The following is a 56,491-nucleotide window of genomic DNA, read 5'->3' on the forward strand; positions in this document are numbered from 1 at the left end:
TCAGCTTAGCAGAGGGAGCCGGGTGACCCCGAGGGCGACAACCGCCGCGACGAGTCCGGACGACTTGCCATCGGTGGAAACGTTCCTGGCGCGGAGGTTCCGCGGTTCAGGCGGCGTAGGCCGCGGTGAACCGTTCGGCGGCGTCCCAGAGCTCGCCTTCGCGCCGCGGGTCGTACGACTCCTGCGACGACCGGGCCACCCGGCCCCGGTCGACGTAGGACCCGGTCGGCGCCTCGATCGTGCCGAGGACGACGTCGGCGAGGTGACGTCCCGCCGCGCCACGGCTGGTCTCGAACGGTGTGAGGGTCATCACGGGCAGGATTCGGCGCATGGCGAATCGGGAGACGGGGTCCGCGTTGCGGGCGAGGCCGGTGCCGGGGACGAATCCCGGGTTGTAGGCGACGACGCCGATCCCGGCCGGCAGGCAGCGGGCGTGCTCGTGGACGAGGTAGATGGTGGCCAGCTTCCTCGTCGAGTACGCGGTCCGCCCGCCGGCCACGGTGTCCGGCCTGGGAAAGGCTCCCGGACGGGCAAGGACCTCCGGGGACCGCCAGACCGGGCCGGGGACCATGCCCATGTTGTGCTTGAAGTCACCGAAATGGGTGTCGCTGGCGGTGATGACGATCCGAACGGGAACGGCGAAGCGGTCCTCGAGCAGGCGGACGAACAGATGGTTGGCGAGCACGTTGACCGTCAGGCCCCTCGGTAAGGGCGTTCGCGTACTGGATGCCGGCGTTGCCCATGAAACCGCGCAGCGGCGGCAGCTCGCCGCGGTCGAGCCGGTCCCGGATCTCGACGGCCGCCGAACGGACGCTCGCGAGGGAGCCGCGGTCCGCTTCGACGTACGAGACCACCTGCCCACCCGCGCCGAGCACCGGCAGATTTGCGGACGATGAGGACGAGCCGCACGTCCGGTGATTCGCGCAGGATGTGCTCGGCGGCGACCCGGCCGATCCCACGGCCGGCTCCCGTCATGACGACGGTGGACTGCATGGGATGCTCCTTCACTGGTCAAGCCGATGGGCGCCCGACCGCGTTCATCGCGCTCAGGATCGGCAGTACCCAGGCTCGTTCCGGCACCCGGCTGTGAGAATGAGCCCATGGCTGTCTCCCGCCCCGGCTTCGGTGCGCTCCTGCACGCCTGGCGCGACCGGCTCTCGCCGGCCGACGCCGGTTTTGCCGACGCGCCCGGCCGTCGTTGCGCCGGGACTGCGCCGGGAGGAGCTTGCGCAACCGGCCGGGCTGTCGGTCAGCACACATGTGCCCCCGGGCATCCAACGGCTCGCCTCGCGGCTCGGCGATGTGCCGATCGGGGTGTTCACCGGCAGCGGCCGGAAGCAGCGACGCGGGCAAGCTCGACCTGCTTCGCGTCACAGGCGGCCGCGCCGGCCCCGCGCTCCCCTAGTGACCGGGACTGGCGGGTCCGTGCGCTGCAACCGTCCGGCTGGGTATCACCTTTGGGATGTCAGGCATTGGTTCCGGGACGTTCCAAGGTGTCGAGGAATTCCCGTACGGCGCGGGCGAACGCGGTGGGGTCCTCGTCGTGCACCCAATGGCCGCAGCCGGGAAGTTCTCGCAGCACGGTGTTCGGCCGTCGTTCGGCCATCTGCCTGGCCATGGCGGTGGGCAGGACGAAGCTGTCCAGGCCGTGCACCAGCAGGGCGGGACAGGCGGAGCCGAGCCACTGCGCCCACCAGTCGCCGACCAGCGCCTGCTGCGAGGCCATCATGTCGTCGTAGTCGAACAGCAGTCCCCAGCCGTCGGGGTGTTCCACGGCGCTCTCCAGGAAGTAGCCCGCGTCAGGAATGCCGTACGCCTCGATCCGGCCGCGCAGCTCGGCCAGTGTCGCCGTCCGGCGCGGCCAGTCGCTGACATCGAGCACCGGGTGCGGTATGTGCGGCGGCCGGTTGTCGGCGCCGCCCTCCTCGACGATGAGCGCGCGGACCAGCTCGGGGTGCCGTGCGGCGAGGTGGAAGGCGGTCACGCCGCCCATCGAGTGTCCAAGGACGATCAGCGGGCCGAGGCCGAGCCGGCGGACGAACTCCGCGGCGTCGGCGACGTAGGCGTCCTGGCTGAGGTCGCCGTCGCCGCGCCCGCTGTGGCCGTGAGCCCGCTGCTCCAATGCGATCACCCGGTAGTCGGGGGCGAGATCGGCGGCCAGCGTGGCGAAGGTCCGCGCACGGCCGAAATGGCCGTGCAGCGCCAGGATCGGCGTGCCCGCGCCACCGAAGTCGATCCAGGCCAGACGCAGGCCGCGTACGTGGATGAAGGTCTGCACGGTCGTCATCTTGAGTCCTCCCGAGTGAGATGGTCAGGCTCGCGCAGGGCGAGCGCCGTCAGCGCCGCGGCGATCGCGCCCACCGGGAGCAGCAGCGCAACCAGCCCGGCACCATCGGTGAGGTGGTGGTGGCGCGCAGGTCCGCCGCGATGGACGGAGCGCGACGGTGACCGCCATCACGCTGACGCTCATGACGAGCAGCGCGGCGCACGGATCACCCCCGTGGTGGTGTCCCGCCACCGGCTCGGATTCGGGCGGGTGGGAGCCGGGCTGCGGCATGGACGACCTCCAGAGTGCGGCGACAGGCCGTTAACATAACGAACGTCATGCCAACCTGCAAAACAGTCGTTATGTGAATATGCTGGGCTCCGGCCGACCGACAGAGCACTCGGAAAGGAGCTCACGTGCCCAGGCCGCGTGATCCCCGGCGCCGCGCCGAACTCCTCGACCAGATCGTCGGCTACCTGGCCGAGCACGGGCTCGCGCAGTTGTCACTGCGCCCGCTCGCCAAGGCGCTCGGCCACAGCACCTACGTGCTCACCCACCACTTCGTTGACAAGGACGAGCTGATCAGCGCGGTGCTGGCCCACCTCGACCAGCGACAGAAGGGCCGGTTGCGGGCATTGCCGGGATGGGAGGAGGGCCGCGGCCTCGGCGACATCGTGCGTGCCTCCTGGGACTGGCACATGACGGAGGACCTGCCGATGGTCCGGCTGCTCCACGAGATCGAAGGGTTGTCCGCGGCCGGCCGCCTCCGGGGGCCGTACGTTCCGCGGATGCTGGGCGACCGCGCCGAGTTCGTGGCCGAGGTGCTGCGTTCCTTCGGCGTCCCCGAGGCTGCCGCCCTGCGTAACGCCACACTGCTCAACGCGGCCTATGCGGGCCTGCAGACCGACTACCTGACCACCGGCGACAAGGAGCGGGTCGAGGCGGCGGTCGCGGAGCTGGCCGCCCTCGCCGACGAGTGGACTTCGCCCGGTCCTGGAATCGGCGAGTGAGCCGGACCGCGGAAGGCCACGAGTCCGCTCGCAGCCGTACCTGTTCGCGGCTCGGCTTGGGCAGACGAGTCAGGTGAGGTCATCGCGTGCCTGCTTTCTCGGCTCGCAGGTCGGCGCCATCGAGGAGTAGTCGCCGGTCGGTCGCCCAGACGGCCAGCGCGCAGGCCGCGAGTCCAGCCCCGAGGAGACTGGAGCCCGCCCAGCCGTGGGCGGTGAAGACGGCGGTGGTCGCGGCTGCGCCGAGGGCGGAGCCGAGCGAGTAGAAGACCATGTAGCCGCCGATGACGCTGCTGGTGCGATCCGGATGTGCGGCGGTGAGCAGGTGCTGGTTGCTCACATGTACGGCCTGGACCGCGAAGTCGAGAACCACGATTCCGACGATGAGGAGCCAAAGCGACCACGGCAGTTGGGCGATCGCCGCCCACGAGAGGATGAGCAGGGTGAGCGCGAGACCGGTGACCGGGGCCGCCCGTCCTGCATCCGCCCACCGTCCCGCGCGTGCCGCGCCGAGTGCGCCGGCGAGCCCGGCGATGCCGAACAGTCCGATCTGGCTCTCGCTCAGCTGCCACGGCGTGTCCGCCAGCGGCAGGGACAGTCCGCTCCACAGGGTCCCGAACGACGCGAACAAGAAGAACGCGATGAGCCCGCGCGTCAGGAAGACGCGCTGGCCGAACAGTCCGCCGAGCGAGACGACGGCCCGCCTGTACCCCACGGGTCGGTTGGGGCGCTCCTCTGACGGCAGTACGACGAGGACGAGGGCCGCGAGCCCGAGTGACAGCACCGCGAGCACGGCATAGACGCTCCGCCAGCCCCACACCTCGGCGAGCGTGCCGGTGACGACCCGCGCGCCCAGGATGCCGACCACAACGCCGGAGGTCACGACACCGATGTTCCGTCCGCGTTCGGCAGGCGGCGAGACCGACGCGGTGTAGGCCACCGTGGTCTGCACCACGACCGCGAACACGCCGGCCGCCGCGAGCCCCACGAACGCCGCCCATGCGGCTGACGCCGAGGCTGTCAGGATCATGCCCACTGCGGTGAGCGCCAGGTGTACGGCGATGAGTCGGCGCCTGTCGACCACATCGCCAAGCGGCACCAGCAGCACCAGCCCTGCCAGATAGCCGACCTGGCCGGTCGCGACGATCCACCCTGTCAGTTCGGCCGACACACCGAGATCGCGTCCCATCGGCTCCAGAACCGGCTGCGCGGCATAGATGCTCGCCACAGCGACACCACATACCACCGCGAGCAGCAACCGCCGCCACACGTCCATCGCACTCCAACCCCAATCAGTAGCAGATTGCAACCAATTTCGTTGTACTGCATGATGGTTTCAATCCGCAACTCATCGGGAGGTGTCATGTCGCGCACCACCATGCGCGCCCCGAACCCCGCCTGGACCGACCCCGAATGCCCCGTCGCCCGCACCCTCGACCTCGTCGGCGACAGGTGGAGCCTTCTGGTCATCCGCGACGCGATGGACGGGGCACGATCGTTCACCGAGTTCCAGCGACGCACCGGCATCGCCCGCAACATCCTCACCGACCGCCTGCGCAAGCTCACCGCTCACGGGCTCCTCGCCCAGCGCAGCGCACCATCGGGGCGCCGCCAGGAATACGTGCTCACCGACGCCGGCCGCGACCTCTTCCCCGTCATCCTCACCCTGCGGCAGTGGGGAGAACGCCACGCCTTCGCCCCCGGCGAGACCCACTCCACCCTTGTCGACCAGCACGGCATCCCTGTGCCGGAAATCGCGCCGACCAGCACCGATGGCACCCTCCTCGGCGCCGACACCACTCACGTGCAGAAGGCCTCACAGGAAGCAGGGGCGTAGGCACGATCAGGCCGCGCGCTCGTTGTGGTCGCGCCCTGCGACCAGGGTGCTGGAGCGGCGCGAATCAGATGTCGGCGAGAAGCGGGGCGAAGTAGCCGCCGTCTCCCTCGGCGAAGGCCGTGAGCATGGCAGCGGCGTTGGCGCGGTCGGTTTCGTCGGGGTCGTCTGCTGCCAGCTCGTGCTCCAGCACCCACATCTCGAGCATGATGGAGTAGCCGACGAGCGCATCGGGGCCGCCTGCCGCCTCCAGCGCCGATGCGGCAATGCGGCGGACCACGGGCTGCAGCGGCGCGCGTTCGGCGGGATCGCCGGGGCCGTAGGCCATCTTGACGAGTTCGTTGAGGTCGATCGCGATGGGGGGCGACGACGGCGAATTCGAAGTCGAGCAGCGCGACGACACGGCCGTCGTGCCAGAGCGTGTTCGGCGTGCAGAAGTCGCCGTGGTTCAGCGACCTGGGCGCCTCGGGCAGCACGGCCCAGAATCGGTCGAGCGCCCGGCCGAGCCCCTTGGCCTGGGAGTCGGACAGCCCTCCCCACGAGACCAGCCGGTCGAGGGCGGCTGTCGCCTCCCCCGGGCTCTGCGGGAAGAACGGCGATCGCGGTCGAGCGTGCTCCGCGACGGCGGCCATTCGTGACCTCGCCGGACGCCCGCGTCGACGACGGGAGGACAACCGACTTCCGCGGGAAGGAGCCTCACCAGCCGCTCCTCGCGGAGCAAGTCGGCGGCCCCCGGCCTGGTCGCCACCCGCACGACGAGCTCGTCGGTCAGCCACGTGGCATTGGTCCAGCCCCGCCCGCGTTCGGCGGTGGCGGGATCGACGCCGTGTTCGCGCAGGACCGCCTCGGCCACGTGCTGGGGAGCAGAGGCGCTGATGTCGCCATGCGTCACGGCGGCACGCTACCAGGGCCCCGAATCGGCGATCGAATCCTTTGATCGGGAGGTGGCTCCCCTGCGCAAAGCGCTTGTGGCCTTGGCCGTACCAAGATCTCTCTGTCGAACGTCAGGCTGTCGCGATGAGGCGTCGCAGTGTGGCCTGGGCGGGTGGGCCCCATGTGGGCTTGCCGCCTGGGCGGCCGCGGACGCCGGCCTCGCCGATGAGGATGCCGGCGAGGGCCCGTCCCGCCGCCCATCCGCGGGCGCGGCGCAGGGTCGCGGCGTCCGGGGCCAGCTGGTAGACGGCATGGAAGAGGTCGGCGGCGCCGTCCGGCAGCAGGCTCCAGGCGGCGGCGAGGTCGCCGGCCGGATCGCCGGCGCAGAGGTCGCCGAAGTCGATCACGCCGCAGATGGTGCCGTCCGCGGTGAGGACGTTGGCCGGATGCAGGTCGCCGTGGAGCCAGAGCGCCGGGCCTGCCCAGTCGGGCGCGGCGGCGGCGTCTTCCCAGACCGCGCGGACGGCGTCCGGGTCGGGGATCAGCCCCATCTCAGTGGCCTCGGCGAGCTGCTTGGTAAGCCCCTCAGAGCAGTCGGCCAGCGATCCTCCACGGCCGAAGCGGCCGGCGGGCGCCTCGTCGGGGGCGGGTTGGTGCAGAGCCGTCAGGAAAGAGGCCAGGACCCCGGCGGCCTCCGCGGCGCGCGTGACGGGGGCGCGGTCGGCAGGCTCGCCCGGCACCCAGGTGGTGACGATCCAGGGTCGCGGAAACAGAGTGGAGGGCTCGCCGAGGCGCTGCGGGACGGGAACCGGCAGCGGAAGGCGCGGGGCGAGGGCGGGCAGCCAGGTGTGCTCCTTGCGCAGCAGGTCGTCCGCGGACTCCGTCGCCCAGGGCAACCGGACGGCGAGGTCGTCGCCGAGCCGCCACAGCTGGTTGTCCCAGCCCCGCGCGCCGAGCCGCAACGGGTAATCGGCCAGGTCCGGGTGCTGGTCGCGCAGCAGATCCCGCACCAACTCCGCGGTGACCTCGACCTCGGTGTGAGTCATGCGGAGCAACAGTAGCCGGATGGCGGCCCGGCCGTTCCGGCTGCCGGCCGCAGCGCTGCGCTGGCCCTAGGTTCCCCAAGAGGAAAGGCGTTACCAGATCAAGGGCTGGGCCTGGGCGGTGGCGTGGTTGATGTGGTCGGGGCCGGTGAGCGAGTCCAGGTTCCACGCGTCCGGCGGTTTTCGGTGAGCCGCGGCCGATCGCTCCCTTCGGCGTAGTCCCTACGCCTACCCGCCGGGCCGGATCAGGCCGCTCTCGTACGCCAGGATGACCAGTTGGACCCTGTCGCGCACGTCCAGCTTGGCGATGGCCCTGGTGATGTGGGTCTTGGCGGTGAGCGGACTGATGACGAGGCGCTCGGCGATCTCGTTGTTGGAGAGGCCGAGCGCCACGAGCTTGACCGCCTCCAGTTCCCGGGCGGTGAGGGCGGCCAGCCGCTGCCCCGCGCCGGGCGAGAGGTCCTGCCGGTGGGCGAACTGCTCGATGACGCGGCGCGTCACCCCCGGAGACAGCAGCGCGTCTCCGGCGGCGACGGCGGCAACGGCCCTGCGGAGTTCGGCGGGTTCGACCTCCTTGGTGAGAAAGCCGCTGGCCCCGGCGCGCAGGGCGGCGAAGACGTGTTCGTCGGTGTCGAACGTGGTGAGGATGATGACACGACAGCCCGGAGTGGTCGGATCGGTGACGATGCGGCGCGTGGCGGTGATCCCATCGGTGCCCGGCATGCGGATGTCCATGAGGATCACATCGGGGTGGGTGCTCGCGGCCAGCCGTACGGCTTCGTCGCCGTCCTGGGCTTCGCCGACGACCGTGATGTCCCGGGAGCGGGCCAGCAGGCTGCGGAAGCCCGCCCGTACGAGTGCTTGGTCGTCGGCGAGGAGCACCTTGATCGTCATGCTGTCGAGCCTGCCACAGGGATGTCGGCCCGCACGGCGAAGCCGCCGGGGATCGGCCCCGCGGTGAGTGCGCCCCCGAGTGCGCTCAGCCGTTCGCGCATGCCGGCCAGGCCATGGCCTTCGGTGACGTCGGCGTCGGCTGGGGCGCCGCGGCCGTTGTCGGCGATCTCGACGGTGATCGAGCGCGGCCCGTACTTGATCGTCACGTCGGCCCTGCTCGCCCCCGCGTGCTTGAGCGTGTTGGCGAGGGACTCCTGTACGACACGGTAAACGGCGATGGCGGGAATGGCGGGGACGGCCGCCGGGTCGCCGTGCTCATCGAGGGTCACCTCAAGCCCGGCGGCGCGGGCGTCGGCGACGAGAGTCCCCAAGGAGGCCAGATCGGGCTGGGGCGCGGTGTCGCCGGGATTGTCGCGCAAAATCGCGATGAGGGAGCGAAGATCGGCCATCGCCCGGTTCCTGACGTCCTTCGCCAGGCGTAGCGCGGCGGCGGCCGCGGCCGGGTCCTCCTCGAGGGCGTCGGCGGCGACATTGAGCTGAACGCCGACGACGGCGAGCGTGTGGGCGACGACGTCGTGAACCTCGTGCGAGACGCGCAACCGCTCCTCGGCGGCGTGCGCACGGCTGTCGGTTTCGCGCAGCCGCTCGCGCCAGCGCATCGCGGCGGCGTACGTGAGGCCCGCCGCGATGAGAACCGCCAGGAGCAGTCCTTCCCCCGCGACGTGGATCACGTAGCGGGCCGGGTTCCGCTCCAGAACCCAGCGGAAGTCGATCGCGGAGTAGACCAGCTGGGCCAGGCCAATGGCGGCCACCCAGCGCACCCGGGGCGTGGTGGCGGCGGTGAAGTACGCGACCGCGGCCGGCCAGATCCAGCCGGCTGGAGTTCCATCTCCGGTGAGGTGATAGACGAGGATCCCGACGATCGACAGCAGCAGTACGGTCATCGGCCGGCGACGTCTGACCAGCAGGAGCGCTCCGAGGAACAGCGCGAGGGGGATCGTGCCCCGCCAGGGGCTGTGTATGCCGGTGGCGAGGGCGACTGCGACGAAGAAGACCACGGTGACGACGGCGAGCGCGACATCGGTGATCCGGGCGAGGTGCCGGACGGGAGCGGGTTCGCGTCGTGGTGGCGGTTCGGCCATGCGGAGGCTCTCTCTCGAGGGGTGACGGGTGCTCCTGCCACCGGGCCGGGTCGTACCGGATCGCGTTCGTCGTATGAGCCCCCGCCACCGGCAGGCTTCCGCGGCGGCCCACCTTGTTTACCAGCCCGGGTAGGGAAAGTTCGGGTCAGACGTGGGTGACCAGGAGGGTCACGCCGGCCTCGCCGCCACAGTCGACGAAAACAGGGCCGACGCCGTTGCCGATCGTGGGCGCGAGGGTCGCCTTGGCCACGAATCCCTTCGGATCGTCCTTGATGATGCGGATGTTCCGCAGCACCGGGTGCTTCCTGTCGATCCCGGCCAGCACGGCCTTGAGTCCTTCGCCGCCTCCGCAGTGGCCGGTGATCGTCACCTCCTGGCCTCGCTTGGTGGTGGGGTTGGGACTGACCTGAACCACTGCCCTGGCGCCCTTCGGCGGCTTCTGCGTGGCGGTCGTAGTAGTGCTCTCACTGGCTGTGCCGGCCTGGGCACCGGCCGGCGCGCCGGCCAACCCCAGCACTCCGGCCGTCAAGCTCAACCCGGCGATCGCAGCGATCACTCTCTTGCTCATGGCGATTCCTCCAGTTCCCTGTCTGGTTGGCTCGCTGGGAAACGCTAGGCCGGGACGCAGCGGGAGCGCGTCATCCGTTGATCGTCACTTGACATTGCGCCATTCGCGGTACGCGCTACACCGAAAGGTGTAGTGCATGGCGTGGGAGGCCGGCCTCGTTCATCGCCTCGGCAGCTGCGCAGAGAGGCTCCTCCTGGGCCTGGCGGTCGCATCAGATTCACGTCCGCAGCCAGCGGGCGCAGCGGCCCGTACGGTAGTGCGCCGTGACGCCTTTGATCACGCCGCGCGGGGGTGTGGGACGAGGACGGCGAGGTCTGCCTCAAGCGGTCGTTCTGGTCGCGGGACGGGTTGTGGATCTACGGCGACATGGGCGACGGGCGCTGGGCGGTCTCGATCGACGTCGCGGCGGGACACCCGGCAGGGATCCTCCGGGCCGGGGAGGACAACGGCGGTTCCGTCCCCGATACGACCTGGACGTCGTCGTGGTGGTCGGCCCGCACGCGCTGCGCTTTGCCCGGGCCGACACCGGCGACTACGTGTTCCAGCGCGAGCCGATAGCGCCCCGCCAGTCTCCCCTGAGTTGTACTGATCACCGCAGGTGCCTTCTGGCGGCGCGGGCGGTCATCGGGCAGTCGTGGGCCTCCACGCGCGAGCGCGGCGCTCCTCAGGCACGAGGGCCGGGGTGTAGGACGACGAACAGGCCCCGCGCGCGGGTGCCGTCCGGCGTGTGCCAGGAGCCGGCGACGTGGCCAGTCGCTTCCGGCGGGAGGAGAGGCGCGTCCGGGGCGGGGCGGAGGACCCGATGCAAACGCAGGGTCGTACCATCCGGTGCGGGCAGCTCGGTGCCCTCGTGGTCGTCGATGGCAGTGGCGGAGAAGTCCGTGGGGGCGGGGTTGCCACCGACGTAGGAGCGGGTGACCTCCCGGTCGGGGGTGTCGCTGGTGTTCTGGTCCTGGGCCTGGACCCGGCCCTCGACCAGGGCCAGCAGCTGGGCGACCAGCACCGGGTCGTGGCAGCCGTCGTAGGCCCAGCGCCGCCCCAGCACCCCGTGCTCCATGGTGCCGACCAGGGCGTGCTCCGCCCCTTCGAGCGGGGCACCGCGATAGGTGAGCGGTACCAGGTAGCTGATCGGTTGAGTGCCCGAGGTGTCCGTGACCACCATGAACTCGATCCCGACCTCACCCTGGGGGTCGTCCAGCCGGAAGCCGCCGGCCTTGGCCAGTTCCGGTTCGCCCGCGCCGCCCTGATACCAGGGCCGGGAGGGTAGCCAGGAGGTGAGCAGCTCCAGCTTGGTCGGTTTGAGGGCGGTGTGGTGGATTACGGCCATGCCGAGGATTCTCTTCCGTTGAGGGGCGACGACCTTCACATCTTCCCATTCGCGCGGGCCGCCGGTGCAGGAGCCGATGACCCTGTCCGGTCCCCCGTTGGAGAGCGCCGGACCTATGCCGATCGATAGAGATCATCCGACGAGTGCGCTGGAGGATGGCATGGTGCTGACCGAGGCGGTCCCGGAGGCGTTACCTAAGCAGTGTGGCGGAACGACGAGAAGCCGGCCGGGCTGGAGGAGCGGGTGAGCATGCTCCCGCTTCCGCCCGACACGGAGCGAGATGATCGCGGTGTGCGGGGCGCGGTGGGTATTCAGTCAGGCAACACACCGACGTGTCTGTGGCGCGATGAGGGCCGGTGGAGCCTGGACGGCCGGGATGGCGAGATCGAGGTGGAAGGGTCCGGTTTCCTCGGCGCCATCGCCGCCCGCGACCAGGCCGGCGCGCAGGAGGCAGTGGCCACGGCCGTCGCGGAGTCGGGCTGGCCGGACGGTGACTGGCCGGACGGTGACTGGCCGGACGGTGACTGGCCGGACGGTGACAATCGCGACGCCGGCACGCCTGCGACGGTTCGAGCTGGACATGAGCACCTACCTCGATCTCGGTATCGACGCAGGAGTGCGCTCGGGCCGGACGTAGGGTTGCGCCATGATCGAATCAATGGGGTTTGATGCCGCTGTCGAGGCGGGCATCGCCGCGTTCTGCGCGGGTGAGGAGCCGCCGCGTGATGAGGAGGTCTGGGAACGGCTGACGGGGGCCGGCGTCGAGCCGTGGCTGGCCGAGCGGCTGCTGATCTTCCTGCCGATGGCGTACACGCGGCGGTTGCTGCCGGAGGTCTCGTTCCCGGACGGGCTGCTGACGCCCGGCGGCCGGGTGCGCCTCTCGGCCGAGCCGGTGTTCGTGGCAGCGTTGGGCCGCGCGCAGCGGGCCGGCCGTGACGAGGTCGGGCGGATCGCGATGCGCAGCAGCGAGTTCAACCTGATCAACAACGCGCTGTACGCCGGGTCGCAGCTGTCGGACCTGATGCTCAGCGAGGCCACTCTGGTCAAGGACCTCGAACCGGTCGAGCAGGGCGACGGCGGCGTGCCCTCGCCGCGAGCCGCGTTCGAGGACTTCCTTCGCGGGCACGGCATACCGCTCGACGGCGCGACGAAGACCAGCGCGGAGGTGTTCGTCCGCCCCGCCCCGGCCGGCGTGGTGATGGCTCAGGTCGACTTCGCCGTGTCGCACCCGGCGCTGGCCAGGCCATGGCTGGTGGAGAGCTTCGCCGGGTACGGCACCACCTGGCGCGAGGCGATCGGCGGGGCGGTGAACAAGTTCAGGTTCGGCGCCCTGCACCCGATCGTCGACGGCCTCCTGCGCCCCGGCGCGGCCCCCGACCAGGTCGAGCGGGAGCGTTACGAGCACCCGAGCGGCGCGTTCGAACTGGTGCTGGGCGCCCAGCTCAATCTCCTCACCGACCGGCCGGTCCCGTCGGTCGGGCCCCTGCTCGACCGGCTGCTGGAGGTGCTGCGCGCCGAGCCGCTCACGCGGAAGGTGCACGCGCTGCGCCTGTTCACGGCCTACCACGACGGCCGGTTGCAGACCAACGAGGTGCTGCTGGACAGCGAGCCGTGGTCCCCTGGCGAGGCGGTGGTCGCGGACAGCCGGGCACCACTCCCCGCCGGGAGGGTCGCGGTGCGGATCTTCGGCCTGCTCGTGCCTGCCGGAAACGCGTAGCGTTCCGGTGATCGAAATCCCGGCCGCACTCATGCCGCCCTTCCGGGCGAGGCGAAGGCGGTCCGCGATCCCGTTCGGCGGGCAGCCGGCCGAGGAGGGCGGCCTGTACGAGGCCGTGCCGCCCCCCTCCGCCGGCACGCACGGTCACGTGGAGCGGGCGGACGACGGTCAGAAGTCCGGCACCGTGTCGGTCCACTCGGCGACCTCGTACGTCTCGTACCCGGCCACCTCCCCTGGCTTGTGGAACCGATCAGGCTGATCAGCGACCGTCAGACGGCGAGGCTTGCCATCGTCTCCGGAGGGAAGCTCCCGCGAGCCGTGCGGAGGCGTCGCCACGAGGTCCTGCACGGCCAGCAGCGTCCCCTTGCCGGGATCGATGATCCACTGGCGCCGGTACGTGCCGAGCTGCCGGGGGGCGGTGGAGAGACCGAGGGGGATCGTGGTCTCCAAGGGCAGGGAGACCACGACGCCGCTGCGGCCCAGCGGGTCGGTCGTCTCGCCCTCGGCCTTGACGCCGGGCAGCGTGGCGAGCATCCGGAACGCGGCCGCCCGGACCTCCGGAGGCACGATCGCCTCAGCCAGCAGAGTGCCGGCCACATCGCTCAGCGCCCGGACGCGCTTGTCACCCTGCAGCGCCCGTATCGGCTGCCTCGCGACCTTCGGGGCATAGGCCTCCCAATTGCCCTCGATGTCCAACAGGGCATCCTTCAACTGTTCGGGCTGGGTCGGCAGCTCGGCCAGCTGCCGCGGTGTCATGCCGAAGAACCGCCGATCGCCGACGCTGCGGCACGTCAGCTTCCGCTTCACGCTTTCCGTGAACAGATAGCCCGGCCCGTCCTCGGTCGCGACCCGCACCCTCTTGGGGGCACCCGCCGCCACCCACTTCTGCCTGTCGCGGTCCGTCCACGGGCGGGCAGGCAGGTCCTGGTGGGCGGAGCACGCCTTGCCGGTGCGGTCGGTCCAGTCGTCGTACTGCATTCTCGACTCGAACTTGTAGTGCCCGGCCGCGCTCTCGCCGACCGCGTAGATCTTTCCGGCGATGCGGGTGGTGTGCCAGTACGTGCCGGTCGGTCCCTTCTGTACGTTGGTAGCGGCCACCAGCAGGGCGTTGCCCGGCATCCGAGGGCTCACGCCCCCATGGATGGTTCTGGTCTGATCCCCGTCCGAGGTCAGCGAGACGGCGACCAGGGTCCCCGCGGCCAGGGCGGCCGTCGCCGCGATGCTCACCAGCGGCACCCTGAAGGTGCGACGGGCGCGTGGCCGAGCTGCGGACCGGCGCCAGTCGGTACGCAGGGTGAGCCGGTCCGGGCTCTCCTCACGCGCCAGTGTCGTACGCATCTGCCGCAGCGCGTCGAGTTCATCCATCGTTCTTCTCCCCGGGAAGGGCTTTGCGGAGCTTCATCCGAGCCCGGTGAATCTTGGCCTTGACGGTGCCGAGGGGCAGATCCAAGATCGCCGCGATCTCGGCGTACGACAGTTCGCCCCACGCCAGCAGCAGAACGGCGTTGCGGTCCTGGGAGCTGAGCGAGGCCAGGGCCTTGGCCAGCCGGGGCGCGTGCGCCGCGGCGGCCACCCGATCGCTGACCAGCTCGGCGACACCGTCCTCCGCGGGGTCCACGCCCGTTCGGGCGAAGGCCCGGTACATACGGGTCTCCTGGCGATGGTGCTTGGCGATCAGATTGCTGGCGATCCCCCAGAGCCACGCCGAGAACTCCGCTTGCCCGTCGAACCGACCCCGCTGGCGGAACGCGGTGGCGAATGCCTCCGCCACCACGTCATCGGCCAGAGTGAGCCCGAGGCGACGCTTGATATAGGCATGGAGTCGTGGCGAGTGGCGGCGGAACAGCTCGCCGAATGTCTCGGGGTCTTCCAAAGAGGCGGCGACGATCTGCGAATCGTCGAGCTTCTCCGTGGGCCGACTCACCGCTCTCGCCGTAGCCATGGTGCGGTGCGTCCCTTCATGAGCGATTCCTCCGTGTCCAAGGTGCTTGACTACCACCTCTATCCCGAAGGTCCCTCGCTGGTTGCATCCTGATTTGCCGGACGCCCGCGAACCGACGCCCGCTCCGACGGACCGAGGGAACGCCGCAGGGTGGCCGGCGCCGACGCCGGCATGGCGCGGGGCGGCACACTCGCCGCATTAGGGGCACATGTCATGATTTCGTCATGCCAATCGACCAGCACCTGCTGATTCTTTTCACCATGACCACGATCGTCGCCATGATCACTCCAGGGCCGGACATGCTGTTCGTCCTGGGTTGCGGCATGCGCGGTGGTCCGCGCGCCGGCTTGCTCGCCACCGTGGGGGTGGCCACGAGCGAGGCCATCCATGTCGCCGTGGCGGCCGCCGGACTGGCCGCGCTGTTCCAGGCGGTGCCGGTGGCCTTCGCGGTGGTGCGGATCGTCGGAGCCGCTTACTTGATCTATCTCGGCGTGCAGATGATTCGCAACCGCAAGGGAATCGAGAGTGAGATCCCCATGGACGGCCAGGGAGCGATGTCAGGGCGCCGGGCATTCACCAGCGGCCTGCTGACCAACCTGCTGAACCCGAAGATGGTCACCTTCACCATCGCCTTCCTCCCCCAGTTCATCAACCCGCAACTGGGCCAGGTCTGGCTGCAGTTCGCGATCCTCGGCGCCATCCTGATCGTGCTGGAGTTCATGGTGGACGGCACCGTCGGCGTGCTCGCGGGGCGGATCGGTGAATGGTTGCGCCGCAGGCGCACTGCTCGCCGCCGGGTCGACGTCGCGACCGGAGGAATCTTCATCGGGCTCGGAGTCCGGCTGGCAGTCGAGCGATGATCCCCCGCAACGGCCGCAGGACGTCGAAGGACAGGCGACCTCTCCACGTGAGGTGTCCGGCAGGATGATCGCATGGCAGGCAAGAACGGCAGGCGATGGAACCACAACATCCATTACCACCCCCGCATCCTGAGCGCGATCCCTGACGGCGCCGAGCGCGCCCTCGACGTCGGCTGCGGTGAGGGCATGCTCGCCCGCGAACTCCGGCGGACCGTGCCGAGCGTCACCGGCATCGACCTCGACGCGCCCAGCATCGACCAGGCCCGCGAGCACCCGGACGACGTCGACTACATCCTCGGCGATTTCCTCACCCACCCCTTCGAGCCGGCCTCGTTCGACGTCATCGCGTCCGTGGCCACCCTGCACCACCTGGACGCCGCCACCGGGCTGGCCCGCATGCGCGACCTGCTGCGGCCCGGCGGCGTCCTGGCCGTCGTCGGCCTCGCCCGCGCCACCATGCCCGACGATCTGCCGCGGGTCCTCGCCGGCGTCGCCGTCGGCACCTTGCATCGCGCCGTGAAGGGGCTCTGGCATCACCCGTCCCCCACGGTGTGGCCGCCGCCGGTGACGTACGCGCAGATGCGGGCGCTGGCCGCCGAGCTCCTGCCCGGCTCCCAGTACCGCCGCCACCTCCTGCTGCGCTACAGCATCACCTGGCGCAAGCCGCAGGAAGCACGGTACGGCGGCAGGTAGCATCGGCGCGATGAACTCCTACTGGCACGTCGTTCTGCCCCCTCTGCGCGCCTGATCGGGCGCACCACCGGGACGGCCAGTTCTCTCGCTCCGGACGGGGCACCGGCGGCGGCCGAAGGTTCCGCCGGTCTGGTGCTCGGCGGCCCGCTGATGTTCCTCTCGACACGAGGTGCCCGCTCGCTCGCCGAGCGATGCACGCGCGACGAGCGACTGGTGCTCCTCCTGGTCGCCACGTTCCTCGCCTGCCGGCTCTTCGGGTACGGCCTGCGGCAGACGTCCGCGCGGGCGGAGCCCGCCGTCGCGGCGGTGCTGGGTGTCGTGGTCGCGGGCGTGCGGTTGCCGGCGCTGTCCTGGTGCGGGCCGGCCGTACTCGCCGGGGGTCTGGCCGTCCTCGCCTTCCCCGCCGGCGTCCGGCGATGAGGTGGCCGGACACTGGGGCCTAAGTCCGACAAATCAGCCTTGACATCTACCCGTCCCACCCTCACTCTGTTGCGTATAGCGCTAGACGTTTCTCTTTACGAAACCGGGGTGACAGGATGATCCCAGCGTGCCCACTGGCGTCACTCCCTCGAGGCGAGGCCCTTCGCGTCGAGGCCGACCCGCCGATTGCGGTGTTCCACACCGAGGACGGCGAGATCTTCGCCATCGATGACACCTGTACTCACCAGGACGCCTCGCTCGCCGACGGCTGGCTGGAGGGGTGCGAGATCGAGTGCCCGCTGCACGCCTCGCGTTTCGACCTGCGCACCGGCCAGGTGGACGCGCCGCCGGCCAAGCTCCCCGTGCGCACGCACGAGGTGGTGGTCGACGACGGCGTCATCTATGTCAAGCAGTCCGAGGCGCCACCCAACCTGCCGCCGGGCGTCACCGTCAAGGGGCAGGCGTGAACACGATCTGCGTCGTCGGCGCCTCCCTGGCCGGGCTGCTGACCGCCAGGGCGCTGCGCGCCCAGGGATACCGGGGCAGGCTGGTGCTGGTCGGGGACGAGCGGCACCGCCCCTATGACCGCCCGCCGCTGTCCAAGGACTTCCTGCGCGGCGACCTGACCGAGGCCGACCTGGCCCTGGAGGGCGAGGGCGAGGAGCTGGACGCGGAGTGGCGGCTCGGCGTGGCCGCCGTGGCCCTGGACCCCGGGGAGCGCCGCGTCGAGCTGAGCGACGGCACCTCGGTGCGGGCCGACGGCATCGTCATCGCCACCGGCGCCACCGCCCGCAGGCTTCCCGGCGCCGGCCACCTGGCCGGCGTGCACACGCTACGCACCCTGGACGACGCCCGCTCCCTGCGCGCCGACCTGGAGGCGGGCCGGCGGCTGGTGGTGATCGGCGGCGGCTTCGTCGGCGCCGAGGTCGCCGCCACCGCCCGCGACCTCGGCCTGGACGTGACGCTGGTCGAGTCCGGCCCCGCGCCGCTGGCCCGCGTCGTCGGCGTGCCGATGGCCGAGGCGCTGGCCGCGCTGCACGAGCGGCGCGGGGTGCGGCTGCTGTCCGGCATGGTCGTGTCCGCCCTCACCGGCGAGGACCGGGTGGACGGGGTACGGCTGGCGGACGGCACCCACCTGCCCGTGGACGTCGTGGTCGTCGGGATCGGCGCCGTGCCCGCGATCGACTGGCTCCGGGGCAGCGGCCTCGACCTGGGCGACGGCGTACTGTGTGACGAGGCGGGCGGCACCTCCGTCCCCGGCATCGTGGCCGTGGGCGACTGCGCCGCCTGGTTCGACCCCGTCCAGGGCAGGCACCACAGGATCGAGCACTGGACGGGAGCCCGGCAACGGGCCTCGGTCGCGGCGGCCACGCTGCTGTCCGGCGGCACCGCCCGCACCGAGGCGCGGCGGCCCACCTACATCTGGTCCGACCAGTTCGATGTGAAGATCCAGTTCATCGGGCACGCCGCGGACGCGGACACGGTCAGCGTGGAGGAGGGCGACCCGGCCGGGCACAGCTTCCTCGCGGTCTACCGGCAGGGCGACCGCCCGGTCGCGGTCCTCGGGGTCAACCAGGTACGGCTGTTCACCCGATGGCGGCGGCAGCTCGAAACGGCGCCGGTTCAGGTCGGCTGAGACAGGAGTGAATCATGGCTCATGAAGTACGCGGGGTCGTCGCGACCGGCAAGGGCAAGCCGGTCAGTCTGGAGACCATCCTGGTGCCGGACCCGGGACCCGGCGAGGCGCTGGTCCGGGTGCAGGCCTGCGGGGTCTGCCACACGGACCTGCACTATCGCGAGGGCGGCATCAGCGACGACTTCCCGTTCCTGCTCGGCCACGAGGCGGCCGGCGTGGTGGAGTCCGTCGGCGAGGGCGTCACCGACGTCGCGCCCGGCGACTTCGTGATCCTCAACTGGCGGGCCGTGTGCGGCTCGTGCCGGGCCTGCCTGCGCGGCCGCCCGCAGTACTGCTTCGCCACCCACAACGCCACCCAGAAGATGACCCTGGCCGACGGCACGCCGCTCAGCCCCGCGCTGGGCATCGGCGCGTTCGCCGAGAAGACGCTCGTGGCCGCGGGCCAGTGCACCAAGGTCGACCCGGCCGCCTCCCCCGCCGCGGCGGGGCTGCTCGGCTGCGGCGTGATGGCCGGTCTCGGCGCCGCCGTGAACACCGGCGGCGTCAGCAGGGGCGACTCGGTGGCGGTCATCGGCTGCGGCGGCGTCGGCAACGCGGCCATCGCGGGCGCGCGGCTGGTCGGCGCGACCACGATCGTCGCGGTCGACGTGGACGAGCGGAAGCTGGAGTGGGCCCGCGGCCTCGGCGCGACGCACACGGTCAACGCCAAGGACGGCGACCCGGTCGAGGCGATCAGGGAGCTGACCGGCGGCTTCGGCGCGGACGTCGTGATCGACGCGGTCGGCCGGCCGGAGACCTACAAGCAGGCCTTCTACGCCCGCGACCTGGCGGGGACCGTGGTCCTCGTCGGCGTGCCCACGCCGGAGATGACGCTCGAGCTGCCGCTGCTCGACGTGTTCGGCCGCGGCGGCGCGCTGAAGTCGAGCTGGTACGGCGACTGCCTGCCGAGCCGCGACTTCCCCATGCTGATCTCCCTCTACCTGCAGGGACGTCTCGACCTCGACGCGTTCGTCAGCGAGACCATCGCCCTGGACGAGGTCGAGGACGCCTTCGCCAAGATGCACCGCGGCGAGGTGCTCCGCTCGGTGGTGGTGCTCTGATGCGGGTCGAGCGCGTGGTCACGTCGGGCACGTTCAGCCTGGACGGCGGGACGTGGGAGGTCGACAACAACGTGTGGCTGGTGGGCGACGACCAGGAGGTCCTGGTCATCGACGCCGCCCACGACGCCTCCGCCATCGCCGAGGCCGTGGGCGAGCGCCGGGTGAGCGCGATCGTGTGCACGCACGCGCACGACGACCACGTCAACGCCGCGCCCGAGCTGGCCGCGCTGACCGGCGCGCCCGTGCTGCTGCATCCCGACGACGAGGTGCTGTGGAAGCTGGCCCACCAGTCGGCCACGCCCGGCGGGCGGCTGGCCAACGGCCAGCTCCTGCGGGTGGCCGGCTCCGCCGTGCACGTGCTGCACACGCCGGGGCACGCGCCGGGCGCGGTGTGCCTGTACGTGCCGGAGCTGGGCGTGCTGTTCTCCGGGGACACCCTGTTCAAGGGCGGCCCCGGCGCGACGGGCAGGTCGTACAGCGACTTCCCGACGATCATCTCGTCGATCAGCCGGACGCTGCTGACGCTGCCCGGCGAGACCGTGGTGCACACCGGACACGGTGAGGACACCAGCATCGGAGCCGAGGCTCCGCAACTCGAGGACTGGATCCGCCGAGGGCACTGACCCTGCCGTTACATTGGGCCTGTTTCAGAGGAGTACTGCCCGTGACCACCACCACGTCAAGCGTGATCCCCACCCTCCCCGGTCGCTACTACGTGGACCCCGAGATCTTCGCCGCGGAGCAGCGGAACATCTTCGAGGCGATGTGGTTCTGCGTGGTGCGCTCGGCCGACCTGCCCAAGCCGGGCGCGTTCAAGACCGTTCAGGTCGGCTCCGAGAGCATCCTCGTCACCCGGGCGCGCGACATGTCGGTGCGCGCGTTCTTCAACGTCTGCCGCCACCGCGGCGCGACGCTGCGCACGGAGGAGTCGGGCGAGGTCAAGCGGGCCTTCCAGTGCCCGTACCACGCCTGGACCTACGACCTGGACGGCAAGCTGATCGCCGCGCCCAACCTGACCAAGATGGCCGACCTGGACCGGGTGGGGTACGGCCTGGTGAAGGTGCACGTGCGCGAGTGGCTCGGCTACGTGTGGGTGTGCCTGGCCGACGAGCCGCCCTCCTTCGAGGAGGACGTGCTGGGCGCGGTGACCGAGCGGCTCGGCTCGCTGGAGCTGATCGACAACTACGACGTGGCCAACCTGGAGGTGGGCCGCAGGATCGTCTACGACGTGAAGGCGAACTGGAAGCTCATCATCGAGAACTTCATGGAGTGCTACCACTGCGCCACGATCCATCCGGAGCTGACCGAGGTGCTGCCGGAGTTCGCCGACGGCTACGCGGCTCAATACTTCGTGGGCCACGGCGCCGAGTTCGGTGAGGAGATCCAGGGCTTCACCGTCGACGGGTCCGAAGGGCTCGACCGCATCCCGGGCGTCAGCGACGAGCAGGATCGCCGCTACTACGCGATCACCGTCAAGCCGCAGGTGTTCGTCAACCTGGTGCCCGACCACGTGATCGTGCACCGGATGTTCCCGCTGGCGGTGGACCGCACGGTGGTGGAGTGCGACTGGCTCTACCTGCCCGGCGTCGTGGCGAGCGGCAAGGACCTGGACAAGTCGGTGGAGCTGTTCCACCGGGTCAACGAGCAGGACTTCGAGGCGTGCGAGCGGTGCCAGCCGCAGATGGGCTCGCGTACGTACGCCAAGGGCGGCGTGCTGGTGCCCAGCGAGCACCACATCGGCGCCTTCCACGACTGGGTCCAGGACCGCATCGGGTGAACGAGCACGAAGACGAGGGGCTGACGGTCGGCCCGCCCAAGGACTGGGCGGGCGGCCTGCCCGCGGTGGGCCACGCCCTGCGCATCGCCCACCGGCAGATGGGGGCCGGCCGCACCGCGCTGACGCTGCTGCGCGTCAACCAGAAGAGCGGCTTCGACTGCCCCGGCTGCGCCTGGCCGGAGGGCGAGCACCGCAGCCCGGCCGAGTTCTGCGAGAACGGCGCCAAGGCGGTGGCCGAGGAGGCCACCACCCGGCGCGTCACCCGCGAGTTCTTCGCCGCCCATCCGGTGAGCGAGCTGGCCGGGATGAGCGACTACTGGCTGGGGCAGCAGGGCCGGCTGACCGAGCCGATGTACAAGCCCGCGGGCGCCGAGCACTACGAGCCCGTCGGCTGGGCGGAGGCGTTCGGCATGATCGCGGCCGAGCTGCGCGCGCTGGACAGCCCCGACCAGGCGGTCTTCTACACCTCGGGCCGCACCTCCAACGAGGCGGCCTTCGCCTACCAGCTGCTGGTGCGCCGGTTCGGCACCAACAACCTGCCCGACTGCTCCAACATGTGCCACGAGTCCAGCGGCGCCGCGCTCACCGAGACGATCGGCATCGGCAAGGGCACCGTGTCGCTCGACGACCTGCACCGGGCCGACCTGATCTTCGTGGTGGGCCAGAACCCGGGCACCAACCATCCCCGCATGCTCACCGCCCTGGAGAAGGCCAAGCGCGGCGGTGCCCGGATCGTCGCGGTCAATCCGCTGCCCGAGGCCGGGTTGCTGCGCTTCAAGAACCCGCAGCGGCCCTCCGGGCTGGCCGGAGGCACTTCGCTGGCCGACCGGTTCCTGCAGATCCGGCTCAACGGCGACATGGCGCTGTTCCAGGCGCTGTCGCTGCTGCTGCTCGACACCGCCGACGAGGCGTTCATCGCCGAGCACACCAGCGGCTTCGAGGAGTGGAAGGCGCACCTGACCGGCCTGGACTGGGCGGAGGTGCTGGAGGCGACCGGCCTGACCCGGCAGGAGCTGGAGGAGACGGCCCGCGACGTCAGGAACGCCAAGTCGGTCGTCGTGTGCTGGGCCATGGGGCTCACCCAGCACCGCAACTCCGTGGCCACCATCCGCGAGGTGGTCAACTTCCAGCTGCTGCGCGGCAACGTGGGCCTGTGCCCGGTGCGCGGCCACTCCAACGTCCAGGGCGACCGGACCATGGGCATCTACGAGAAGCCCTCGAAGGACTTCCTGGACGCGCTGGCCGGGGAGTTCGGCTTCGAGCCGCCCCGTCACCACGGGCTGGACACGGTGGAGGCCATCCGGGCCATGCGCGACGGCGAGGCGAAGGTCTTCGTCGGCATGGGCGGCAACTTCGTCCGGGCCACGCCCGACAGCCGCGTCACCGAGGCGGCGCTGCGCCGTACCAGGCTGACCGTGCAGGTCTCCACCAAGCTCAACCGCTCGCACGCCGTGTGCGGCGAGCGGGCGCTCATCCTGCCGACGCTGGGCCGCACCGAGCGCGACCCCGCCGGGTTCGTCACCGTCGAGGACTCGATGGGGCTGGTGCACGCCTCGCGCGGCCGGCTCGCGCCCGCCTCCCCCGACCTGCTGTCGGAGGTGGCGATCGTCGCCCGGCTGGGCCGCGAGCTGTTCGGCGAGGAGCCGTGGGCGGACTTCGAGCGGGACTACGCCACGATCCGCGACCGGATCGCGCGGGTGATCCCCGGCTTCGAGGACTTCAACGGCCGCGCCGAGGCCGGCTTCGCGCTGCCCAACGCGCCGAGGGACGAGCGCCGCTTCCCCACCGCCACCGGCAGGGCGGGCTTCACCGTCAACCGGCTGGAGGTCCTGCGGGTGCCGCCGGGGCGGCTGCTGCTGCAGACCGTACGCAGCCACGACCAGTACAACACGACCGTCTACGGCCTCGACGACCGCTACCGCGGCGTCAAGAACGGCCGGAAGGTGGTCTTCGTCCACCCCGACGACCTCGCGGAGCGCGACCTGGCCGACGGCGACGTGGTGGACCTGATCAGCGAGTGGCCCGACGGCGAGCGCACCGCCGAGGGCTTCAGAGTCATCGCCTATCCGACCGCCCGCGGCTGCTGCGCCGCCTACTTCCCGGAGACCAACGTGCTGGTACCGCTCGACTCGGTGGCCGAGACCTCCAACACCCCGACCTCCAAGAGCATCGTGGTACGGCTCAGCCGGCGTACCCGAGGCGGCGGCTGATCTCGTCGGCCCCGCTGATCAGGACGGGAGCGAGCTCGTGCATGCGCTCGGCCGTGAAACGGTAGGCGGGGCCGGAGGCGCTCACCGCGGCGACGACGTCGCCGTGGTAGGAGCGGATGGGCGCCGCCATGGCGTTCAGCCCCTCCTCCAGCTCCTCCAGGCAGTAGCCGTAGCCCGCCTGCTTGATCTCGGCCAGCTGCTCCTCGAGCCGGGCGACGTCGGTGACGGTGCGGGGCGTGAAGGACTCCAGGGCCCCGTCGGACAGCACCCGCTCGCGCTGGCGCTCGTCCAGATGGGCCATCAGCACTTTCCCGCTGGAGGTGGCGTGCAACGGCGTGATCTGGCCGACCCAGTTGTAGGCGGTGACCGCCGAGGCGCCGCGCACCTGATCGAGGTTGACCGCGTAGCTGGAGCGGAGCACGGCGATGTTGACCGTCTCGCCGATCTCCTCCGCCAGGCGCTGGCAGACCGGGCGCCCCCGCTGGGTGACGTCGAGCTGGGTGTTGACCCCGCCGGCCAGGCGGATGATGCCGAAGCCGAGCCGGTATTTGCCGCGCTCCTCGGCCTGCTCGACCAGGCCGCGCGCCTCGAGCGCGCCGAGCAGCCGGAACGCGGTCGACTTGTGCACGTCGATCTCCGCGGCGACCTCGCTGACTCCTGCCTCGCCCCGCCGGGAGAGGATCTCCAGCACGCTGATCGCCCGATCGACGGACTGCACGCCCCCACTGCCCGAATCGTTGCCCATAGCGAAACTCTAAGTGCTAGAGGGAACTCCGTCTAACGCAAGACCCAAAAGATCTCCTGTTGCGAGTAGTGAAACGCAATGCGTATAGCGCTACGATTTGGCGAAACGCGCGAGCGAGACGAGGCACCATGACGTCACATCAATACGACTTCGTCATCGTCGGAGGCGGCTCGGCCGGCAGCGCGCTGGCGAACCGGCTCTCCGCGGACCCTGCCACGCGGGTGCTCGTCCTGGAGGCGGGCCGATCGGACTACCCGTGGGACGTGTTCATCCACATGCCCGCGGCCCTGCCGTTCCCCATCGGCAACCGCTTCTACGACTGGCGCTACGAGTCGGAGCCCGAACCCCACATGCACGGCCGGCGGATCTATCACGCTCGCGGCAAGGTGCTCGGCGGCTCCAGCAGCATCAACGGCATGATATTCCAGCGCGGCAACCCGCTGGACTACGAGCGGTGGGGCGCCGATCCCGGGATGAAGAACTGGGACTACGCCCACTGCCTGCCGTACTTCAAGCGGATGGAGAACTGCCTGGCCGACCCCGACACCCCGTGGCGCGGCCACGGCGGGCCGCTGGTGCTGGAGCGCGGGGCGGCCGGCACGCCGCTGTACGACGCGTTCTTCCAGGCGGTGCAGCAGGCCGGCTATCCCCTGACCGACGACGTGAACGGCTACCGGCAGGAGGGCTTCGCCCGCTTCGACCGCAACATCCGGCGCGGGCGCCGGCTCAGCGCGGCCAGGGCGTACCTGCACCCGGTCATGAAGCGGCCCAACCTGACCGTCAAGACGCGCGCGCTGGTGACGAAGGTCATCTTCGAGGGCACCAGGGCCGTCGGCGTCGAGTTCGACGGCGGCCGGGTCCGCGCGGGCGAGGTCATCCTGTGCGGCGGCGCGATCAACTCGCCGCAGGTGCTGCAGCTGTCCGGGATCGGCAACGCCGGCGAGCTGCGCAAGCTCGGCATCGACGTCGTCCACGACCTGCCGGGCGTGGGCGAGAACCTGCAGGACCACCTGGAGGTCTACATCCAGCACGGCTGCCGAGAGCCGGTCTCCATGCAGCCGAACCTGCAGAAGTGGCGGCACCCCTGGATCGGCGCGCAGTGGCTGTTCCTGCGCGGCGGGCCGGGCGCGACCAACCACTTCGAGGCGGGCGGCTTCGTCCGCAGCAACGACGACGTCGACTATCCCAACCTGATGTTCCACTTCCTGCCGCTGGCCGTGCGCTACGACGGCTCGGCGCCGGCGGGCGGGCACGGCTACCAGGTGCACGTCGGGCCCATGTACTCCGACGCCCGCGGCTCGGTGAAGATCAAGAGCACCGATCCGCGACAGCATCCCGCGCTGCGCTTCAACTACCTGTCCACCGAGCAGGACAAGCGTGAGTGGGTGGAGGCCGTCCGGGTGGCCCGCAGGATCCTCGGGGCGCCGGCGCTGGCCGCGCTCAGCACGGGCGAGGTGTCGCCCGGGCCGTCCGTGGAGAGCGACGAGGAGATCCTGGACTGGGTGGCCAAGGACGGCGAGACCGCCCTGCACCCCTCGTGCACGGCCAGGATGGGCGTGGACGCGATGTCGGTGCTCGACCCGGACACGATGCGGGTGCACGGCGTCGACGGGCTGCGCGTGGTGGACGCCTCGGCCATGCCGTACGTGACGAACGGCAACATCTACGCGCCGGTCATGATGCTGGCGGAGAAGGCGGCCGACCTCATCCTGGGCAACACGCCGCTGGCGCCGCAGCCGACCGAGTTCTACCGTCACCGGGCATGACACAAGGGCGGTGGGGGTACTCCCCCACCGCCCTTGCGGTACTCCGTCAGCGGAAGACCACGGTGCGGTTGCCGTTGAGCAGGAGGCGCTGCTCGCTGTGCCACTTCACGGCCCTGGCCAGCACCTGCGCCTCCACGTCCCGGCCGGCCGCGACCAGGTCCTCGGCGTCGAGCTCGTGGTCCACCCTGGCCACGTCCTGCTCGATGATGGGCCCTTCGTCCAGGTCCGCCGTGACGTAGTGCGCGGTCGCCCCGATGAGCTTCACGCCACGCTCGTGCGCCTGGTGGTACGGCTTGGCGCCCTTGAAGCCCGGCAGGAAGGAGTGGTGGATGTTGATGGCCCTCCCCTCCAGCTGCTTGCACAGGTCGTCGGAGAGGATCTGCATGTAGCGCGCCAGGACCACCAGCTCCGCGTCGTACTCCTCGACCAGCTCCAGGATCCGCGCCTCGGCCTCGCCCTTGGTGGCGGCCGTGACGGGCACGTGGTGGTACGGCACGCCGTACGAGGCGGCGAGCGACTCGAGGTCGGGGTGGTTGGAGACGATCGCGGGGATCTCGATGTTGAGCGCGCCCACCTGTCGGCGATACAGCAGGTCGTTCACGCAGTGACCGAACTTGGACGCCATGACCAGCGTGCGGGTGGGCGTGGCCGCGTCCTTCAACTGCCAGTTCATCTGGAAGGACTCGGCGACATAGGTGAACCCCTCGCGCAACCGCTCGATCTCGTCATGCGCGGCGAAGTGCACGCGCATGAAGAAACCGCCACCCTCGCGGTCGTTGAACTGCTTGCTCTGCAGCATGTTCCCGCCGTGCTGGACGAGGAAGCTGCTGACCGCGTACACGATGCCCGGCTTGTCGGAGCAGGACACCGTGAGGATGAACTCGCGGCCAGGGTCGGGACGTGGAGACATCACACCCTCCCAGTGTTGCGTATGACGCAAAGAAGAGATTTATACGCAACAGACTGAGGGCACGGGCCTACCACGTCAAGGGGCAAGAAGGTCAAACCTCATCACAACGTATGTATTTGGCCAGTGATTCCGGCAAACCCTTGACGAACGCTCGAAGACAAGTCAATCCTGTTCCTCATTAAGCAGCGCCTTGCGCGATACGCAACCATCGAAGGTGTGCCGATGACCGAGCTCTACATCGCAGGCGAGTGGACCAAGCCACTCGCCGGTGGTCAGCGGCGCATCCACTCGCCCGCCGACGGAAGCCTCGTGGCCACCGTGGCCGAGGGAACCGCCGCGGACACCGAGGCGGCGATCGCCGCGGCCAGGCGCGCCTTCGACAGCGGCCCCTGGCCCACGACGCCGGCCCGCGAGCGCGGCGCGCTGCTGTACAAGGTAGCCGACCTGCTGGAACGCGACCGCCACGCCTTCGCCCAAGCCGAGTCGGGCGACACCGGCAAGCGCCTGGTGGAGAGCGAGTACGACATCGACGACTGCGCGGCCAGCCTGCGCTACTTCGCCGGCGTCGCGGGCACCGACGCGGGCCGGGTCGTCGACACCGGCCGCGACGACGCGATCAGCCGCATCGTCCACGAGCCGATCGGCGTCTGCGGCCTCATCACGCCGTGGAACTACCCCCTGCTCCAGACCACGTGGAAGGTCGCCCCGGCGCTCGCCGCGGGCAACACGTTCGTGCTCAAGCCGAGCGAGCTGACCCCCAGCACGGCCATCCTGCTGATGCGGGCGCTGGCCGAGGCCGGGCTGCCGGACGGGGTGGCCAACCTCGTGCTCGGCACCGGCCCGGAGGTCGGCGCGCCGCTGGCCGAGCACCCGGACGTGGACATGGTCTCCTTCACCGGCGGCCTGGCCACCGGGCGGCGCGTCATGGCCGCCGCCGCGGCCACCGTGAAGCGGGTGGCGCTGGAGCTGGGCGGCAAGAACCCCAACATCGTCTTCGCCGACGCCGACTTCGACACGGCCGTCGACTTCGCGCTCACCGCGGTGTTCCTGCACTCCGGCCAGGTCTGCTCGGCCGGCGCGCGGCTGCTGGTGGAGGACTCCCTGCATGACGCGTTCGTCGACGAGGTCGTACGGCGGGCCGAGCTGATCCGCCTGGGCGGCCCCTTCGACCCGCACGCCGACACCGGCCCGCTCATCTCCGCCGCGCACCTGGCCAAGGTCGAGGAGTACGTGGCGGCGGGCCTGGCCGAGGGGGCCGTGCTGCGCTGCGGCGGCCGCCGCCTCGACGGGCCCGGATACTTCTACCGGCCGACCGTCCTGGACGAGTGCAAGCAGGACATGCGCGTGGTGCGCGAGGAGTCCTTCGGCCCCGTCCTGACCGTCGAGCGCTTCACGACCGAGGACGAGGCGGTCCGCCTCGCCAACGACACCGAGTACGGCCTGGCCGGCGCGGTCTGGACCCAGGACGCCGGCAAGGCGCAGCGGGTCGCGGGCCGGCTGCGGCACGGCACGGTGTGGATCAACGACTACCACCCCTACGTGCCGCAGGCCGAGTGGGGTGGTTTCAAGCAGTCCGGCAACGGCCGCGAGCTCGGCCCGACCGGCCTGGACGAGTACCGCGAGATCAAGCACGTCTGGCAGAACATCCGACCGCGCCCACAGCGGTGGTTCCCAGAGAACTGACGCTCCGACGACGAAGAGGTGGTCATGACCGTCCCGTCACTGACCGAAAGCACACCGCTCAACACCGAGGCACCCCCCATTCTCGACGTCCGAGGCCTGTGGAAGGTGTTCGGCCCCAAGGCCGGCCGCGTGGTCGGCAGCACCCTGAGCCGCACGGAGCTCAAGGAGCAGACCGGCTGCGTCGCCGCGGTCCGCGACGTCTCCTTCTCGGTCCGGCGGGGCGAGGTTTTCGTCGTCATGGGCCTGTCGGGCTCGGGCAAGTCCACCCTGGTGCGCTGCCTGACCCGGCTGATCGAACCCACGGCGGGCGAGATCGTGCTCGACGGCGAGGACATCCGCACGGCCGACGACCGCAAGCTGCGCGAGCTGCGCAGGCACCGGATGGCGATGGTCTTCCAGCACTTCGGGCTGCTGCCGCACCGGTGCGTGCTGGAGAACGTGGCCTTCGGGCTGGAGATCCGCGGCACCCCCAAGAAGGAGCGCTACGAGCGGGCCCGCGAGGTGCTCGGGCTGGTCGGGCTGACCGGCTTCGAGAACTCCTACCCCGACCAGCTGTCCGGCGGCATGCAGCAGCGCGTCGGCCTGGCCCGCGCGCTCGCGGCCGACCCCGAGGTGCTGCTGTTCGACGAGCCGTTCTCCGCGCTCGACCCGCTGATCAGGCGCGAGATGCAGAACGAGGTCATCCGCCTGCACCACGAGGTGGGCAAGACGATGATCTTCATCACCCACGACCTGAGCGAGGCGCTCAAGCTGGGCGACCGGATCCTCATCATGCGCGACGGCGAGCTGGTCCAGGTCGGCACCCCCGACGAGGTCGTGGGCGCGCCCGCCGACGAGTACGTGGCCAACTTCGTCAGCGACGTCCCGCGCTCGCACGTGCTGACGCTGTCGTGGATCATGCGCCCGCCGCTGGACGGCGAGCCGCTCGACGGCCCGGAGCTCGGGCCCGACGTGGTCATCCGCGACGCCGTGCACACCGTGCTGTCGGCCGACCGCCCGGTGCGCGTGGTCGGGGACGGCGGCCTGCTCGGCGTGGTCACCAGCGCGGAGATCCTCGAAGTGATCGCCGGAGGGCAGCACTGATGGCGGCCGTCACGGCTGTCGCCGCGAAGCTGCACAAGCTGCCCGACCGCAGGCTGCTGCTGGCCCTGGTCATCGCGGCCTGGGTGGTGGGCTGGGCGGTGCTCGGCGGGCGCGACACCCAGCAGCTGGGCGGCGCCGAGCTGACGCCGCTGCACCGTGACCTCAGCCAGGCCATGGACGTCATCGACGACAGCCGCAACAGCAACCCGTTCTTCCTCTACTTCATCAACTACATCCGGCTCTTCCTGGACGACGCGGTGACCTTCGTCCAGGCGCTGATCAGCCAGCCGTCCTTCGGCCGCCCCCTGCCAGTGCTGGGCTGGCTCGGCGTGGTGGCGGTCGCCACGGCCGTCGCCCTGCTGTACGGCAACAGGAAGGTGGCGGTGCTGACGGCCGCGGGCTTCCTGTCCTTCGGCCTGCTCGGCCTGTGGCAGGAGAGCATGGACACCCTCGCCCTCACGCTGACGGCGGTCGCGCTGTCGCTGGCCGTGGGCATCCCGCTCGGGATCTGGGCGGGGCTGAGCGACCGGTTCCTGCGGGTGGTCACGCCGGTGCTCGACTTCATGCAGACGATGCCGACGTTCGTCTACCTGGCGCCGCTGACGCTGTTCTTCCTCATCGGCCCGGCCAGCGCGACCGTGGCCACGATGATCTACGCGGTGCCGCCGGCCATCCGCATCACCGCGCACGGCATCCGGCAGGTCTCGCCCGAGACGATGGAGGCGGGCACGTCGCTCGGCGCCACGCCCATGCAGGCGCTCAGGCACGTGCGGCTGCCGATGGCCAAGCAGACGATCATCGTGGGGGTCAACCAGACCATCATGGCCGCGCTGTCCATGGCCACCATCGCGGCCCTGATCGACGCGCCCGGCCTGGGCAAGACCGTGCTCAAGGCGCTGCAGACGCTGGACGTCGGGACCGCCTTCAACGCCGGCCTGGCGATCGTGATCATGGCCGTGGTGCTCGACCGGGTGACCTCGGCCGCCAGCCGGCGGGTGGAGGACGAGCGCCGCGCGGGCCGGCTGCGTTCCGCGCGCCGGCGCCGCATCGAGGTGACGGGCGTGCTCGGGATCGCGGCCGTGCTGGCGTTCCAGTCCTACACCTACCTCTGGGCCGCGGACTTCCCCATCGAGGCCAACATCGGCTCCTACGTGCGCAACGCCGCGGACACCGCCAGCGCCTGGGTGCAGGACAGCCTGGTGACCTACACCAACGCGCTGAAGAACGCGCTCACCAACGGGCTGCTCAACCCGTTCGAGGCCCTGCTGACCGGCTCGCCCTGGTGGCTGGTCGGCCTGGTGGCCGTCGCCGTGGCCCTGCTGGTGGGCAGCGCGCGCGCCGCGCTGGTCACCGCCATCGGGCTGCTGATGGTGCTGGCACTCGGGCTCTGGCAGGACAGCATGGTGACGCTGGCCTCCACGCTGGTCGCGACCATCCTGGTGATGGTGCTCGGAGTGGTCGTCGGGGTGTGGATGGGCCGCAGCGACCGGGCCGACACCCTGCTGCGTCCCGTCCTCGACGCGGGGCAGACCATGCCCGCCTTCGTCTACCTCGTGCCCATCCTCGGCCTGTTCGGCCCGACGCGGTTCACCGCGATCATCGCCGCCGTGGTCTTCGCCGCGCCGGTGGCGATCAAGCTGGTGGCCGAGGGCATCAGGCGGGTCTCGCCCACCACGGTGGAGGCGGCGACCTCGGCGGGGGCGGGCACCTGGCAGCTGATCTCCAAGGTGCAGCTGCCGATGGCGCGCAGCGGCGTGACGCTGGCCGCGAGCCAGGGACTCATCTACGTGCTCTCGATGGTCGTCGTGGGCGGCCTGGTGGGCGCGGGGGCGCTCGGCTACGACGTGGTGGCCGGGTTCTCCCAGCACGAGCTCCGCGGGAAGGGGCTGGCCGCCGGGATCGCGATCGTCGTGCTCGGCATCGTGCTCGACCGTGTCATGCGCGCCGCCACGCAGCGGGCCGACGCCGCCGTCCGCGGAGGGCTTCCGCACACAAGTAAGTAACAGGAAACACAGGAGGACCAGGTGGCGATTTCGAGAAGCGGCAGGATCAGGGCGCTCGCGCTCGTGACCGGCGGCGGCCTCCTGCTCAGCGCGTGCAGCGGAGCGAAGGTCGGCGAAACCCAGCAGGCAGCCGCGGGAGGCGGCGCGACGTGCGGCACGTTCAACCTCGCGGTCAACCCTTGGGTGGGCTACGAGGCCAACGCCGCGGTGATCGCGCTCGTCGCGGAGAAGAACCTCGGCTGCAAGGTGGTGAAGAAGGACCTGAAGGAGGAGGTGTCCTGGCAGGGCTTCGCCACCGGAGAGGTCGACGCGGTCGTGGAGAACTGGGCCCACGACGACCTGAAGAAGAAGTACATCGACGAGCAGAAGGTCGCCGTCTCGGCGGGGCCGACCGGCAACAAGGGCGTCATCGGCTGGTTCGTGCCGCCGTGGATGGCCAAGAAGTACCCCGACATCACCGACTGGAAGAACCTCAACAAGTACGCCTCGCTGTTCAAGACCTCCGAGTCCGAGGGCAAGGGCCAGCTGCTCGACGGCGACCCGTCCTTCGTCACCAACGACGCGGCGCTGGTCAAGAACCTCGATCTGGACTACAAGGTCGTCTACGCGGGCAGCGAGACCGCGCTCATCCAGGCCTTCCGGCAGGCGGAGAAGCAGCAGACGCCGCTCATCGGCTACTTCTACGACCCGCAGTGGTTCCTGTCCGAGGTGAAGCTGGTCAAGGTCAACCTGCCCGCCTACACCAAGGGGTGCGACGCCGACGCAGCCAAGGTGGACTGCGACTATCCGCCGTACGAGCTGGACAAGATCGTGAGCAAGAAGTTCGCCGACTCGGGCAGCCCTGCCTACACCCTGGTCAAGAACTTCACCTGGACGAATGACGACCAGAACCTGGTGGCCAAGTACATCGCCGAGGACAAGATGACGCCGGAGGAGGCGGCCGCCAAGTGGGTCGCCGCCAACCCCGACAAGGTCAAGGCCTGGCTCCCCGCGACCTGACCCTCCCCCGCACACGCCCGGCCCGATCGTCCTGCCGCGATCGGGCCGGGCGTACGTGTGCGCTCAATGGCCTAAAGCCGTACGGAATAAGACAGAACACCCCTTGACACCCGGAATGCGGCGAGCGACGCTTGTTGCGGAAAGCGCGTTTGGTTGCGTATACCGCAACAACGGAGGTGGCTATGACGGGCCCGAGCGTGGTCATCATCGGCGCGGGCGTGGTCGGCGCGGCCTTGGCCGACGAGCTGTCCGCCCGAGGCTGGACCGACGTCACCGTCGTCGACCAGGGAGATGTGCCCGCCACCGGCGGCTCCTCCTCGCACGCCCCCGGCCTGGTCTTCCAGGTCAACGGGTCGAAGACGATGACCGAGATGGCCCGCTACACCGCGGAGAAGTTCGTCGAGCTCGACAGCTTCCTGCAGGTCGGCGGGCTCGAGGTGGCCACCAGCCCGGAGCGGCTGGCCGAGCTGCACCGCAGGCACGGCTGGGCGGTCGCGTGGGGGCTCGAGGCCCACCTGCTCACGCCGCAGGAATGCGTCGCCAAGCACTCGCTGCTGGACGAGGCCAAGGTGCTCGGCGGGCTCTTCATCCCGACGGACGGGCTGGCCAAGGCGGTCAAGGCGGTCGACGCCCAGCTGGCCAGGGCCAAGGAGCGCGGCGTGCGGGTGCTACCCAGGCACGAGGTGCTCGACATCAGGACCCAGGACGGCAAGGTGTGCGCGGTGGTGACCGACTACGGCGACCTGCCCGCCCAGGTGGTCGTGTGCTGCGCCGGGATCTGGGGCCCGAAGGTGGCCCGCATGGCCGGCATGGAGCTGCCGCTCACCCCGCTGGCCCACCAGCTCGCCTGGACCGGGCAGGTGCCGGGGCTGGCCGGCCAGACCGAGGAGGCCACCCGGCCGATCCTCCGCCACCAGGACGCCGACCTGTACTACCGCGAGCGCTTCGACACGCTCGGCATCGGCTACTACGGCCACCGGCCGATGCCGATCACCGCCGACGAGATCCTCTCGGTGGACGAGGCGGAGGTGATGCCGTCGGTGCTCACCTTCACCCCTGACGACTTCGCCGTGGCCTGGGAGGAGACCCAGGCGCTGCTGCCCGACACGCAGAAGGCGGAGGTCGAGTCCGGCATCAACGGGCTGTTCTCCTTCACCACCGACCACCTGCCGCTGATGGGCCAGTCCCGGGACGTCGAGGGGTTCTGGGTGGCCGAGGGGGTCTGGGTCACCCACTCCGCGGGCGTCGGCCGGGCGATGGCCGAGTGGCTGGTCGACGGCCACTGCTCGTCGTTCGACCTGCACGAGTGCGACGTCAACCGGTTCGAGCCGCACCAGCTGGCGCCCGACTACGTGCGCGAGCGCGGCTGCCAGAACTACGTCGAGGTCTACGACATCATCCACCCGCTGCAGCCGATGGAGCACCCGCGCCCGCTGCGGGTGAGCCCCTTCCACCCGCGCCAGCAGGACCTGGACGCCGTCTTCCTGGAGGCCTCGGGCTGGGAGCGCCCGCAGTGGTACGGCGCCAACGCGCCGCTGCTGAACGGGCGCGACATCCCCACGCCCGGCCCGTGGGCCGCGCAGTACTGGTCGCCGATCGTCGGCGCCGAGGCCCAGGCGACCCGCGAGGCGGTCGCGCTGTACGACATGAGCGCGCTCAAGCGGCTGGAGGTCAGCGGCCCCGGCGCGCTGGCGTTCCTGCAGCGGATCACCACCGGCGACGTGTACAAGTCGGTCGGCTCGGTGACGTACTGCCTGCTACTCGACACCGACGGCGGCATCCGCAGCGACGTCACCGTGGCCCGGCTCGGCCCCGACCGCTTCCAGCTCGGCGCCAACGGCAACCTGGACCTGGACTGGTTGGAGCGGCACCGCCCGGCCGACGTGTTCATCCGCGACATCACCGCCGGCACCTGCTGCCTGGGCGTGTGGGGACCGAGGGCCCGCGACCTGGTCCAGCCGCTGACCGGCATCGACCTGACCGCGCTGAAGTACTTCCGCGGCGCCCGCGGCTTCATCGGCAACGTGCCCGTCACCATGCTGCGCCTGTCCTACGTCGGCGAGCTCGGCTGGGAGATCTACACCACCGCCGACATGGGGCTCAAGCTCTGGGACACGCTCTGGTCCGCGGGCCAGGAGCACGGCGTGCTGGCCGGCGGCCGCGGCGCCTTCACCAGCCTGCGCCTGGAGAAGGGCTACCGCTCCTTCGGCACCGACATGACCTTCGAGCACGACCCGTACGAGGCCGGCCTCGGCTTCGCCGTCAAGCTGGACAAGGGCGACTTCGTCGGCCGCCGGGCGCTGCTGGAGCGCAAGGAGTCGGTCCGCAGGAAGCTCACCTGCCTGCTGACCGACGAGGTGGTCATGGGCAAGGAGCCGGTCCACGACGGCGACCGGGCCGTCGGCTACGTCACCAGCGCCGCCTACGGCTACACCGTCGGCCGCGGCATCGCCTACGCCTGGCTGCCCGCCTCGCTCGCGAGCCCCGGCCAGGCCCTGCACATCGGCTACTTCGACCAGCGCGTCCCGGCCGTCGTGGCCGAGGAGCCGCTCTTCGACCCGGCGATGACCCGGCTGCGCGGTTAGGGAAAGGACCTCATATGATCGACACCCCGCTGTACGTGGTGGACCCCGAGGTCCACGCCCTGATCGGCGCCGAGCTGGCCAGGCAGCGCTCGACGCTGGAGATGATCGCCTCGGAGAACTTCGCGCCCGCCGCCGTGATGGCGGCCCAGGGCTCGGTGCTCACCAACAAGTACGCCGAGGGCTACCCCGGCCGCCGCTACTACGGCGGCTGCGAGCACGTGGACGTGATCGAGCAGATCGCCATCGACCGGATCAAGGCGCTGTTCGGCGCCGAGGCGGCCAACGTGCAGCCGCACTCCGGCGCCCAGGCCAACGCCGCGGCGATGGCGGCGCTGCTGGAGCCCGGCGACACCATCCTCGGCCTCGACCTGGCCCACGGCGGCCACCTGACGCACGGGATGCGCATCAACTTCTCCGGCCGCCTGTACAACGTGGTCGCCTACCACGTGCGCGAGAGCGACCACCTGGTGGACATGGACGAGGTCGAGCGCCTGGCCCGCGAGCACCGCCCCAGGCTCATCATCGCCGGCTGGTCGGCCTACCCGCGGCACCTGGACTTCGCGGCCTTCCGCCGGATCGCCGACGAGGTGGGCGCGTACCTGATGGTGGACATGGCGCACTTCGCCGGGCTGGTGGCCGCCGGGCTGCACCCCTCCCCCGTGCCGCACGCGCACATCACGACCACGACCACGCACAAGACGCTCGGCGGCCCGCGCGGCGGGGTGATCCTGTCGACCGAGGAGCTCGCCAAGAAGATCAACTCCTCGGTCTTCCCCGGCCAGCAGGGCGGCCCGCTGGAGCACGTGATCGCGGCCAAGGCGGTCTCCTTCAAGATCGCCGCCGAAGAGGCGTTCAGGGAGCGGCAGCACCGCACGCTGGAGGGCGCCCGCATCCTGGCCGACCGGCTGCTGGCGCCCGACGCGGCGGCCGCGGGCGTGAAGGTGCTGACCGGCGGCACCGACGTGCACCTGGTCCTGGTCGACCTGCGCGAGTCCGAGCTGGACGGCAAGCAGGCCGAGGACCGGCTGCACGCGGCCGGGATCACGGTCAACCGCAACGCCGTGCCGTTCGACCCGCGACCGCCCATGGTCACCTCGGGCCTGCGGATCGGCACCCCGGCGCTGGCCACACGCGGCTTCGAGGCGGCCGACTTCGCGGAGGTCTCCGACATCATCGCCACCGCGCTGACGCCGCAGGCCGACCTGTCGTTCCTGCGCGACAGGGTCGAGGTCCTGGCCGGCAAGCACCCGCTGTACGGAGAGGCGCGATGAACCTGCCCGAGCACCCCGAGTGGCTGTGGGGCTCCGCCGAGCCCAGGCGCTCCTACGACGTGGTCATCGTCGGAGCCGGCGGGCACGGCCTGGCCACCGCCTACTACCTGGCCAAGAACCACGGCATCACGAACATCGCGGTCCTGGAGCGCGGGTGGCTGGCCGGCGGGAACATGGCGCGCAACACCACGATCATCCGCTCCAACTACCTGTGGGACGAGAGCGCCGGCATCTACGAGCACGCGCTCAAGCTGTGGGAGGGCCTGGAGGAGGAGCTCGGCTACGACCTGCTGTTCAGCCAGCGCGGCGTGCTCAACCTCGCGCATAGCCTGCAGGACGTACGCGACAGCGTGCGCCGCGTCGAGGCCAACCGGCTCAACGGCGTCGACGCCGAGTGGCTGGACCCCGAGCAGGTCCGCGAGGTGTGCCCGATCGTGAACATCTCGCCCGACGTGCGCTACCCCGTGCTCGGCGCCACCTTCCAGCCCCGCGCCGGCATCGCCAAGCACGACCACGTGGCCTGGGGGTACGCCCGCGCCGCGGCGGCACTCGGCGTGGACTTCATCGAGCACTGCGAGGTCACCGGCCTGCGGGTGAGCGACGGCCGGGTCACCGGCGTGGAGACCACCCGGGGCACGATCGGGGCCGGCCGGGTCGCGCTGTGCGCGGCGGGCCACACCTCGGTCGTGGCCAAGACCGCGGGCATCGACCTGCCGCTGCAGAGCCACCCGCTCCAGGCGCTGGTGTCCGAGCTGCTCGAGCCCGTGCACCCGACGGTCGTCATGTCCAACGCGGTGCACGTCTACGTCAGCCAGGCGCACAAGGGCGAGCTGGTCATGGGCGCCGGCATCGACGCGGCCAACTCCTACCGGCAGCGCGGCGCCTTCCACATCATCGAGCGGCAGATGGCCGCCGCGCTGGAGCTGTTCCCGATCTTCGCCCGCGCGCACGTGCTGCGTACCTGGGGCGGCGTGGTGGACGTCTCGCCCGACGCCTCGCCGATCGTCGGCCTGACCCCGGTCGAGAACCTCTACCTCAACTGCGGCTGGGGCACCGGCGGCTTCAAGGCGACGCCCGGCGTGGGCTGGTGCTTCGCGCACACGGTGGCCAACGACGAGCCGCACCCGCTCAACGCCCCCTTCTCCCTTGACCGATTCACCACCGGGGCGCTCGTGGACGAGCACGGCGCCGCCGCGGTCGCGCACTGAGGAACCGCCGATGCTGCAGATCCCATGCCCCTGGTGCGGCCCTCGCGACGAGGCCGAGTTCCACTACGGCGGGCAGGCCCACGTCGCCTACCCCGCCGACCCGGCCGCGCTGTCGGACGAGGAGTGGGCGCGCTACCTGTTCTTCCGCGACAACCCCAAGGGCCCCTTCGCCGAGCGGTGGAGCCATTCGGCGGGCTGCCGCCGCTGGTTCAACCTGGTCCGCGACACCGCCACCAACGAGATCCTGGAGGCCCGATGAGGCTGTCCACCGGCGGGCTGATCGACCGCGGCGGCACGCTGCGCTTCCGCTTCGACGGCCGCGAGCTGACCGGTCACCCCGGCGACACCCTGGCCTCCGCGCTGCTGGCCAACGGCGTACGGCAGGCAGCGACCAGCGTCAAGCTGGGCCGCCCGCGCGGCGTCTTCGCCGCGGGCAGCGAGGAGCCCAACGCGGTCGTCCAGATCGAGCACCCCTTCCCGGAGCCGATGCGGCCGGCCACCGTGGTCGAGCTGTACGACGGGCTCGTGGCGAGCAGCCTGCCCGGCCGGGGCCGCCTGGCGGCCGAACCCGACCCGGCCCGCTACGACGCCGTGCACGCCCACTGCGACGTGCTGGTGGTCGGCGCCGGCCCGGCGGGGCTGGCCGCCGCCAGGGCCGCGGCCAGGGACGGCGCCCGGGTGATCCTGGCCGACGAGCAGCCCCGGCCGGGCGGCAGCCTGCTGGGCACCACCGAGCGGTTGCCCACCGGAGAGGGCCCCGTCAGCGGCCACGAGTGGGCGGCGGCGGTCGCGGCCGACCTGGAGCGCCTGCCGGACGTCACGGTGCTGCGCCGCACCACGGTCTTCGGCTACTACGACGACAACTACCTCATGGCCGTCGAGCGCCGCACCGACCATCTCGGCGCGGCCGCCCCCGCCCACGTGGCCAGGCAGCGGGTCTGGCGCATCCGGGCGGGCCGGGTCGTGCTGGCCACCGGCGCGCACGAGCGGCCCATCGCCTTCGCAGGCAACGACCTGCCCGGCGTGATGCTGGCCGGGGCCGCGCGCACGTACGCCGTCAGGTACGGCGTGCTGCCCGGGCGCCGGGCCGTGGTCTTCACCACGAACGACAGCGCCTACGAGGCCGCCTTCGACCTGGCGGACGCGGGCCTGGAGGTGGCCGCGATCGTGGACGTGCGCCCCTCCCCCGGCCCGCTGGACGAGGCCCGGCGGCGCGGCATCGAAGTGCTGGCCGGGCAGGCGGTCGAGGCCGCCAGGGGCGCGGGCGAGGTCTCGTCCGTCCTGGCCGGCGGGACCGAGATCGAGGCCGACCTGGTGCTGGTGTCCGGCGGGTGGAACCCGGTGGTGCACCTGTTCAGCCAGGCGGGCGGGACGCTGCGCTACGACGAGCACCTGGCCGCGCTGGTGCCCGGGGTCTCGCGGCAGAAGGTCCGCGTGGCCGGGGCCGCCAGGGGCGTGTTCACGCTGGAGGGCTGCCTGATCGACGGTGCTGCCGACGGCGCCGGGGACGGCGAGCCGGTGCCCCCGGGGCCCGGGGGGACGCCGTACTGGCTGGTGCCGGCGGACGACCTCGGCGGGCACTTCGTCGACCTGCAGCGGGACGTGACCGCGGCCGACGTGCTGCGCGCCACCGGCGCGGGGCTGCGCTCGGTCGAGCACGTCAAGCGCTACACCACCGCCGGGACCGCGCACGACCAGGGCAAGACGTCGGGGCTGCTGACCTCGGCCGTGGTGGCCCACGCGCTGGGCGTGCCGGTGGGCGAGGTCGGGATCACCTCCTACCGGGCGCCGTACACGCCGGTGAGCTTCGCGGCGCTGGCCGGACGCGACCGCGGGTCCCTGCACGACCCCGTCAGGGTGACGGCGCTGCACGAGTGGCACGTCGAGCACGGGGCGCTGTTCGAGAACGTCGGGCAGTGGCAGCGGCCCTGGTACTACCCGCGCGCGGGTGAGGACGGCCTGGAGGACATGGAGGCGGCCGTGCTGCGCGAGTGCCGGGCCGCGCGCGAGAACGTGGCGGCGATGGACGCCTCCACGCTCGGCAAGATCGACGTGATCGGCCCGGACGCGGGCGAGTTCCTCGACAGGCTCTACACCAACCTGATGAGCTCGCTGGCCGTCGGCTCGATCCGGTACGGCGTGATGTGCCGGCCCGACGGCATGGTCTTCGACGACGGCACCGTCATCCGCCTGGCCCCCGACCACTTCCTGGTCACCACCACGACCGGCAACGCCGCGGCGGTGCTGGACTGGATGGAGGAGTGGCTGCAGACAGAGTGGCCGTCGTTGCGGGTCCACCTCACCTCGGTGACCGAGCAGTGGGCGACGGTCGCGCTGGTCGGGCCGCGCTCGCGCGAGGTGCTCGCGTCGCTGGCGCCCGAGCTGGCGGTCTCGGCGGCCGACTTCCCGTTCATGACCTGGCGCGAGGCCGAGGTGGCGGGGATCCCCGCCCGGGTGTGCCGCATCAGCTTCTCCGGCGAGCTGGCCTACGAGATCAACGTGACCTCCTGGGACGGGCTCCGCCTGTGGACCGCGATCATGGACACCGGACTGGTCACGCCGTACGGCACGGAGACCATGCACGTGCTGCGGGCCGAGAAGGGCTACCCGATCGTCGGCCAGGACACCGACGGCACCGTCACGCCGCAGGATCTGGGTATGTCGTGGGTCGTGTCGAAGAAGAAGCCCGACTTCGTCGGCAAGCGCTCCTACGCCAGGGCCGACACCTCGCGTCCCGACCGCAAGCAGCTCGTCGGGCTGCTGCCGGACGACCACGGCTTCCTGCTGCCGGAGGGCGCCCACCTGGTCGCCTCCGCCGAGCTGCCCGAGCCGCCGGTGCCCATGCTGGGCCACGTCACCTCCAGCTACCGCAGCGCGGCGCTCGGCCGTACGTTCGCGCTGGCCCTGCTCAAGGGCGGGCAGTCGCGCCACGGCGAGCGGCTCTACGCGCCCGTGGGCGACGCCATGGTGCCGGTGACCGTCACGTCCCACGTCCTGTACGACCCGGAAGGAGCGCGTCGCGATGGTTGAGCGCAGGAGTCCGGCCGCGGCGTTCGCCGGCCGTTTCGAGGCGGCCTCGCGCAGCGGCGCGTTGACGCTGCGGGAGATCCCCTTCCTCACCCACGTCAACGTGCGGGTGGACCCCGGGACCGATCTCGGCCTCCCGCTGCCGGTCGAGCCGAACACCGCGGTGACCTCCGGCGAGGTCACCGTGGCCTGGCTGGGGCCGGACGAGTGGCTGGTGATCGCCCCGCCCGGATACCGGCCCGAGCTGCTGCGCAAGGAGCTCGGCGAGCGGCACGGCTCGATCGTGGACGTCTCGGCGCAGCGCACCACCCTGTTCGTGGGCGGGCCGAGGGCGCGCGACCTGCTCGCCCACGGCTGCGCGCTCGACCTGCATCCGCGCGGGTTCGGGCCGGGCCGGTGCGCGCAGACCATGCTGGCGCGGGCGCAGGTCGTGCTCGTGCCGCAGGAGGACGGGTTCCTGGTGCTGGTGCGCTCGTCCTTCGCCGCCTACCTGGCGGAGTGGCTGCTGGACGCGGCGGCGGAGTACGTGTCGTGAGCATCGGGGTCTTCGACCTGTTCAAGATCGGCATCGGGCCGTCCAGTTCGCACACGGGCGGGCCAATGGCGGCCGCGCACCGGTTCGTCCGGGGCCTGCGCCAGGACGGGCTGCTGGAGTCCGTCGCCCGGGTCGAGGTGATCCTGTACGGCTCGCTCGGGCTGACCGGCAAGGGACACGGCAGCGACAAGGCCGTGCTGCTCGGCCTGTCCGGCGAGAAGCCGGAGCTGGTCGACGTGGACTCCGTCGGCGCCCGGCTGCTCGCCATGCGGGAGTCGGGCACCGTATCGCTGGCCGGCACGCACCCGGTGCCGTTCGTGGTCGGCGAGGACCTGGTCTTCGAACGCAAGATCTCGCTGCCCGGGCACCCCAACGGCATGCGCTTCACCGCCTTCGGGGCCGACGGCGGGGTGCTGCGGGAGAAGGTGTACTTCTCGGTCGGCGGCGGCTTCGTCGTCGACGAGACGGCCGCCGGGGCGGACCGCATCAAGGCGGACGACACGGTCCTGCCGTACCCGTTCACGACCGCTGAGGAGCTGCTCAAGCACTGCTCCAACACCGGGCTGTCGATCTCCGGGCTGATGCTGGAGAACGAGAAGGCCTTCGGCCGCACCGAGCAGGAGATCCGCGCGGGCATCCTGGAGCTGTGGCGGGTGATGACCGAGTGTGTCCGCCGCGGCATCGCCTCCGAGGGCGTGCTGCCCGGCGGGCTCCGGGTGCGCCGCCGCGCCCACGGGCTGCACCGGCGCCTGCTGGCGGAGGCGCCGGATAAGGACCCGCTGCACGCGATGGACTGGGTGTCGCTGTTCGCCCTGGCGGTCAACGAGGAGAACGCCGCCGGGGGTCGCATCGTCACCGCGCCCACCAACGGCGCCGCGGGCATCATCCCGGCGGTGCTCACCTACTACATGCGGTTCGTGCCCGGCGCCGACGACGACGGCGTGGTGCGCTTCCTGCTGACGGCGGCGGCCATCGGCGTGCTGTTCAAGGAGAACGCCTCGATCTCGGGCGCCGAGGTGGGCTGCCAGGGCGAGGTGGGTTCGGCCTGCTCGATGGCCTCGGCCGGGCTGACCGAGGTGCTGGGCGGCACGCCGGAGCAGGTGGAGAACTCCGCCGAGATCGGCATCGAGCACAACCTGGGCCTGACCTGCGACCCGATCGGTGGCCTGGTCCAGATCCCGTGCATCGAGCGCAACGCGGTGGCCTCCATCAAGGCGATCACCGCCGCCCGCATCGCCCTGCGCGGCGACGGCCGCCACTTCGTCTCGCTGGACAAGGCCATCAAGACCATGCGCGACACCGGCCGCGACATGCTCGACAAGTACAAGGAGACCTCGCGGGGCGGCCTGGCCGTCAACGTCATCGAGTGCTGACGGACGCGTCCCGGCCGGCCAGCAGGCGCAGGCTCTCCGCCGCGGCGGAGCCGGGCGGGGCGTGGTAGACGGTCAGGGACTGCTCGGGGTCGTCGGGCAGCCGCAACGACTCGAAGGAGAGCGTGAGCTCGCCCACCAGCGGGTGGCGCAGGCGCCGGGTGCCGTGGTTGCTCTCCTTCACGTCGTGCCCGGCCCACAGGTGGCGGAACGTCTCGCTCCTCACCGACAGCTCGCCCACGAGTTTCAGCAGCCGCGGATCGTCGGGATAGCAGCCGGCGTACAGGCGCAGATCGCCGACGACGTCGGCGGCCTTCGTCTCCCAGTCCGCGAACAGCCGCCGATGGCCGGGATCGAGGAACACCAGGCGTGCCCAGTTGCGCTCCTGGGGCGGCAGCCGGTCCCAGTCGCCGAACAGGGCCGCCGCCATCGGGTTCCAGCCCAGGATGTCCGAGCGGGGCCCCGTCACGTACGCCGGGACCCCCTCCAGGGAGGCCAGCATCTGGCCGAGCGCGGTGCGCACCTGCTGCAGCCGCGGCGGCGGCGCGTACTTCTTGCGGTCCTGGCACTTGACCAGGCGGGTGAGGTGGTCGTGCTCGGTGTCGCTCAGCCGCAGCGCGCGGGTGATCGCCCCGATCACCTCGGGCGACACGTTGTTGCCCTTGCCCTGCTCCAGCCGGGTGAGGTAGGCGACGGACACGCCGGCGAGCTGGGCCAGCTCCTCGCGGCGCAGGCCCGGCACGCGCCGGTGCCGGTTGAAGATCGGCAGCCCGACGTCCTCCGGCCTCAGCCGTGCCCGCCGGCTGCGTAGGAACTCCCCGATCTCGCTCATAATCCCTGATAGTACGCACACGACGACAAACAAGGCTGACCCTGTCAGTAGTAGGACCAGCCGTCGTATGCAGAGCAAGGAGCTGGGTGATCCCTCCGGGCTGCGGCAGGCTCGATTCCCCTGACCGCCACTTAAAGGGGGATCTTTCCATGTTCGCAGCTCAGCGCAACGGCCGGCCTGTGACCGCCGAGGAGTTGGTGCCGCTCGCCTTCGCGGGCTATGCGCATTTCACCGCCATGCAGGTGCGCGGCGGCCTGGTCCGCGGCCTCGACCTTCATCTTGAACGGCTGCGGAGCGCCTCGGTGGAGTTGTTCGGCCGGGCGCTGCCCGACGATCACGTGCGCTCCTATCTGCGGGCGGCACTGCGGGCCGGCCCGGCCGACGTCTCGCTGACGGCCACTGTGTATTCACCGGCGGGCGAGTTCACCGTGGCCGGGACCGAGGTGGAGCCCGAGGTGCTGGTCCGTACGGGGCCCGCCGCCTCCGGCCCGGCGGGCCCGCTGATGCTGGCGGCGGTCGAGCACGAACGCGTCCTGCCCGCCGTGAAGCACGTCGGCGAGGTGGCCAAGACGTACTTCCTGCGCCAGGCCGCCGGCCAGGGGTTCGACGACGCCGCCTTCGTCGACCGCCGCGGCCGGCTCAGCGAGGGCTCGATCTGGAACCTGGCCTTCTGGGACGGCACCGCCGTGGTGTGGCCCGTGGCCGGCATGCTGACCGGGACCACGATGGCCGTCGTCCGCCGGCAGCTCGACCGCCTCGGCGTCCCCCAGCGCGCCCAGGAGATCACCCTCGCCGGCCTGCCCGCCCTGGCCGGGGCCGTGGTCATGAACTCGTGGACGCCGGGCGTGCCCGTCCACCGGATCGGCTCCGTGCCCCTGCCGCAGGCGGAGCCCTTCGTACAGTTGCTGCACCGCGCCTATCAGGCCGAACCGCTGACCGCCCCCTGATCCCGGGGGATGTTCAGGACGTCGAGGAACGCGGCGGCGGCCGGTGAGGGGCGCGGGCGGGTCCAGATCAGGTGCTCCACCCGGGTGGGCGGATCGCGGAGCTCGACGACGTGCACGCCGGGGAGTTCGGGCACGAAGGCGGCGGGCATCATGGCGATGCCCAGGCCCAGCCGGACCAGCCGCGCCATGAGGTCGGCGTTCGTGATCTCGAAGGCGACCTCACGGCTGACGCCGGCGGCGGCGAACGCCTCGTCCGACTGGGCGCGTGCGGCCGTGCCGGCGGGGAAGTCGACGAACACCTCGTCCGCCAGCCGGCGCAGATCCACGCCGGCGGCGTCAGCCAGCGGGTGGCCGGGCGCCACCACCGCGACCAGCTCGCCCCGCGCCAGGACGAGCCCCCGGACGTCCTTCGGCCGCACGCTCGGCGGCAGCCCGAGGAACGCGATGTCCAGGGCGCCCTGCCGCACCTGTTCGGCCAGCTCGTCACTCGCCCCCACGCGCAGCGTGATCCGCACCTGCGGATGGCGCACGTGAAAGCTCTTCAGCGCGCTCGGCAGGTCGACCGCCGTGACGGTGGGGATGGCGCCGATGGCGAGCCGGCCGCGAAGCTCCCCGGAGGCCGCCGCCACCTCGGCGCGAGCCCGCTCGGCGGCGTCCAGGGCCTGCCGGGCGGCGGGCAGGAACGCCTCGCCGGCGGGAGTCAGCGTGACCCGGCGGCTGGTGCGCTCGAAGAGCCGGGCGCCCAGCTCTCGTTCCAGCCGGGCGATCTGGTGGCTCAGCGCGGACTGGACGACCCGGCAGCGCTCGGCGGCACGGGTGAAGTTCGCCGTCTCCGCCACCGCGACCACATAGCGCATCTGTTGTAGTTCCACGGATCAATCGTGGATCACGATCGCTGGCGTGACAAAGATGCGTTGGACTCATTGATCGTCCAGGTCCGACGCTAGAGGGCATGACGAACACGACTCCGCGCCGTACGGCGCACCACCAGGCGACCGAGGCGCCGGACGGCGGCCCGCCGCTGAGCCGCGGGCTGCTGCTCCTGATGGCCACGGCCACGGGGCTTTCGGTTGCGAACAACTACTTCGCCCAGCCGCTGCTGGACCTCCTCGGCCGGGAGCTGCGGCTGAGCACCACGATGGCCGGGCTGATCGTGACGGCCGCGCAGGTCGGCTACGGGCTGGGGCTGATCCTGCTCGTGCCGCTCGGCGACCTGGTGGAGCGCCGCAGGCTCGCCGTCGTGCTGTACGCGGCCACCGCGGCGTCCCTGCTGGTCTCGGCGACCGCGCCCAACGGAGCCCTGCTGCTGGCCGGCACCGTGCTCACCGCGTTCGCCTCGGTGGCGGCCCAGGTCGTGGTCCCGTACGCCGCCACGCTCGCGGCGCCGGGGCAGCGCGGCCGGGTGATCGGCACGGTGACGAGCGGGCTGATGCTGGGCGCGTTGTTGTCCCGTACGGTCTCGGGAGGGCTCGCCGAGCTCGGCGGCTGGCGGACGGTCTACTGGGTGAGCGCGGTCCTCGTCGCCGGGGTGACCGTGCTGCTGTGGCGCTTCCTGCCGCCTCTGCACACCCCGATCGGGCTGTCGTACCCGGCGCTGCTGCGCTCGACGATCGCGCTGTTCCGCCACGAGCCCGTGTTGCGGTGGCGGGCCGGCATCGCCGCCCTGTCGCTCGCCTCGTTCAACGTGCTGTGGACGGCGGTGACCTTCCTGCTGGCCGGCCCGCGGTACGGCTGGTCCGAGGCGGCCATCGGGCTGCTCGGGCTGGTGGGAGCGGTGGGCACGGTGGCGACGACGGTGGCCGGGCGGCTGGCCGACCGCGGCTACGTGCAGCGGGTCACCGCGATCGGCAGCGCCGCGCTGGCCGCGTCCTGGTTGCTGATCGGCGGGGGCGAGAGCTCGCTCTGGTGGCTCCTCGCCGGGGTGGTCGTCCTCAACGTGGCGCACCAGGCGGTGCTCAACAGCAACCAGAACGTCATCTACGCGCTGCGCCCGGAGATCCGGAATCGCCTCAACTCCGCGTTGATGACGGCCTTCTTCGCCGGCGGCGCCGCGGGCTCGGCGCTGGCCGCGGTGGCGTGGGTGCGCGGCGGCTGGACGGCGGTCAGCGTCCTGGGCGGCTTGCTGGGCTGCGGGATGTTCGTGCTGTGGGTGCTGGAACGCCGGGCGAGGGCCGGCGCGTGATGACACATGGGAAGGATCTCGCAGTGTCGAACGACAAGATTGTCCTGGTCACCGGCGCGACCGGCGGCCAGGGTGGCGCCGTTGCCCGCAGGCTGCTCCACGACGGTTGGGCTGTGCGCGCCCTCGTCCGCGACCCGGGCAGGCAGGGGGCCAAGGACCTCCAGGCGCTCGGCGCGGAACTGGTCACCGGCGACCTCGACGACCCGGGGTCGCTGCGCGCGGCGGCGCGGGGCGCGTACGGCGTCTTCAGCGTGCAGCCCGCCGACCTGGCCGACCCACGCCCGGAAGCCGAGGTGCGGCAGGGCAGGAACGTCGCGGACGCCGCCCGGGCCGCGGGCGTCGCGCACCTGGTCTACAGCTCCGTCGGGGCCGTCGGGCGCGAGTCGGGCGTCGCGCACTTCGAGACCAAGGCGGAGATCGAGGCGTACATCGAGGCCATCGGCGTGCCCGCGACGGTGCTGCGGCCGGTGTTCTTCATGGAGAACTGGACGTACATGGTGCCGGAGGCGGACAACGGTGAGCGGGTCGCCTCGATCGCGCTGGACGCGGACACCTCGCTGCAGATGATCGCGCTGGCCGACATCGGCCGGATCGCCGCGGACGCGTTCGGCAAGCCGGCCGAGTTCATCGGTAGGAAGATCGAGATCGCCGGCGACGAGCTGACCGTGCGGCGGATCGCCGAGGTGTTCACCAAGGTCGGCGGCGTCCCGACCCGTTTCGAGCGGCAGCCGATCGAGGAGCTGCGGGCCCAGGCCGAGGAGGTGGCGGACATGTTCGGCTGGTTCGACGAGAAGGGATACCAGGCCGACATCGCCGCGCTCCGCGCGCGGTACCCGGGCCTGCTGACCCTCGAGGCGTGGCTGAGCGACAACCGGTAAGAGGCGCTCAGTAGGTGGCGCGGCCGCCGCTGATGTCGTAGACGGCGCCGGTGGAGAAGCTGACCTTGTCGGAGGTGAGCCAGGCGATCAGTTCGGCGACCTCCTCGGGCCGGCCGATGCGGCCCATCGGGATGAGGCTGGTGATGTGGGCCAGCGCCTCGGGGCCGGTGGTGGCGTTCATCGGAGTGGCGATGACGGCCGGGGTGATGGCGTTGGCCAGCACGCCGCTGGTGGCCAGCTCCTTGCCGAGTGACTTGGTCAGCGCGATGACGGCGGCCTTCGAGGCGGAGTACGGCGCCATGTTCGGATTGCCGTCCTTGCCGGCCATGCTGGCGATGTTGACGATGCGTCCCCAGCCGCGCTCGCGCATGCCCGGGACGAAGGCGCGGCAGGTGTTGAAGGTGCCGTGCACGTTCACCTCGAAGGTGCGCCGCCAGCCGTCCAGCGGGATCTCCCACAAGGGGGCGTTGGGGCCGACGATCCCGGCGGAGTTGACCAGGATGTCGACCGGCCCCACCTCGACGGCGGCGGCCTGTACGGCGGCGGCGTCGCTGACGTCGAGGACGAGGTCGGCGCCGTCGGCGATGTCGACGGTGATGATCGAGACGCCGTCCTTCTCCAGACGGAGGGCGGCGGCCTTGCCCAGGCCGCTGACGCCTCCGGTGATGAGGGCGGTACGGGTCGTCGCCATAATCAACCAATCTTCCAATAATTGGAACAGGAATTTATTTTCTGGAAGTTGTTTGTGAGATTAGCCGATACTCACTTACCGGAGGAAGCTCCCATCGAGCAGAACTTCCACTTTTCGGAACAGTGGTCTAGCGTTCGGAACATGTTCGAGCTGATATCCGCGCACGGCGCCGAGCAACCCGTCCACCACGCCGACGTCAGCGCCCGGTGCCCGCAGACCGTGGGGGCCCGGTAGTGCGCGCGCTGGTCCTGACCGGCCCGGGCAAGGCCGAGGTCCAGGAGGTCGAGCCGCCCGTCGCCGCGCCCGGGCAGGTGATCGTGGACGTCGAGCGGGCCGGGGTGTGCGGCACCGACGTGGAGCTGTTCACCGGCGAGATGAGCTACCTGCACACCGGACGGTCGTGGTACCCGCTGCGCCCCGGCCACGAGTGGTGCGGTCGCGTCACCGGCGTGGGTGAAGGCGTGGACACCGGCTGGCTGGGCCGCCGCGTCACCGGTGACACCATGCTCGGCTGCGGGCACTGTGAGCGGTGCCGCGCCGGGCGCCACCACGTCTGCGCCGAGCTGTCGGAGATCGGCATCAGCCTCGGCCGCTCCGGAGCGCTGGCCGAGCGGCTCGCCGTACCGGCGACGGCGCTGCACGCGCTGCCGGACACCATGAACCTCACGCTGGGCGCGCTGGTCGAGCCCGGCGGCAACGCGCTGCGCGCCGTCCACGGCGCCGGCCTGCGGCCCGGCGAGCGGCTGCTGATCCTGGGCACGGGCACGATCGGCCTGCTGGCAGCGCTGTTCGCCCGCTCCCAGGGGATCGAGGTCCACCTGCTGGGCCGCGACCTCGAAGGGCTGCGGCTGGCCCGATCCCTGGGCTTCACGGGCACGTGGACCCGGCCGTCGCTGCCGGAGCTGCGGTGGGACGCCGTCATCGACGCCTCCAACGCGCCCGAGCTGCCCGCGCTCGCGCTCGACCTCGTCGAACCGGCCGGGCGCGTGGTCTACATCGGCCTGGCCGGCACCCCGAGCACCCTCGACAGCCGCGCGCTGCTCCTCAAGGACGTCACCGCCGTCGGCATCCTGGGCGGCTCGGCCGGCCTGGCCGGGACCATCGCCGCCTACGCCGACGGCTCGGTCGACGCCCGCCCGCTCGTGGCCGCCACGGTCGGCCTGGCCGAAACCGCCGACGTCCTGGCCGGCCGCCGCCCGGTCGGCGCCGGACCCGGCCCGAAGATCCACATCGATCCGCGACGATGAGGTCCTCCCGGAGAGCCCCCGGCGGACACAGAGGGAGATGCAGGCGCCCCCAACCTGAGTAGGGGCTACTCATGCGCGGGCGGGACCAGAAGCCGGACGATCCTCCGCAAGGCGAACTCTTCTGGAGGAAACGACCGTGAGCTTCAAACATGGAGCGAGAGCGTGGCGCCGGCGGCTCGCGTTCGGGGCGATCGGCGCGCTGCTCGCCGCATCGATCCCGGCCCTGACCACGCCCGCCGCGGCGGCGCCGGCCCCGAACCTCTCTCTGACCTTCTCCATCGACTATCTCTTTCAGATCGAGAACCCGGACGGCGGGGGCCTGAAAGACGGGGACTACTACCCGAAAGTCCAGATCGCCGACGGGCCTATCGAAGTGGGCCCGCGGATCGAGGACGACGAGTTCTCGCCCAAGGGCCTGCCCGAGGCGCCCAACGGCTGGGTTTTCACCAAGTCGGACCTGCCCGGCGACAAGCCGACCGTGGACATCACCGTCGCCATGTGGGACTGGGACGACGGCCTCAACACCAATGACGACAGGATGGACATCAGCCCTCAACCCCAGGACATCGAACTGAACCTCGTCTACGACTTCCGCTCCCGGTCCCTGTCGGGGGACGGCATCGTCTTCAACACGCCGTGCATCGATTCCACCGGCGGCTTCAAGGGCCAGAGCTGCGTCGAGGGCAACGGCGACCACGGCTTCCCCAAGGACAACGACGGCAGGAGGACCAGGCTCGGCATCACGGTCAGCACCGATCTTCCCGACACCGACCAGGACGGCATCCCGGATATCGTCGAACTCTCGGGGATACGCGACCGCAGCGGCGCGGTCCTCGCCGACCTGCCGGCGCTGGGCGCCGATCCGTGCCGTAAGACGATCATCCTGCAGGTCGACTACATGGCCGACGCCAGGCACTCCCACCGGCCCAAGGACGCGGCGATCACCCTGGTCAGGAACGCCTTCAAGAACGCTCCGGTCCGAGCGGCGAATCCGTGCCCGTACGGAGCACGCCCTGACGGGGTCGACTTCGTCTACATCCCGGGCGCGCAACTCGGCGAACAACCGGCCATCGGGCTGGTCAACGACACCGAGTTCGTCTCCGCTCGCAACGACCACCTCCGCCACGAGCTGTCCCTGTACGCGCACTATGCGATCTTCGCGCACGACCTCATCATCACCCGCGCGAACGGGAACTCGACCTCTCTGGGGACCTCAGGCGAGTGCTGCGAACCGCAGAGGGACAACAACAAGGACTTCCTCGTCACCCTCGGCTCGTGGCGGACCATATGCGTGGCGGACTTCGGCGTCGACTACGGCGGCGACGGCGTCCTCCAGACGAAGCCGGCGGGCGACGACAAGGTGGTCGGCACAGCGATCCAGGTGGGCGGCGACCGCACCTGCGACACCACCAGCGCGCATCGCACCGACCTGCAGGTGCTCGATATCGGAACGGGCAGGGCCGACGCCGAGGTCGGCACCGTGCAGGACCAGGCCGGCACCCTCATGCACGAGCTCGGGCACGCGCTCGGCCTGGCCCACGGCGGCGACACCAACAAGGACAACTTCAAGCCCAACTACCTCAGCGTCATGAACTACTTCTTCCAGTCGGGCATCCCCAACAGCCCGCCGCCCCTGCTCGTCGCGGACACGGGGACCTGGAAAACCGGGGCGACCCGCATCGGGTATTCGACCGGGAAGCTTCCCCCGCTGGTCGAGAGCTCACTCGTGGAGAGCAACGGGATAGGCGACGGCGCCGACTACACGTTCTGGACGACCGACAACCTCGCCCACCCGGGCAGCTCCGTCCGGCCCTGGCGAGCGGGGATAGGCAACGGACCGCTCAACTGGAACGACAGCGCCACCCCGGGCACCGGCGCCCCGATCATCGACTCGACCCCGGTGAGCGTGGACATCAACGGCATGGATGGCAAGACCACCCTCAAGGATCACGACGACTGGGCGGCCATCAGGTTCCGGGTCGGCGACTCACCCGACAGCACGGGGCAGGCCTGCAGCAGCTACCCGGTGAGCGCGCCATGCACCGGCACCGGCAGTGGTCCGGAGAGTGAGCTCGACTTCGCCACCGTGCTGCGGCAGGAGATCTCCTTCTTCAACCAGTACGACCCCGACGTCGCCACGACCAAGAGCGTCGACAAGCGCGACGCCGAACCCGGTGACACCCTCACGTACCAGGTGAAACTCGACAACGTCGGCACCGGCGCGGCGACGGCAATCGGCCTGACCGACACCCCGCCCGGCGGCGCGGCCCAGACGCGCCAGGTGCCCTACCTCGGCCCCGGAGTGTCCACGACCGAGACGTTCACCTACGCGATCCCCTGCGACACCGCCAACGGGACCGTCCTGACCAACACGGCCACGGCGACCGCCAAGGACACCGGCGGCGGAGCCGAGGCAAACACGGCCAACAACACCGCCAAGGCCGAGACCACCGCGCACGCCCCGAAGCTCACCCTGGCCAAGACCGCGCCGCGGACGGTCAACGCGGGCGAGGCCATGACGATCGACCTGAAGGTCACCAACACGGGCAGCGGCACCGCCACCGATGTGACCCTCACCGACACCCTCCCGGCCGAGGTCGCCTACAGCCGGGCGCTCGACCAGGGCACCGGGCCCAAGCCCTCGTCGGTGACCGCCAACCCGGACGGCACGACCACGCTCACCTGGTCGATCGGGTCGATCGAGGGCGGCGCGACCTCCGGTGTCCAGTTCACGGCCCGGCCCAGCCTGCTGTTCGTCGCCGGGGACGAGCTGCCCGACTCCGCCTCGGTCTCGTACCGGAACGGGAACGGGTGCGTCTACGAGCCGGTGACGGCGACGGCCTCGACCGGCGTCACCGAGGTGGCGCCCACCCGTAACCCGTGGCCGCAGCTGTCCTGGCAGCTGCACCCCGACCGGCAGAGCGCCGAACTGCTGGCCCGGATCCAGGCGACCGACTCCCGCTTCGACGGCGCCGACGGCTCGGCCCCGGACGGCGCCCTCACCCGGGCCGAGGTGAACGCCGTCTTCGCCCTCTCGATCAGTCAGCCGGATCTCCTGCGGGCCCAGCTGCTGACGACCTACCTCAACCTCGCCGACCGGCGGATCAACGCGGCGACGAAGATCTCCTCGCTGGTCGCCGCCGCGCTGGAGCTGAAGTCGGTGGGCCAGGCCGCCCGCCACGCCCAGGCCACGCTCCTGCTGCCGGACGACCTCGCAAACCTGCTCAAGTACACCAAGGCGACGACCGTACTGACCGAGATCAACCTCAACCTCAGCGAACGCTACTGAGCCGGGCGGCCCGCCGCGGCGACCCCGCGGCGGGCCAGGTCTCAGTCCCGGCCGCGCCACCAGGTGACCAGCACGCCGCCGGCCAGGACCACGGCCGCCACGACGCGGTAGCCGGCGCTCATCCCGTACGTGGCCATCACCGTGCCCATGACGGCGACCCCGACCGCGCTGCCGAGCTCGCGGGTGGCGCTGTTGAGCCCCGAGCCGAGTCCGGCCCGCTCGCGCGGCAGCGCCGCCATGATCTCGTGCGAGAGCACCGGCAGGCACACCCCCATGGCCGCCCCCATGACGACCAGGCCGACCGCGTACACCGGGTACGGCATGGCCGCGTCCGCGAACGACAGCAGCACCAGCCCCGCCACGATCCCCGCCAGCCCGGCCGGGACGGCCGGCCGCGCGGGGAGCCGACCCGACAGCCGCGACAGGACGATCATGGGGACGACGAGTGGCAGGATGGCGACTCCGGTGACCAGCGGCGAGAAGCCCTTGGCCTCCTGCAGGAAGCGGGCGTTGACGAAGAACATCGCGAACAGCCCGAAGAACGTCACCGCCACGCCCAGCGTCCCCGCCCGCAGCCGCGGCAGCGCGAACAGCCGGGGGTCGAGCAGCGGCCGCGGCGCGCGGAGCTGGTGCGCGACGAAGACGCAGAACAGCACGGCCGCCACGCCGAACGCCGACAGCACGAACCCGCTCCCCCATCCGTCCTCGGGCCCCTCGATGACCCCCGCCAGCAGCGCCACGGACGCGGCCGTGAGCAGCACTGCCCCCGGCAGGTCCAGCGGGGTCGACGCCAGGCGGGGCGCCCGCGGCACCAGCACGGCGACCAGCACGGCCAGCACCCCGGCCAGCAGCACCGGCACGCCGAACAGGGCCCGCCACGGCAGGTACTCCATGACCGCGCCGCCGCCCACGTTGCCGACCACCCCGGCGGCGCCGGTGGCGGCGGTCCACGCGGCGACGGCTTGCCCGCGTTCGGCGGCCGGGTAGACGCCGACCGTCAGGGCCAGGGAGGCGGGCATCACCAGGGCCGCGCCCGCGCCGCTGACCGCCCTGGCGGCGATCAGCGTGCCGACGTCCGGTGCGAGCGCGGCCAGCAGGCAGCCCGCCGCGAACACGCCCAGTCCCGCCAGCAGCACCCCCTTGCGGCCGAACCGGTCGCCGGCCGCTCCGGCCGGGATGAGCAGGCAGGCGAAGACGATGACGTACGCGTCCACGATCCAGAGGATCTGGGACTGAGACGGGCGCAGCTCGCTCGCGGCGAGCGTGGGGATGGCGAGGTTGACGGCGGCGACCAGGGCGACCGTGAGGATCACGGAGGCGGCCATCAGGGCCATGATCCGTGTCCGGGCGGGATGACCGGTTTCTAACGTCATTGCGGGCATGCGAAACCCCCGGATTGTGGAGATGGGTGATGAGTCGAGCGGAGGCCTCCCGCGGAATTCACCGTAAACTCGGTCCTGACTTGACCTCAAATGCATCTTTTTCAGGTGATATATGCGTCAGACGCAACCCAGCCTGGACCTGCTGATCGCGCTGGACGTCCTGCTGGAGGAGGGCAGCGTCTCGGCCGCCGCGCACCGGCTGCACCTGTCGGAGCCGGCCATGAGCCGGACGCTCGGCCGCATCCGCAAGGCGATGGGCGATCCCGTGCTCGTGCGCTCGGGGCGGCAGATGGTGCCCACTCCGCGGGCGCTGGCCGTGCAGGGCGAGGTACGGGCGCTGGTCGAGGCGGCCAGGAAGGTGTTCACGCCGCCGGGGCGGCTGGACCCGGCCACACTCGTACGGCGCTTCACGATCCTGGCCTCGGACGCGGTGATCACGGCCATGAGCGTGGCGCTGCTGACAGAGGCGGCCGCATCTGCCCCCGGGGTGCGCTTCCACTTCATCCCCGAGGGGTACGGCGACGCGCAGGCGCTGCGTGACGGGAGCGCGGACCTGGAGGTGACCGTGATCTCGGACCCGGCGCCGGAGACGCGGGTCGAGCCGATCATGGCGGACCGGGCGGTGGGCGTCGTCCGTCCCGGGCACCCGCTGCTCGACGGGCCGGTCACGGCGGAGCGGCTGGCGGCGGCCGAGCACGTGATCGCCACCCGGCGGGGCCGCGACGAGGGCCCGGTGGACGAGATCCTGGCCGGCATGGGGCTGACGCGCCGGATCGCGGGCTCGGTGCCGACGTTCGAGGCGTCGCTGCTGGTGGTGCGGCGGTCCGACCTGGTCGGGATGACGCCGGAGCGGCTGACCCGGCCGCTGGTGGAGGCTTTGGGGCTGGCGACGTTCCCGATCCCGTTCGCGTTGCCGGAGATGACGCTGTCTCAGGCGTGGCATCCCCGCTACGACGTGGACCCCGCGCACGTGTGGCTGCGCGAGCTCGTACGCGAGATCCTCAGCCGGCACGGCTGATAAGTGCTCAATTGATGAGCACTTTGACTGGGAGCATGGACTCCATGATGATCCTCGCGGACGCCGCCGCATGGCGAAGCTGGCTGGACGGCCACCACGACTCCATGACCGAGGCCTGGCTCGTGCTGGCCAAGAAGGGCACGGACGACCCCACCAGCCTCACCTACGAGCAGGCCCTGCAGGAGGCGCTGTGCTACGGGTGGATCGACGGCCTGGCCCGCCGCCGCGACGAGTCCACCTACTGCCAGCGCTTCAGCCCGCGCCGGAGGCGTAGCCCCTGGTCGCAGCGGAACATCGCACGGGTCGAGCGGCTGCGGCGCGAGGGCCGCATGCACCGGGCCGGCCTCGCGGCGTTCGAGCGCGCCGAGGCCGGCGGCCGCTTCCCGACCCCGCTCGACGGCTGACGGCCACCGCCCCGGGGCGGTGGCCGGCGATCCGGTTCAGGCGACCTTGGAAGAGCTCGCCGTCCAGGTGTTACAGGCGCCCGGCTTGCCGGACTTGTAGCCCTTCTCGAGCCAGGCGAGCCGGTTGGCGGTCTTGCCCTGGAACCGGTTCTTCCAGAACGTCGGGACCTTGGCGACGGGCTTCCAGTCCTTGACCTGCCGCCCCACGGCCTTCGCCGACACGCCCACGAAGCAGTCGATCTGCAGGTAGTAGCGGCGGTTCTGCTCGTTCATGATGGCTTCGTCCGCATCGTTCTCGAGCCCCCACCAGGCCTTCCCGATGCCGGTCTGCCCGGTCACGACCCCGCCCCATGTCCTGGTGATGGACGTGAACACCGCGAGGTCGTTCTTGGCCTTGATCCAGTCGTCGGCCAGCCGGACCTGGATGGTCGTGGCGCAGATCTCGGAGAACGAGCCGGAGACGTCCATGCCGGTGGAGCAGGACTCCTTGTCGTCCGCGGCCTTGAACTCCACCTTCACCGGGGTGAAGTCCTTGATGGCCGGCTTCCAGGCCGTGTTCAGGCAGGCGACGAGCTTGGTGACGTACTTCTTGGTCGACGCGGCGCTCGTGCCCTTGTCCAGCTTGCAGGCGGCCTTGGGCAGCGCGGCCGCCTTGTAGAGATCGTTGTGGGTGAGCTCGGGAGCGCCCTTGACCGGCGCGGCGAGCGCCGTACCGGAGAACAGCGCCAGGCCGGCGGCCGTCCCGGCTAATAGACGGATGATCATAAATGTGGATATTAGGGGGTGAGATCATCGAGGGTCTCCGCTTTGACGAAGGGCGCGCTTGATGAGCGAAGTCACCCCCCAACTGGTGGTGGACGGTGCCGTGCCACGGCCGACGGGAGCTCGGCGCCCAGGAAGCTGACCGCCGGCACGGCGAAGGACTTCCTCCCGCGCTGGGCCCCGGACTCGGCCTCGCTCTTCTTCGTATCGGACCGGATCCGGCGCGGCACCACCCAGCTGCACCGGATCCCGCTCGACAGTGGTGACACCGAGACCCTGACCGCCTGGGAGGGCGGGATCTCCGGCTACCTCCCGCTCGCCTGCGGCCGGCTGGTCGCGGTGGTGGTCACGGACCGCCCGGTCGG

Annotated in this window: 51 protein-coding genes and 1 pseudogene (1 of these 52 running past the window's edge); 32 read left to right on the plus strand and 20 right to left on the minus strand. The window is 71.1% G+C overall.

All coding sequences use genetic code 11. The features are described from left to right. Positions 1–106: 106 nt before the first annotated feature. A complete protein-coding gene (locus tag ACIBI9_RS39140) occupies positions 107–685 on the minus strand; it encodes a hypothetical protein (RefSeq protein ID WP_397229989.1) in 579 nt (192 codons plus the stop codon). Between the two features lie 780 nt (positions 686–1,465). Further along, a complete protein-coding gene (locus ACIBI9_RS39145) occupies positions 1,466–2,287 on the minus strand; it encodes an alpha/beta fold hydrolase (RefSeq protein WP_397229991.1) in 822 nt (273 codons plus the stop codon). A 20-nt stretch (positions 2,288–2,307) separates the two neighbouring features. Here ACIBI9_RS39145 and ACIBI9_RS39150 point away from each other — a divergent pair, with 20 nt between their 5' ends. Further along, complete coding sequence (locus ACIBI9_RS39150) at positions 2,308–2,448, plus strand: hypothetical protein (protein WP_397229993.1); 141 nt, start codon at positions 2,308–2,310, stop codon at positions 2,446–2,448. Between the two features lie 234 nt (positions 2,449–2,682). Continuing rightward, entirely contained in the window at positions 2,683–3,276 is a 594-nt protein-coding gene (locus tag ACIBI9_RS39155; protein WP_397229995.1) for a TetR/AcrR family transcriptional regulator, read from the plus strand. Between the two features lie 79 nt (positions 3,277–3,355). Here the strand turns inward: ACIBI9_RS39155 and ACIBI9_RS39160 are convergent, their stop codons facing one another. Then, on the minus strand, positions 3,356–4,549 hold the full coding sequence (locus ACIBI9_RS39160) for an MFS transporter (protein WP_397229997.1): 1,194 nt from the start codon (positions 4,547–4,549) through the stop codon (positions 3,356–3,358). 87 nt (positions 4,550–4,636) lie between these two features. Between ACIBI9_RS39160 and ACIBI9_RS39165 the strand changes: the two genes are divergently transcribed. After that, complete coding sequence (locus ACIBI9_RS39165) at positions 4,637–5,110, plus strand: winged helix-turn-helix transcriptional regulator (protein ID WP_397229999.1); 474 nt, start codon at positions 4,637–4,639, stop codon at positions 5,108–5,110. A gap of 64 nt (positions 5,111–5,174) precedes the next feature. Here ACIBI9_RS39165 and ACIBI9_RS39170 read toward each other — a convergent pair whose 3' ends face one another. The 7 genes and pseudogenes from ACIBI9_RS39170 to ACIBI9_RS39200 all read right to left on the minus strand — a co-directional run bounded on the left by ACIBI9_RS39170 (position 5,175) and on the right by ACIBI9_RS39200 (position 10,954). After that, the gene (locus tag ACIBI9_RS39170) at positions 5,175–5,510 is read right to left on the minus strand and encodes a hypothetical protein (protein ID WP_397230278.1); all 336 of its coding nucleotides are present in this window, start codon (positions 5,508–5,510) and stop codon (positions 5,175–5,177) included. Between the two features lie 16 nt (positions 5,511–5,526). Beyond that, positions 5,527–5,739 (minus strand): annotated as a pseudogene (locus ACIBI9_RS39175) (hypothetical protein); the annotation flags it as partial. Between the two features lie 372 nt (positions 5,740–6,111). Next, positions 6,112–7,026 (minus strand): aminoglycoside phosphotransferase family protein, encoded by a 915-nt coding sequence (locus ACIBI9_RS39180; protein WP_397230001.1) that lies wholly within the window; start codon positions 7,024–7,026, stop codon positions 6,112–6,114. 225 nt (positions 7,027–7,251) lie between these two features. Then, positions 7,252–7,917: a response regulator gene (locus tag ACIBI9_RS39185; protein ID WP_397230003.1), complete on the minus strand. Its 666-nt coding sequence runs from the start codon at positions 7,915–7,917 to the stop codon at positions 7,252–7,254. Then, entirely contained in the window at positions 7,914–9,059 is a 1,146-nt protein-coding gene (locus ACIBI9_RS39190; protein WP_397230005.1) for a sensor histidine kinase, read from the minus strand. Before ACIBI9_RS39190 ends, ACIBI9_RS39185 begins: the two co-directional genes overlap by 4 nt. A gap of 145 nt (positions 9,060–9,204) precedes the next feature. Then, a complete protein-coding gene (locus ACIBI9_RS39195; protein WP_397230007.1) occupies positions 9,205–9,627 on the minus strand; it encodes a hypothetical protein in 423 nt (140 codons plus the stop codon). 664 nt (positions 9,628–10,291) lie between these two features. Continuing rightward, positions 10,292–10,954 (minus strand): 1,4-alpha-glucan branching protein, encoded by a 663-nt coding sequence (locus ACIBI9_RS39200; protein ID WP_397230009.1) that lies wholly within the window; start codon positions 10,952–10,954, stop codon positions 10,292–10,294. 658 nt (positions 10,955–11,612) lie between these two features. On the opposite strand from ACIBI9_RS39200, the gene ACIBI9_RS39205 reads away from it, so the two are divergent. Next, positions 11,613–12,671, plus strand: coding sequence for a DUF6348 family protein (locus ACIBI9_RS39205; RefSeq protein ID WP_397230011.1), 1,059 nt, complete (start codon positions 11,613–11,615; stop codon positions 12,669–12,671). A gap of 168 nt (positions 12,672–12,839) precedes the next feature. Here the strand turns inward: ACIBI9_RS39205 and ACIBI9_RS39210 are convergent, their stop codons facing one another. After that, positions 12,840–14,036, minus strand: a complete 1,197-nt coding sequence (locus ACIBI9_RS39210) for a CU044_5270 family protein (protein WP_397230013.1) — start codon at positions 14,034–14,036, stop codon at positions 12,840–12,842. Next, entirely contained in the window at positions 14,029–14,595 is a 567-nt protein-coding gene (locus ACIBI9_RS39215) for an RNA polymerase sigma factor (protein WP_397230016.1), read from the minus strand. Before ACIBI9_RS39215 ends, ACIBI9_RS39210 begins: the two co-directional genes overlap by 8 nt. A gap of 242 nt (positions 14,596–14,837) precedes the next feature. Here ACIBI9_RS39215 and ACIBI9_RS39220 point away from each other — a divergent pair, with 242 nt between their 5' ends. From ACIBI9_RS39220 to ACIBI9_RS39260, 9 genes are all read left to right on the plus strand, one after another. Further along, a complete protein-coding gene (locus ACIBI9_RS39220; protein ID WP_397230018.1) occupies positions 14,838–15,473 on the plus strand; it encodes a LysE family translocator in 636 nt (211 codons plus the stop codon). A gap of 72 nt (positions 15,474–15,545) precedes the next feature. Continuing rightward, positions 15,546–16,166 carry a class I SAM-dependent methyltransferase gene (locus tag ACIBI9_RS39225; protein ID WP_397230020.1) on the plus strand — a complete coding sequence of 207 codons (621 nt, stop codon included), beginning with the start codon at positions 15,546–15,548 and terminating at the stop codon, positions 16,164–16,166. A gap of 132 nt (positions 16,167–16,298) precedes the next feature. Then, complete coding sequence (locus ACIBI9_RS39230; RefSeq protein ID WP_397230022.1) at positions 16,299–16,586, plus strand: hypothetical protein; 288 nt, start codon at positions 16,299–16,301, stop codon at positions 16,584–16,586. A 116-nt stretch (positions 16,587–16,702) separates the two neighbouring features. Beyond that, entirely contained in the window at positions 16,703–17,053 is a 351-nt protein-coding gene (locus ACIBI9_RS39235) for a bifunctional 3-phenylpropionate/cinnamic acid dioxygenase ferredoxin subunit (RefSeq protein WP_364845760.1), read from the plus strand. Further along, positions 17,050–18,222, plus strand: a complete 1,173-nt coding sequence (locus tag ACIBI9_RS39240; RefSeq protein WP_397230024.1) for an NAD(P)/FAD-dependent oxidoreductase — start codon at positions 17,050–17,052, stop codon at positions 18,220–18,222. The genes ACIBI9_RS39235 and ACIBI9_RS39240 overlap by 4 nt, the downstream gene beginning before the upstream one ends. Before the next feature lie 14 nt (positions 18,223–18,236). Further along, on the plus strand, positions 18,237–19,322 hold the full coding sequence (locus tag ACIBI9_RS39245; RefSeq protein ID WP_397230026.1) for an S-(hydroxymethyl)mycothiol dehydrogenase: 1,086 nt from the start codon (positions 18,237–18,239) through the stop codon (positions 19,320–19,322). Continuing rightward, entirely contained in the window at positions 19,322–19,945 is a 624-nt protein-coding gene (locus ACIBI9_RS39250; RefSeq protein WP_397230029.1) for an MBL fold metallo-hydrolase, read from the plus strand. Before ACIBI9_RS39245 ends, ACIBI9_RS39250 begins: the two co-directional genes overlap by 1 nt. Before the next feature lie 41 nt (positions 19,946–19,986). Then, positions 19,987–21,099: an aromatic ring-hydroxylating dioxygenase subunit alpha gene (locus tag ACIBI9_RS39255; protein WP_397230031.1), complete on the plus strand. Its 1,113-nt coding sequence runs from the start codon at positions 19,987–19,989 to the stop codon at positions 21,097–21,099. Continuing rightward, positions 21,096–23,309: an FdhF/YdeP family oxidoreductase gene (locus ACIBI9_RS39260; RefSeq protein ID WP_397230033.1), complete on the plus strand. Its 2,214-nt coding sequence runs from the start codon at positions 21,096–21,098 to the stop codon at positions 23,307–23,309. The genes ACIBI9_RS39255 and ACIBI9_RS39260 overlap by 4 nt, the downstream gene beginning before the upstream one ends. On the opposite strand, the gene ACIBI9_RS39265 is transcribed toward ACIBI9_RS39260, so the two are convergent. Further along, complete coding sequence (locus tag ACIBI9_RS39265; protein WP_397230035.1) at positions 23,281–24,054, minus strand: IclR family transcriptional regulator; 774 nt, start codon at positions 24,052–24,054, stop codon at positions 23,281–23,283. The two genes, ACIBI9_RS39260 and ACIBI9_RS39265, sit on opposite strands and share 29 nt — an antisense overlap. 128 nt (positions 24,055–24,182) lie before the next feature. Between ACIBI9_RS39265 and betA the strand changes: the two genes are divergently transcribed. Continuing rightward, entirely contained in the window at positions 24,183–25,820 is a 1,638-nt protein-coding gene (gene betA / locus ACIBI9_RS39270; RefSeq protein WP_397230037.1) for a choline dehydrogenase, read from the plus strand. Between the two features lie 46 nt (positions 25,821–25,866). On the opposite strand, the gene purU is transcribed toward betA, so the two are convergent. Further along, complete coding sequence (purU, locus tag ACIBI9_RS39275; protein ID WP_397230039.1) at positions 25,867–26,730, minus strand: formyltetrahydrofolate deformylase; 864 nt, start codon at positions 26,728–26,730, stop codon at positions 25,867–25,869. Between the two features lie 222 nt (positions 26,731–26,952). Here purU and ACIBI9_RS39280 point away from each other — a divergent pair, with 222 nt between their 5' ends. The 11 genes from ACIBI9_RS39280 (at position 26,953) to ACIBI9_RS39330 (ending at position 42,497) form a co-directional block, all read left to right on the plus strand. Continuing rightward, entirely contained in the window at positions 26,953–28,413 is a 1,461-nt protein-coding gene (locus ACIBI9_RS39280) for an aldehyde dehydrogenase family protein (protein ID WP_397230041.1), read from the plus strand. A gap of 24 nt (positions 28,414–28,437) precedes the next feature. Beyond that, positions 28,438–29,496 carry a glycine betaine/L-proline ABC transporter ATP-binding protein gene (locus tag ACIBI9_RS39285; protein ID WP_397230043.1) on the plus strand — a complete coding sequence of 353 codons (1,059 nt, stop codon included), beginning with the start codon at positions 28,438–28,440 and terminating at the stop codon, positions 29,494–29,496. Then, positions 29,496–31,499, plus strand: a complete 2,004-nt coding sequence (locus tag ACIBI9_RS39290; protein WP_397230045.1) for an ABC transporter permease subunit — start codon at positions 29,496–29,498, stop codon at positions 31,497–31,499. Before ACIBI9_RS39285 ends, ACIBI9_RS39290 begins: the two co-directional genes overlap by 1 nt. Before the next feature lie 21 nt (positions 31,500–31,520). Then, the gene (locus ACIBI9_RS39295; RefSeq protein WP_397230047.1) at positions 31,521–32,498 is read left to right on the plus strand and encodes an ABC transporter substrate-binding protein; all 978 of its coding nucleotides are present in this window, start codon (positions 31,521–31,523) and stop codon (positions 32,496–32,498) included. A gap of 182 nt (positions 32,499–32,680) precedes the next feature. Next, positions 32,681–35,083, plus strand: a complete 2,403-nt coding sequence (locus tag ACIBI9_RS39300; protein WP_397230049.1) for an FAD-dependent oxidoreductase — start codon at positions 32,681–32,683, stop codon at positions 35,081–35,083. A gap of 14 nt (positions 35,084–35,097) precedes the next feature. Beyond that, on the plus strand, positions 35,098–36,354 hold the full coding sequence (gene glyA / locus ACIBI9_RS39305; RefSeq protein ID WP_397230051.1) for a serine hydroxymethyltransferase: 1,257 nt from the start codon (positions 35,098–35,100) through the stop codon (positions 36,352–36,354). After that, entirely contained in the window at positions 36,351–37,562 is a 1,212-nt protein-coding gene (locus tag ACIBI9_RS39310; protein WP_397230053.1) for a sarcosine oxidase subunit beta family protein, read from the plus strand. The genes glyA and ACIBI9_RS39310 overlap by 4 nt, the downstream gene beginning before the upstream one ends. Positions 37,563–37,572: 10 nt before the next feature. Further along, a complete protein-coding gene (locus ACIBI9_RS39315; protein WP_355372286.1) occupies positions 37,573–37,821 on the plus strand; it encodes a sarcosine oxidase subunit delta in 249 nt (82 codons plus the stop codon). Then, entirely contained in the window at positions 37,818–40,592 is a 2,775-nt protein-coding gene (locus tag ACIBI9_RS39320) for a 2Fe-2S iron-sulfur cluster-binding protein (protein WP_397230055.1), read from the plus strand. The genes ACIBI9_RS39315 and ACIBI9_RS39320 overlap by 4 nt, the downstream gene beginning before the upstream one ends. Continuing rightward, positions 40,585–41,124 (plus strand): sarcosine oxidase subunit gamma, encoded by a 540-nt coding sequence (locus tag ACIBI9_RS39325; protein ID WP_397230057.1) that lies wholly within the window; start codon positions 40,585–40,587, stop codon positions 41,122–41,124. The genes ACIBI9_RS39320 and ACIBI9_RS39325 overlap by 8 nt, the downstream gene beginning before the upstream one ends. Next, positions 41,121–42,497 carry an L-serine ammonia-lyase gene (locus ACIBI9_RS39330; protein ID WP_397230059.1) on the plus strand — a complete coding sequence of 459 codons (1,377 nt, stop codon included), beginning with the start codon at positions 41,121–41,123 and terminating at the stop codon, positions 42,495–42,497. The genes ACIBI9_RS39325 and ACIBI9_RS39330 overlap by 4 nt, the downstream gene beginning before the upstream one ends. Here the strand turns inward: ACIBI9_RS39330 and ACIBI9_RS39335 are convergent. Then, positions 42,484–43,326 (minus strand): helix-turn-helix transcriptional regulator, encoded by an 843-nt coding sequence (locus ACIBI9_RS39335; protein ID WP_397230061.1) that lies wholly within the window; start codon positions 43,324–43,326, stop codon positions 42,484–42,486. The genes ACIBI9_RS39330 and ACIBI9_RS39335 overlap by 14 nt on opposite strands. Before the next feature lie 149 nt (positions 43,327–43,475). Between ACIBI9_RS39335 and ACIBI9_RS39340 the strand changes: the two genes are divergently transcribed. Further along, the gene (locus ACIBI9_RS39340; protein WP_397230063.1) at positions 43,476–44,273 is read left to right on the plus strand and encodes an aminotransferase class IV family protein; all 798 of its coding nucleotides are present in this window, start codon (positions 43,476–43,478) and stop codon (positions 44,271–44,273) included. On the opposite strand, the gene ACIBI9_RS39345 is transcribed toward ACIBI9_RS39340, so the two are convergent. After that, positions 44,246–45,145: a LysR family transcriptional regulator gene (locus tag ACIBI9_RS39345; RefSeq protein WP_397230065.1), complete on the minus strand. Its 900-nt coding sequence runs from the start codon at positions 45,143–45,145 to the stop codon at positions 44,246–44,248. The two genes, ACIBI9_RS39340 and ACIBI9_RS39345, sit on opposite strands and share 28 nt — an antisense overlap. Before the next feature lie 80 nt (positions 45,146–45,225). Here ACIBI9_RS39345 and ACIBI9_RS39350 point away from each other — a divergent pair, with 80 nt between their 5' ends. Then, positions 45,226–46,455, plus strand: a complete 1,230-nt coding sequence (locus ACIBI9_RS39350; protein ID WP_397230067.1) for an MFS transporter — start codon at positions 45,226–45,228, stop codon at positions 46,453–46,455. Positions 46,456–46,478: 23 nt separating this feature from the next. Further along, on the plus strand, positions 46,479–47,333 hold the full coding sequence (locus ACIBI9_RS39355; RefSeq protein ID WP_397230069.1) for an NmrA/HSCARG family protein: 855 nt from the start codon (positions 46,479–46,481) through the stop codon (positions 47,331–47,333). 7 nt (positions 47,334–47,340) lie between these two features. Here ACIBI9_RS39355 and ACIBI9_RS39360 read toward each other — a convergent pair whose 3' ends face one another. Continuing rightward, positions 47,341–48,024, minus strand: coding sequence for an SDR family NAD(P)-dependent oxidoreductase (locus ACIBI9_RS39360; RefSeq protein WP_397230071.1), 684 nt, complete (start codon positions 48,022–48,024; stop codon positions 47,341–47,343). Between the two features lie 233 nt (positions 48,025–48,257). Here ACIBI9_RS39360 and ACIBI9_RS39365 point away from each other — a divergent pair, with 233 nt between their 5' ends. Both ACIBI9_RS39365 and ACIBI9_RS39370 read left to right on the plus strand, forming a co-directional pair. Then, positions 48,258–49,271, plus strand: coding sequence for a zinc-binding dehydrogenase (locus tag ACIBI9_RS39365; RefSeq protein WP_397230073.1), 1,014 nt, complete (start codon positions 48,258–48,260; stop codon positions 49,269–49,271). A gap of 136 nt (positions 49,272–49,407) precedes the next feature. Further along, positions 49,408–52,560, plus strand: a complete 3,153-nt coding sequence (locus tag ACIBI9_RS39370) for a CARDB domain-containing protein (RefSeq protein WP_397230075.1) — start codon at positions 49,408–49,410, stop codon at positions 52,558–52,560. A 41-nt stretch (positions 52,561–52,601) separates the two neighbouring features. Here the strand turns inward: ACIBI9_RS39370 and ACIBI9_RS39375 are convergent, their stop codons facing one another. Beyond that, on the minus strand, positions 52,602–53,885 hold the full coding sequence (locus tag ACIBI9_RS39375; RefSeq protein WP_397230077.1) for an MFS transporter: 1,284 nt from the start codon (positions 53,883–53,885) through the stop codon (positions 52,602–52,604). 169 nt (positions 53,886–54,054) lie between these two features. Between ACIBI9_RS39375 and ACIBI9_RS39380 the strand changes: the two genes are divergently transcribed. Continuing rightward, entirely contained in the window at positions 54,055–54,960 is a 906-nt protein-coding gene (locus tag ACIBI9_RS39380) for a LysR family transcriptional regulator (protein WP_397230079.1), read from the plus strand. Positions 54,961–55,004: 44 nt separating this feature from the next. After that, positions 55,005–55,364: a YdeI family protein gene (locus ACIBI9_RS39385; RefSeq protein WP_397230081.1), complete on the plus strand. Its 360-nt coding sequence runs from the start codon at positions 55,005–55,007 to the stop codon at positions 55,362–55,364. A gap of 36 nt (positions 55,365–55,400) precedes the next feature. Here ACIBI9_RS39385 and ACIBI9_RS39390 read toward each other — a convergent pair whose 3' ends face one another. Together ACIBI9_RS39390 and ACIBI9_RS39395 are read right to left on the minus strand one after the other, a co-directional pair. Further along, a complete protein-coding gene (locus tag ACIBI9_RS39390; RefSeq protein WP_397230083.1) occupies positions 55,401–56,129 on the minus strand; it encodes a hypothetical protein in 729 nt (242 codons plus the stop codon). A gap of 302 nt (positions 56,130–56,431) precedes the next feature. Beyond that, positions 56,432–56,491, minus strand: partial view of a hypothetical protein gene (locus ACIBI9_RS39395; protein WP_397230280.1) — the final stretch only. The gene runs 159 nt beyond the window's last position; the window shows 60 of its 219 coding nt (coding positions 160–219); its start codon lies beyond the right edge, outside the window; it ends in the stop codon at positions 56,432–56,434.

Source organism: Nonomuraea sp. NPDC050451 (assembly GCF_044458585.1).

Excerpts from the sequence above, each read along its gene's own strand:
- ACIBI9_RS39360 (WP_397230071.1), bottom strand. The coding sequence starts at position 48,024 with ATGGCGACGACCCGTACCGCCCTCATCACCGGAGGCGTCAGCGGCCTG.
- ACIBI9_RS39250 (WP_397230029.1), top strand. The coding sequence starts at position 19,322 with ATGCGGGTCGAGCGCGTGGTCACGTCGGGCACGTTCAGCCTGGACGGC.
- ACIBI9_RS39245 (WP_397230026.1), top strand. The coding sequence starts at position 18,237 with ATGGCTCATGAAGTACGCGGGGTCGTCGCGACCGGCAAGGGCAAGCCG.
- ACIBI9_RS39150 (WP_397229993.1), top strand. The coding sequence starts at position 2,308 with ATGGTCAGGCTCGCGCAGGGCGAGCGCCGTCAGCGCCGCGGCGATCGC.
- ACIBI9_RS39145 (WP_397229991.1), bottom strand. The coding sequence starts at position 2,287 with ATGACGACCGTGCAGACCTTCATCCACGTACGCGGCCTGCGTCTGGCC.
- ACIBI9_RS39390 (WP_397230083.1), bottom strand. The coding sequence starts at position 56,129 with ATGATCATCCGTCTATTAGCCGGGACGGCCGCCGGCCTGGCGCTGTTC.
- ACIBI9_RS39265 (WP_397230035.1), bottom strand. The coding sequence starts at position 24,054 with ATGGGCAACGATTCGGGCAGTGGGGGCGTGCAGTCCGTCGATCGGGCG.
- ACIBI9_RS39380 (WP_397230079.1), top strand. The coding sequence starts at position 54,055 with ATGCGTCAGACGCAACCCAGCCTGGACCTGCTGATCGCGCTGGACGTC.
- ACIBI9_RS39320 (WP_397230055.1), top strand. The coding sequence starts at position 37,818 with ATGAGGCTGTCCACCGGCGGGCTGATCGACCGCGGCGGCACGCTGCGC.
- ACIBI9_RS39375 (WP_397230077.1), bottom strand. The coding sequence starts at position 53,885 with ATGGCCGCCTCCGTGATCCTCACGGTCGCCCTGGTCGCCGCCGTCAAC.
- ACIBI9_RS39340 (WP_397230063.1), top strand. The coding sequence starts at position 43,476 with ATGTTCGCAGCTCAGCGCAACGGCCGGCCTGTGACCGCCGAGGAGTTG.
- glyA (WP_397230051.1), top strand. The coding sequence starts at position 35,098 with ATGATCGACACCCCGCTGTACGTGGTGGACCCCGAGGTCCACGCCCTG.
- ACIBI9_RS39315 (WP_355372286.1), top strand. The coding sequence starts at position 37,573 with ATGCTGCAGATCCCATGCCCCTGGTGCGGCCCTCGCGACGAGGCCGAG.
- ACIBI9_RS39335 (WP_397230061.1), bottom strand. The coding sequence starts at position 43,326 with ATGAGCGAGATCGGGGAGTTCCTACGCAGCCGGCGGGCACGGCTGAGG.
- ACIBI9_RS39350 (WP_397230067.1), top strand. The coding sequence starts at position 45,226 with ATGACGAACACGACTCCGCGCCGTACGGCGCACCACCAGGCGACCGAG.
- ACIBI9_RS39160 (WP_397229997.1), bottom strand. The coding sequence starts at position 4,549 with ATGGACGTGTGGCGGCGGTTGCTGCTCGCGGTGGTATGTGGTGTCGCT.
- ACIBI9_RS39325 (WP_397230057.1), top strand. The coding sequence starts at position 40,585 with ATGGTTGAGCGCAGGAGTCCGGCCGCGGCGTTCGCCGGCCGTTTCGAG.
- ACIBI9_RS39190 (WP_397230005.1), bottom strand. The coding sequence starts at position 9,059 with ATGGCCGAACCGCCACCACGACGCGAACCCGCTCCCGTCCGGCACCTC.
- ACIBI9_RS39225 (WP_397230020.1), top strand. The coding sequence starts at position 15,546 with ATGGCAGGCAAGAACGGCAGGCGATGGAACCACAACATCCATTACCAC.
- purU (WP_397230039.1), bottom strand. The coding sequence starts at position 26,730 with ATGTCTCCACGTCCCGACCCTGGCCGCGAGTTCATCCTCACGGTGTCC.
- ACIBI9_RS39200 (WP_397230009.1), bottom strand. The coding sequence starts at position 10,954 with ATGGCCGTAATCCACCACACCGCCCTCAAACCGACCAAGCTGGAGCTG.
- ACIBI9_RS39165 (WP_397229999.1), top strand. The coding sequence starts at position 4,637 with ATGTCGCGCACCACCATGCGCGCCCCGAACCCCGCCTGGACCGACCCC.
- ACIBI9_RS39195 (WP_397230007.1), bottom strand. The coding sequence starts at position 9,627 with ATGAGCAAGAGAGTGATCGCTGCGATCGCCGGGTTGAGCTTGACGGCC.
- ACIBI9_RS39310 (WP_397230053.1), top strand. The coding sequence starts at position 36,351 with ATGAACCTGCCCGAGCACCCCGAGTGGCTGTGGGGCTCCGCCGAGCCC.
- ACIBI9_RS39235 (WP_364845760.1), top strand. The coding sequence starts at position 16,703 with ATGATCCCAGCGTGCCCACTGGCGTCACTCCCTCGAGGCGAGGCCCTT.
- ACIBI9_RS39290 (WP_397230045.1), top strand. The coding sequence starts at position 29,496 with ATGGCGGCCGTCACGGCTGTCGCCGCGAAGCTGCACAAGCTGCCCGAC.
- ACIBI9_RS39385 (WP_397230081.1), top strand. The coding sequence starts at position 55,005 with ATGATGATCCTCGCGGACGCCGCCGCATGGCGAAGCTGGCTGGACGGC.
- ACIBI9_RS39220 (WP_397230018.1), top strand. The coding sequence starts at position 14,838 with ATGCCAATCGACCAGCACCTGCTGATTCTTTTCACCATGACCACGATC.
- ACIBI9_RS39210 (WP_397230013.1), bottom strand. The coding sequence starts at position 14,036 with ATGGATGAACTCGACGCGCTGCGGCAGATGCGTACGACACTGGCGCGT.
- ACIBI9_RS39285 (WP_397230043.1), top strand. The coding sequence starts at position 28,438 with ATGACCGTCCCGTCACTGACCGAAAGCACACCGCTCAACACCGAGGCA.
- ACIBI9_RS39205 (WP_397230011.1), top strand. The coding sequence starts at position 11,613 with ATGGGGTTTGATGCCGCTGTCGAGGCGGGCATCGCCGCGTTCTGCGCG.
- ACIBI9_RS39180 (WP_397230001.1), bottom strand. The coding sequence starts at position 7,026 with ATGACTCACACCGAGGTCGAGGTCACCGCGGAGTTGGTGCGGGATCTG.
- ACIBI9_RS39280 (WP_397230041.1), top strand. The coding sequence starts at position 26,953 with ATGACCGAGCTCTACATCGCAGGCGAGTGGACCAAGCCACTCGCCGGT.
- ACIBI9_RS39300 (WP_397230049.1), top strand. The coding sequence starts at position 32,681 with ATGACGGGCCCGAGCGTGGTCATCATCGGCGCGGGCGTGGTCGGCGCG.
- ACIBI9_RS39185 (WP_397230003.1), bottom strand. The coding sequence starts at position 7,917 with ATGACGATCAAGGTGCTCCTCGCCGACGACCAAGCACTCGTACGGGCG.
- betA (WP_397230037.1), top strand. The coding sequence starts at position 24,183 with ATGACGTCACATCAATACGACTTCGTCATCGTCGGAGGCGGCTCGGCC.